The sequence below is a fragment of the Paenibacillus sp. V4I3 genome (genome assembly GCF_030817215.1).
Lineage (GTDB): Bacteria > Bacillota > Bacilli > Paenibacillales > NBRC-103111 > Paenibacillus_E.
The window spans coordinates 548,529-606,199 of record NZ_JAUSZA010000001.1; the positions used below are offsets into that span (position 1 = coordinate 548,529).

A 57,671-nucleotide genomic window follows, 5' to 3' on the forward strand; every position below is an offset into this window, starting at 1 on the left:
GATTGGAGAAGCCCGCCACGAATCCTCCCAACAATAGATACAACAAAATCAGCCAGCCTTTTGCCTAATCCACCTTCTGTCATGATATATCCAGCCATCATGAAAAAAGGAATGGCCAATAAGACGAAATTAAGGACGCCATTTTGCATGGTCATTGGAACCTGTGTCAAACTTCCTCTACCAGAAAGATAAAGGTACATCATGGAAACAACAGAAAGAACGAAGCCAACAGGTACTCCAAGAGCGAGTTGTACGGCAAAGGATCCAAACACGATCCAATTTACAAGAGCGGAGTTTCCAAGCGGTCCCCATAAATGATTGATTGCTATCAATATCCCCAGCGAAACCAGAACGACGATACTGCTTATAAGTACAGGAAGACGCTTCAGACGCCACAACCTTTGCAATGCGTAAACGGCAATTAAAGTCAGCCCAACCGTTAGGGGAATAACAAACCAACCCATACGGAGGTCCAAAACCGCTGTGTGTTCATTCCAGCGCATTTTGATGACTCCAATAGAATAGTAGGCGCCTAGCACGGACCCTGTAAACACCAGCCATTCAACAAACGCATCAATCGTCGGCCTCCATGCCTTAGGTAAACGGTCAATTACAGAGTGAACTGCAATGTACTCGTTACGGGTATAGGCTAGCGCACCGCCCAAAAAAGCTACGGCCGTGAGAGCCAACTGACCTAGCTCGTCAGCCCAAAGAACCGGTGCATGGAATACTTCCCTTGCAATGATGTTGCCGAAGATGATCACGAGCTCGCCAATCACGGCCAAACCTACCAAAATACCAAGAACTGTGTCCAGCCACCGTTTAAACGAGTTTTCTTTCATAAATACTCACACCACCTGTTAAGAGGAGTTATCCAGTTGACTTTAGGACTAGTTTCACTGTGCAACCGACATGTCATTAAGACAACTCCTCTATTCATTTTATTTTATTACTTTGTATCGATAATTTGTTGATATTGGCCTGGAATCCATTTGAGGGACTTTTCTAATTGTTCCGGCAAGCCCTGCATCTTATCTAAAAATGCCTGACGGTCAACGTTAACAAATTTCATGCCCTTCTTCTCAAGCTCAGTACGGAATTGAGTTTCTCCATCTTTGACCACACTTATTTCGTAAGTGGTAGCTTCCTTAAGTGCATCTTCGACAACTTTTTTCAGATCAGCTGACAAGCTGCTATAAAATTTATCGCTGACAGTAACTAAATAGGGTCCATAAACATGCTGCGTATCCATCACGTATTTTTGAACTTGAAAAAAGCTGGAGGTAGAGATGATAGCCAATGGGTTTTCTTGTCCACCAACAACCCCCTGCTGCAACGCGGTGTAAAGTTCGGAAAGGTTCAATGCCGTTGGAATTGCCCCTAATTTTTTCCACGTTTCCACATACGTTGTCTGTGTTGGGACTCTTAACTTATAACCTTGTAAATCGGCTGGCGTCTTAATCTCTTTATTTGCGGTTAGATAACGAGGCCCCCGCGCCCAAACCCCAACAAGACGAACACCTTTATCCTTAACAAAAGCTTCATTCAACTGCTGACCGATGGGGCCGTTATATACTTTAAGCATGTGGTCCGTGTCGCGGAAGGCGAATGGCATGGTCAATGCCCCAAACCCAGGCTCAAAAATGTTGACCGGTCCATCTCCGGATATTTCCATCTCCAGACTGCCACTCTGCTGAGCGTTTATCATATCTTGATCGCTGCCTAGCTGGGAATTAGGGAAAGTCTGTACATCAATACGGCCATTACTATTTTTGTTAACAAGTTCTTTGAACTTTTCGGCGCCCTTATCGGCATCACTACCGGTAGAAAGTATATATCCCACCCGTAGTATAATAGGCTTAGAATTGCTTTTATTGGCAGAGGAATTATCTGTCGGCACATTTTTTCCACAGCCTGTAAGCGCTAGTGATAAAACCATCGTTACCGAAGCCACTACAGTAAAAATTCTCTTTTTCATTTTCATGCTCCTCAAATGATTTAGTTGTTTAATCTGCTTTGGCACATCTATTAGATCCCCATTATCCTTAAACACATCCTTGGTTTCTTCCAACGAACACCTTTCTTCTTTAGTGTTCCACATTCCCCCTCCATTTTCGCGAGTATACTAGTATACAAGTTTATTCATTCGTTTATTTCGAAGTATTCAAAATAAACGATTTGTATTGTAAACGTATTCATTTGTTGAAAAATTTCATTACAACCGGAAATAATGGCTATATTTCTTGATGAGATCGTTCATACTTCCCTCAAGCAAGAGGATATGTTCGCTCAGCAAACGTTCTGTTAATTCTAAGTTGTTCGATATTATGGCATCAAATATGCCCTCGTGCTCGGTTACGAGTCGTCTCATATGTTTCGTTTCTTGGAGCTCCAAATATCGCATGCGATTCAAATGTCCCCTCATTTGATTTATAATTGAAATCAAAGTGGTATTTCCTGTAGTTTCCAGTAAGGTATAGTGAAATTTTTCGTCCAATTGAAAGAAGGTATCGAAATTTTGCTCGTCAACCATTTTCTTCTGGTCAGCCAATATTCCCTTTACTTGAGCATAAAGCCTTTGAAATCGTACTTCTTCTGGATTCCACAGTTTGGCAACTTCCTTGAAAGCGTTTGCCTCTAAACTTATTCTGACAAAGCGGGCCTCATCGATTTTCTTCTTTGACATATAGGCGATCCGAGCACCGCGCTGCGGTTGAACCTCAATTAATTCCTCGGCCATCAACTTTCGGAATGCTTCCCGAATTGGTGTACGGCTCACCCCCAATGTGCTGCCTAATTCAGCTTCATACACCATCTGTCCTGGCTCCAAGCGCAATGAGACAATGGCGTCTCTAATCACTTGATAGGCGTTATCAGATAATGTTTCTCGTTTCGTGATTATGTTTGGCAAATCCATATTCTCACCTGATTTCTATTGTAAACGCTTTATGTATATAATACTAGCATACTTGTATACTAGTCAATACATTTATTTAACGATAACGGACTCTCGAAAGTTTTGAATATCAAGGTTTATTTCAGATACAGACTGAAAAGAGACTCCATAAAGGAGTCCCCTTTTCAATCCTTATCGTTCAATGGCCTCGATTAACGTTTTATCATAAAATAGTACGTTGAAAGTCTTCACCATTATACGCTCTAACCTCCGTTGAAGGGGTAGCCAGAACAAGGATTTCCCCTTTATCCAGCTCGCCTTCTAAACGACCGGCCTCCACGTCCGGCACACCGAGTGCTTTCATCTTCGCCCGCAGTTCATCGCCGCGAGAACGGAAAAGATTGGCAATCGATGTCAGCATACCCTCCTCAGCTATGGTGATCTGCTCAGCGCCCGTATAGTTAGCAACGAAATCAGTACCCTCAGCACTATGAGTCAGCACATAAATGTGCTCTCGCTCAAAGCCTTCTCTGTACAATTGCTGCACTTTATTCTGTGCCTCTTGAAGATTCGATGTCACACTCACTCTGGTATAAGTATTCATGATAATCCTCCTCTTTGGCTATTATTTATTAGGTTAGTGCTGTATTAAACTTTTGCTAAAAGCCTTTTCGTCTTCCGAAAATCAAGGATACGACGAACATAATCAGGAATACGAAGAATAAGACTTTGGCAATCCCTACCGCTGCCGAGACAATCCCGAAAAATCCAAAAACACCGGCTACAAGCGCAATGATTAGAAACATAATTGCCCAACCTAACATAGGAAACACCCTCTCTTATTATCGAGTATTGGTTGTTCTTGCTATGTTATCTATTAACCACATCGCCTAATAATGAAACGCTTTTTAGCTGAAAAATATGAACTCATCTATTGTTATCTTCTCTTTCAGCTTGCCGTGATAGGCCTTGCGTTTCAATTCTTTCTAACCTTTTATCTAGACGTTCGAGCAGTGCCTTTAGCTCCATATTCTCTTGTTCGGCTCGGTAATTGATCGCAAAATCAAGGATCGCTTCCTGTTTATCTCGCGCAGCTTGACGATTCTGACTCATCAGAATAACCGGAGCCTGCAAGGCCGAAATACAAGATAAAATCAAATTAAGCAGGATGAATGGCGGTTTATCAAACGCGAGGCTCATCAGATTAATGACCATCCAAATCCCCAAAAACGCGCAAAATAACACAATAAACGTCCAACTGCCGCCAAAAGAGGCAATATGATCAGCAAGGCGATCTGCCCTTGAAGACTTCTTCTCCTGCTGTTCAATCAAATGAGATTTAATATTCCCTTGATATTCATTCACCATGGCTGTTATGCGATCTAACTGATCATTGTCTAGCTTGGTGCTCGGATCGTTGTCCAGTTCCTCAAACAATTTCTCAGGCATGCAATCGTCTGTAGATTTCTTTCCATCGATATCTACTTCCATTCGTTTCCCTTCTTTCTACGTCTAAAGTACAATCCTACTTTATATTTAAACGTTCCCCGCTGCAGATGAAACAACCCTTATTTGCACAACAATAGAGTGTTCGGTACTAAGCTACTGATCCTCGTTCCGCAAAACCATGAAATACGCGGTTTCGAGCAAAATAAGGTATCTACGTTCCGCAGGGGTTGGTGCTACGCGATTACAAGTACGGGCATTGTATCTTACGAGACTGTTACCGAACAGAAAGATGCTATAGAGTACAGCAAACTTAATCTATCTAGTTGCACTCAAGAGAAATCATGCCTTTCTAACACTTTTTGCATGTAATTGTTTGTAGACTGACCATGATTCCGCAGAATTCCCCCAATATTAGCTCGCGTAGAGGTTTAGATTACTTGAAGTATTTAGCTCATATGTACCTAGGCTCTACAATCCAGAAAACAAAAAAACACTCTCCACGGAGAGTGTCCAACAAAATTATCTCTTACGATAAATACGTTCCTGTGGTACAAAGTCATCATATTGCACCCCTTCGGGCACGAAAAGGATGGATTCTTTTTTTCCTAATCCTAGGTATCCACCTGGAATTAAACTGCCATGAAATAGGCTGTGCACTTGCTGCTGCAGCTTCGTATCAAAATAGATCATGACATTGCGGCACAGGATGACATGAAATTCATTAAAGGAGCCGTCCGTTACGAGATTGTGCTGCGCAAACATCAGATTTTCTTTCATCAGCGGCTGAAAATAAGCATATTGATGGTCTGTTGTATAGTACTCGGAGAAGGCCTTAGTCCCGCCAGACTCCAAGTAGTTCTTCGTATAGACTTGCATCTGCTTTAGGGGGAAAGCGCCCTTTTGCGCGCTCTCAATCGCTTTCTCATTCATATCTGTCGCATAAATCTTCGTTCTCTCAGCCAAGCCTTCTTCCTGCATCAGGATCGCCATCGCATACACTTCTTCTCCGGTGGCACAGCCTGCATGCCAAATCCGAATCTCAGGATACTTCCTTAGCTTGGGAACGACCTGATTACGAAAAGCGCTGAAAAAGCTTGGATCTCTGAACATTTCTGTCACTCGAATCGACATGTCGTTCAGTAATTGTTCCACGAAGCCGGGTTTGTGCAGGACTTTTTCTAGCAGCGCTGTGATGGACGGCAATTTCTCTGCCTTCATCCGATTGAGAATTCTCCTGCGTAAGGATGAACGCACATAATGGCGGAAATCGAACCCATACATCTGATATAAGCCTTCCAAGAGCAGATTAATCTCGATATTTTGCAGCTCATTGTAGGGCAGTTCTTCTAATTCTGAGTAATGATCCAAGGACTGGCGAATCAATGTTTCTTCACCTGCTTTGTCAACCATACCCGCATAAGCGAGAAAAGTTGATCCATATTCAGCGGCTTGGTGATATAATCGGAAGCGCCGGACTCCAGACATTTCTCTTTCTCACTCTTCATTGCTTTCGCCGTTAGTGCAATGATGGGTAAATCGTGCAGCTGCAGCTGACCGCGAATCGCTTTCATCGCATCATAGCCCCCCATGACCGGCATCATAATGTCCATTAACACAAGGTCGTAGTCGGAATCTGCGGATAAAAGCTCCAGGGCATGCTTGCCATGATCAGCAATCTCAACGGTAACTCCCTTCGTCTCAAGTGCTGTGACAAGCGCGAAAACATTGCGCGCATCATCGTCTACGAGAAGCACCTTTTTACCATGAAACAATTGCGAATCTGAGCTTATGGGCTCAGCCATTTGCTGCTCTGCTATCAAGACACTAGGTTCCGTCGAAACTGTTATCGTAGTATCTAGTTTCAATTCCTCGCTAGCTGCTGCAATTTCCCCCCGCGGATGATCGTTTTCTTGGACCTCAGGCTCCGATTCACGCGCATTAGGTACATAGAGGGTGAATGTGCTGCCCTTATGAAGCTCGCTTTTCACGACAATGGATCCACCAAGCAAACGCGTAAACTCGCGGCATATCGATAAACCGAGTCCTGTTCCGCCGTATTGACGATTCGTTGTACCATCCACCTGCTGGAACGCTTCGAAAATAACCTGCTGTTTGTCGATCGGGATACCTATTCCGGTATCTGTAATTGAAATGGCCAGTACGGTTTCTTCCGGATCTCTATGAAGGAGCTCTTTGACTCGAGAAGGATCAGCCAGCGCAATTTTCATGGTTACAGAGCCTTGTTCGGTAAATTTAAAAGCGTTAGATAACAAATTCTTCACGATTTGCTGCATGCGTTGGCCATCCGTCAAAATCACATTAGGCACATTCGGTTCCAAAATGACCCCGAAATCCAGCCCCTTCTTATCCGCAACCGGATCAAACATCAGCTTCATTAATTGCGGAATTTCGGTCACGTTGACCTCGTCCGTCATAATTTCTATTTTACCCGCTTCTACTTTGGATAAATCAAGAATATCGTCAATCAGCGCGAGCAGATCATTGCCTGCAGCATAAACGACACGGGAATAATCCACAACCTCCGACATTTGCATGTCACCGTTATTTTCCGCAAGCATTTGCGATAAAATCATAATGCTATTAAGCGGTGTTCGCAGCTCATGGGACATATTCGCCAGAAAATCGGATTTGTACCGCGAACTCGTCTGAAGCTTAAGCGAGAACTCTTCCAGCTCATCTTTCGCTTTCTTCAATTCTAATGCTTTCTGCTCCGCGAAATGGTTCTGTTCCTCTAGAAACTCATTCGTCATCCGCAGCTGCTCTTGCTGCATCTGGAGTTCTTCAGACTGTGTCTGCAGCTCTTCCGATTGTGCCTGCAGTTCTTCCGTCAACATCTGTGACTCCGAAAGCAGACGCTCTACTTCCATTCGGCTTCGCACACTCGTAATCGCCGTTCCGAATTTCTCTTGCAGCGAATCGACCAACGTAAGATGCTTCGATTGGAAGGGCTGAAGTGAAGCTAACTCAATAACTGCCTCGGCTTTGCCCTCTACAATGATAGGAGCAACCAGTAGGCTTTGAGGTGTGGAGACGCCTAAACCTGACGTTACTTTAATATGGTTCTCCGGGAGATTGTCCATCAGGAAAATCCGCTTATCTACGGCACATTGACCGACTAAGCCTTCCCCTAGTTGAAAGCTAGCAGATGAGGGATCCACCCCGTATGCCGCATATCCTGCAATTTTCACATACCGAGTCTCGCCCCCAACGTTATTACGGAGGTATACAACACCATAGACGGCATCCAGCATAGGAGCTAGCTTACTCACAAAGGTTTCACTCAATTCAGTGATATCGTTAATCCCCTGATACAAGGTTGAAACTTCGGTTATATTGGTTTGAATCCAGTTTTGCTTATCTAAGCTTGCCAGCAAATCATTCGTTGCTTCAGCCAACACTCTAATCTCGTCATTGGTTGTCACTTCGATTCTTGCATCTAGATTTCCTTCAGCAGCTGTAATATCTCGAATTGTCTTAATGACTCTATTGATCGTGCTAGTTATCGAATTGGACAAAAATAAAGCCACCAGAACCGCAAAAATGGAAGTAATACCCAAAACGATAAAAAGAACAACTCTAAGATTATAGTTGCTTTTCGCTAGTTGATCGACTCTTGCAGCCGTTAACTGCTGTTCAACCCTAAGAAAGGAATCAAACTGCGTGCGCAGCTGATCCATCCATTTTCTTCCTGAATTTTGTTTAAAAAAATCATTAATGGCTGCTGTATTGTTTTCTTTTTTAAACTTAACAACGTTATCGCTAGCATTCTTGATCCAGTTCTGAATGGTTGGCTTGATCTGCTCTAAACTTTTCTGTTGTGCAGGATTATCACTTATTAAAAGATAAAGCTTATTATAATTATCGAGCCATGCTCGGCTGCCGGCCTCATAGGGATCCAGGTACTGCTCATCCCCTGTAATGACGTAGCCTCGCATCCCCGTTTCCATATCGATCATATTTTTCTGTATACCATTAAGGAGGTCTCGCACTTCAATATCATGCGTGGATATATAGTCTACTTCCTTCTGAAGAGAAGTTATTCGATCACTCACAACTAAGAGGGCAGCCCCTAAACATAGAATAATACAGACATATCCTAGCGTAATTTTCGCCTTTATGTTGACAGGAATAGATTTAAACATGTTTGCCTCCTAGTACAGTTCGTAGAGAATGTTATGTTAACATTCTACTATTCTCACTATACCACATTAAGAGAGCTAGAGAGATAGTTTGAGCCTGCTTCTATAATTGATCAAGCAACTGATCGAGCTCCAGATCGGATTCCGGATAAGCTAAATTCATGCTTTCCAACGCTTCTACAGCAATTTGCAGAACGGCCCAATCCCGGTACCAGCGATGATTAGCAGGCACGATATACCACGGAGCAGAAGCCGAGCTGCACTGCTTGAACACATCTTCATAAGCCTTCTGGTATTCATCCCAGGATTCTCGCTCCACGAGATCATTCTTGTCGAATTTCCAACGTTTGGTTGGATCCGTTAGCCGATTCCGCAGCTTTGCAAGTTGGAAATCCTTGGAGATATGCAGGAAAATCTTAACGATTTTCACACCGCTGCTCTCCAACAATTTCTCAAATCGGTTAATGTGCTTGAATCGTTTCTTCACTTCTGAATCGTTAATCGAGTTGTGTACTCGGGTTATCAGTACATCCTCATAATAAGACCGAATGAAGGCCCCGATCATTCCTTTTGCAGGCACAACCTTATGAGCGCGCCACAAAAAATCATGAGCGGCTTCCTCTTCGGTAGGCGTTCTGAAGCTGCTTGCTTGAAAGCCCTGTGGATGCAGTCTTCCGAGCGCACGCTTAACGACGCCGTCTTTGCCGCTGCAATCCATGCCCTGAATCACAAAAAGAACAGACTGCTTCTTCTCGGCGTACAGGATATTTTGCAAGGTTTCTAATCGTTCACTCAGACGCTCTATATTGGGTTCGGCCTCTTCCCGATCGTGAAGGGCTCCGGTTTCATTAGGATCAATGCTTTCTAAGCGTACTTTCTTCCCGTATTCCAATTGTAAATGGTTGCCCTGCATCGTCTAGCCTCCTTGCTTGCTCTGGGTTAAGACGGTCTTCAGCTTATCAATCGCCCGCTTTTGAATCCGGGATACACTCATCTGAGAAATCCCTAATTGGTCAGCAATGTACCGTTGCGATTGTCCTTCATGATAAATAAGACCAATAACCGTACGTTCTTCCTCTTTCAAACTAGTCATCGCCTCTTCAAGATCCATGCGTCTCTCGAGGGTTTGATAGTCATCCGATGGACCAGCGATCATATCGCCAATCGTCGCACTATCCCCATCACTCGTGAGCGGAGTATCCAGCGAAGTATAATTATAATAATCACGGCCTGCCAGAATCTCAATCGTTTCTTCCGGACTGAGCTCTAAATAAGCCGCAATCTCATCGATACTCGGCGAACGTTCCAACTTCACAGTCAGTTCATCCAGGGCACGCTGGACAAGCGAACCTTTCTCCTTAATTCGTCTTGGAACCTGTATGTACCATGACTTGTCTCGTAAATAATTTTTCAGGTGACCAATTAAGCTTTTCATTGCATAGGCTTCAAACGGAATCTCCATGGTGCTGTCATACTGTACAAAAAGCCGCAGCATCGACATCTGTCCGACTTGAAATAAATCCTCATATAAATCAGGACGGCTCCGAGACATCTTGCCTACTGCCATACGAACAATGGGTTCATAGTGCAGCAGCAGCGCCGTAGCCGTCTCTTGACATGCAGTTTCCTTATAAATCTTCATTTTCGAATACATTTCATATAACGGTTTCGAGGATGATGCGTTCGCATTCATACCATTTCCTCTTTTCTATTCAGCTGGCCTGCCAGTTGCTTTGTCAGAATAACCTCGGTTCCTTTACCGCTATGCGTCAGTACTTGTACATCATCCATTAAAGCTTGCATCAGGAACAGACCTAATCCCCCCACTGTCGCTTCACTAATGGATTTATGATGCAGCGAGGATGCTTCAGCATCTGTTTGAACGTAATTAAAGCTATTGCCTTCATCCTTCACAGAAATTCGCAAATTGCCGCTGCTGTGCTCAAATTGAACCTCCACGGTTCCTGATTGATCATGAGAATAAGCATGCAGGATCGCATTATTACAAGCTTCTGCTACAGCAACCTTCATGTCTTCAATATCTTCGAAGGAAAAGCCCGCTTTGGTGGCAACGCCATATAAAGTAAGTCGGACAATATCTAGATATTCCGCCTTTGCCGGTATCGTAAGGCCAATGTATGGGCTCATATGATTTCTTCTTTCCTTTCTGTTACACCTTTGTTTTGACTTTGATCTTCACGATCTACCAAATAGCGGGCAATGCCAGTTAGCTCGAATAATCGCTGGATTTTGGCAGGAATGTGATGTATACGGAAGGCTGCCTTCATTGCAGCTCTCACTTTAAGCACGGAGACAATCATACCAATTCCGGTACTGTCAATATAACGCAACTCTTTTAAATCCAACGTTAGAATCTCATTTCCTTTATGAACGACCGAGTCAAGCGCGGTGGCCAGCTCCGATGCAGCAGATAAATCAAGTTCTCCACTTAAGTATATGATATTTTCTTTCCCATTCGATTGTTTGTAAACAGTAAATTTACGTATAGCGTTCACAAGATGACCCCTCTCTATTTCGTAACACCGGCTTGCGGTGATTTCTTGGCTTTCATTTTTTGCAACATTTCATATGAGATGGCAGCTCCTTGCAAGATCGTCTTCCATTTTGTACTAAGAGGCTGAGTTTGTTGGGTTATATTCGTTTGTTTAACGGCAGAGATTAAGCTCGTGGCTGATTGTTTCACCGACGATGTTAACTCGTGAATCACTTGTCCTACATCGTTAACCGAGCTGAACAGATGATTAAGCTTCGATCTTATTGTTTACCCCCGTTCTTGGCATCTGAAACAATGTATGCAGAAAATTTCGATTTACTTTTCATTCTGTTTCAAACGGAATATGGCAGGGTACTTATACGTATGCACAATCATACTAATTAAGTGGAGGGATTTCACAATGGCCAAATCAGCAACGAAAGCAAGTCCGATTACAGAGATTCTTGACAAGCAGGTCGCTAATTTTTCGATTCTTTATATGAAGCTGCATAACTACCATTGGTATGTGAAAGGCGAGAATTTCTTTACCCTACATATCAAATTCGAAGAATTATATACAGAGGCTGCCTTGCATCTTGACGTTATCGCAGAGAGAATGCTATCTCTTCGCACCATTCCGACGGCAACTTTACAGGAACATTTGGCCATAGCATCCATTAAGGAAGCTAAGAATGAGGAGACTGCTGAGCAAATGGTGAAGCAGCTGGTCAGTGACTTCACCCGCATTTGCTCGGAGCTGACAGAGGGAATTGAGCTTGCTGAAGAGCAAAAAGATCAACCGACAGCCGATCTGCTCATCGGGATTCGCTCGTCGCTTGAGAAGCACAGCTGGATGCTGGATGCGTACCTTGGCAAATAAAACACACCGACTTATGTCGTCCTTTGCCGAGCATGTGTAGCGGTTGATGCAGCCAAGTTATGCCGCCTAAAAGGTATTGTTCTTCAGTCGCTTATTTAGAGTTTACATGCTGTACTTGGTACAACAATAGGCTTCCTTTACATGTTGCTTTGTATAACAATAGGCAAGCCAACCCGTTTGCATGTTTATACTTTGTGCACTATAGGCAGCCAACTCGCGCACTTGTTGTACTTTGTACAACAATAAGCAAGCTAATCCACGTTTTCCACGCGAATGTTGCAGAAAATACAACAATTCCTGCCTAAAGTAGCTCTATAGCCTCCAAAAGGGCTAAATTGTTGTATAGCATACAACATCCTGAGCTTTTTAAAGATGAAATCAAGGGAATTGTTGTACTCTCTGTACAACTTTGCCTTGCTAATAATCCATTTTCCCAAGAACCAGAAAACAAAAATCTAGGAGAACATAGTCTCTTACTAGGAGATTATTGATGTATCCTACAACCTCACTTAGCAAAAATCCCTAGCAAACCATCCTAAAAAGGGCAAGCTTCGCTTACCCCTAATCCACAAAAAACCACGAACTGGCGGCTTCCCGTCAATCCGTGGTTTTTTGTTGGACGTATTTAACGAGCGTGACTTCGGTTCCTCGGTCTGTGTTCACGATAACTTCATCCATCAGCGCTTGCATGAGATAAATGCCAAGGCCTCCAGACTGTAATTCGCTGGGCGAAGCTCCGGACAAAGGCACCGTATGCTCGGGGCGTTCATGGTAATTAAAGCCTGTGCCATCATCTTTCACTTTCACAGTCAATCTGTCGTCTCCGGGCTCATAGCTAATTTCAATTTGCCCGCTGCCACTCTGCGGTTCCCCGTGAAGTACAGCATTGTTGCAAGCCTCCGAAACCGCTACCTTCATATCCTCGATATCTTCATAAGAGAAACCTAACTTGGTAGCAACCCCATAGAGACTGAGTCTTACGATATCCAAGTATTCCGCTGCCGCGGGTATTTGTAAACGAATGACATTCATGCGCTTCCTTCGATCCCTTCGTTCAAGAATCCTGAGATTCCCGTAAGATCAAACAGCCGCTTAATCCCAGCCGGGATATTACTAACCGTGAAAGGCGCTTTCAACTCATCTCGAATTTTCAAGGCCGAGACCACAATACCAATCCCCGTGCTATCAATATACCTCAACTGCCCCACATCGAGGATTAACGCCTTATCCACCCGATGAACAACGGCTTCGAGCGCATGACGGAACGTTAAGGCCGCAGCCAAATCGAGCTCCCCACTGATACGAAGCTGTATAGATTTCTCCAATTCTTCTTGATCAACTTGGAACTTCTCTGCTGACATTAGCCACACTCCCTTACGTTATTTCTTTCTCTAAATAGTAACAAGCCTCTACCTTTTACACAAGCTTTGCCTAAAATAGGAAGATCTCCCGCACATGCCTTCAAGCAGACCATAGAGGCCAGCTGCAAACATTAGGTACTTGAAAGATGATAAAAGTCGATGGATATCAGTTCTTGTGTCTCCGATTCAATAAAAAGCTTAATTAGTGCTTCTCTCCGCTGAAAAACGATACCGTCCTCCACTACGTAATCGGGTTCTCCAAGCAGCCGCTTCACATCCGTTATCGTCAACGGAATCCGTTGATCATTGATTTTAACGTGCCCAATCTTGGCTGGAAATTGAACAAAAGTCACGATACCATCTTGGAAACCAATATTCATATCCGGGTATTCATACGTAAAGACTTCTACAAAGTGGGGATCCTGGACAAACGTTAGTGGATACCCTTTCTTGGCAATGACTGACTCTGTATCATCATATAGTGAAATTCCCTGTAGGCTGTGGAGCATCGGAACCAATGAGCTAGCTTCAGCTGCCTGCAAACTAGCATTACTATCACTGCTAGATTCCGCTTGGGCAGCCGCAAGAGTAGGTGGTAGAACGGGTACGAAAGTATCATCTGATCCTTCCGGAATCAGACTGATGATCTCCGGTGAAAGAACGATCTCCGGTTCACCGATGTGTTCGGAACTTGTCCATCTGACGATAATCATCGCTAGAATAACGACTAGAAAGAACAAAGCTAGCTTATAGACACGGCTGCGGTAGCCCGTTATGTGTGTTAGCAGCTGAGCACCTTTATCACGCAACATTACGTTCATAACCGATCCTCCTACTCTTGCACCTTTGGATTAGATCACATCACTTTTCTCAGCCACAAAGGGATGTGCGTACTGGCCACATAACACGGCCCCTTGTTCAACAACGACCTGCTTGTCCAAAATAACCCGGTCCAAATACACGCTGGCTTCAATTGCACAGTCATGCATGATGACACTATTCTTGACACTGGCGCCTTTACTGACCGTAACACCTGGAAACAAAATGCTGTTCTCCACATAGCCTTCAATCCGGCAGCCATGCGCGACGAACGAATTGCGGATCAGCGCGTCATGGTTACAGGCCGTTTCTTGTTCTTCCTCTTTCCGCGTATGGACAAACTCTTGATTAATCATGAATTGCTTCCAGCCTTGCGGTTGCAGGAGATCCATACTGTGCACATAGTAACTGTCTACGGAATCCATAATCGCCATATACCCATGATTGGCATAGCCCTGTACATGAATATCGGCCAGATGATCCCAAATGACCTCCTTCAGATAGATTGCTTACAGGTTTGAGCGGTTTCTCAACAAATCCGGTAATCCGGTGATGCTCGTCCGTGCTCATAATACCGAATCGACTCGCTTCTTCCCATCTCACTGGAATAACCGATAGCGTTGCATCGGCACCAGAAGCTTTATGATGCTCAAGCATAGCTCTGTAATCCATATTATAAATATGATCACCAGAAATAATTAACACGTAGCTTGGATCATACGAACGAAGGTAGGATATATTTTGATAAATGGCGTCCGCTGTCCCCGAATAAGCATTCGGCCCGCCAGCCTCCCTTTCCAGAATGGAGATGCCGCCGCTTTCACTCGCCATGCCCCAGGCCTCACCATTACCAATATGGGCATGCAAAACAGCTGGCTTATACTGCGTCAGCACACCAACTATATCCATGCCGGAATTACGGCAATTGCTCAAGGTAAAGTCGATGATTCTATATTTTCCGCCAAAATGAACAGCCGGTTTAGCAATATTTTTAGTTAAAGGACCCAGTCTAGTACCTTCACCGCCAGCTAATAGCATAGCTACACATTCCTGCTTTTTCATAGTCATCTCATCCTTCCGAAGGAATATATTTGAGTACGATTGCTGCAAGGGGAGGTATCGAAACCGTTATGCTATGCGGATAGTCCTGACATGTCCACTCTTCGGATACTAGCGTACTGTCGTTCGTCACACCCGATCCACCGAATTCTTGCTTATCACTATTAAAGACCTCCTGATAACGCCCTGGTCTCATCACCCCTAATCGATATCCCTCATGAGCCTCAGGCTTGAAATTACAGATAATGACGAGCTGTTCATCACCGTTTTCCGCGTTCCGAATGAAAGACACCAGTCCATCGATTTTATCCTCAGCGTTAATCGGTTCGAAGCCGCTCGGTTCATAATCCAACTCCCATAAGGCTCTCTCCGCTATGTAGAAGTGATTCATTGTTTTCACAAAATGCTCAAATTGCTGATGTTCTTCGAATTTCAATAAATCCCATGCCAGCGAAGTTTCCGAATTCCAATCATCGATCTGACCGAATTCATTCCCCATAAAAAGCAGCTTTTTGCCCGGATGTCCCATCATATAGGTGTAAAGCACTCGCAAGTTAGCGAAACGTTGCCAGTTGTCGACACCTGACATTTTACCGAGAAGGGATTTGCTAGAATGAACCACTTCATCATGCGCATAGGGGAGAATATAATTCTCATCCCAAGCATTTAGCAGCGAATTCGTCAATTGATCTTCCTGACTGCTGCGTTCTTCCTGATTTTTCTTCATATACGTAAGTGTGTTCCACGTAAAGCCTAAGTTCCATTTGTAATTAAAGCCCATTCCGCCATTCTCGACGGGAGCCGTTACGCCTGGATAAGAGCTTGTATCCTCCGCCATCATCAGTGCATTGGGATACCTGGAGAATACGACGGCATTCAGTTTCTGGAGGAAGGCAATTCCTTCGAGATTCTCATCGCCGCCTTGTTCATTCACAATACGGTCCGCTTCTTCCCGATCGAAATTCAACGTTAATATGCTATAAACCGCATCCACTCTTAACCCATCAATATGATAGACATCCATCCAAAATAGGGCATTGGAGATTAAGAAACTAAGAACCTCGGGCTTCGCATAATCGAATACCTGTGTCCCCCAAGTTGGATGTTCTCCCTTTCGGCTGTCTGCATATTCATAAAGCGGTGTCCCATCAAATCGGGTCAAACCGTGAGCGTCTTTGCAGAAATGCGCGGGCACCCAATCCATAATGACCCCAATTCCCTTCTGGTGGCAGCGGTCTACGAAGTACATGAAGTCCTTCGGCGATCCAAACCGGCTCGTCACCGAGAAATAGCTGGTTACCTGATATCCCCAAGACGCATCCAGAGGATGTTCCTCTAACGGCATCAGCTCAATATGGGTATAGCCCCGTTCGTGCACATAATTGACCAACTCGTCAGCTAATTCCACATAACTATAGAATCCGCCGTCTTCCTTTCGCTTCCAACTGCCCAAATGCACCTCGTAGATAAGGAGCGGCTGTTGTAGGAATTGGTTTGACGTGTTGTTCGCCAGCCACTCCTCGTCCTGCCATTCATAACCTTCCAATGAGGTCACAATAGAAGCCGTTCCGGGTCGAAGCTCAGAATGAAAGGCATAAGGATCTGACTTTAGATAGCATTCTTCGTCCAATGTGACGATTTCATATTTATATAGCGTGCCTTCACCGAGTTCCGGAATGAACAGCGTCCATACGCCATCTGCTAGCGACATCTGGTGATTGCTGCCATTCCATCCATTGAAGCTGCCTGAAACGTTAACCTGCTTGGCATTTGGCGCCCAAACTGCGAAGTTAACCCCCATCTGACCGCTGCGCTCTTCCACATGGGAACCCAGAAAATGATAACTTTGATACTGCGTACCCTCATGTAACAAATATAAAGCGTCTGAACTGGCTTCCGATGCCAATGTCGTCATCCCAATTCCTCCCAACGTGTTGGACTAATACTCCTTATTACACGCCTTCGGGTCTATTGAAACAAAAAATACCCAAGTTTTATTCCCTATTTGGGATAAAACTTGGGCGTTTGTTATAGTTATAACCACTCTTCGCCAACGTGGCTGAGACGATGTTTTTCATCGCTAACTACTACGTTGTTATCATAACCAAGCACATATCGTCTTGCGGAGAACCCGTTTTGGCATGCGGATAAATACGCTCAACCAAGCCATCGGGATCGTGCATCGTCGTCTCCTTCAAGCTTCCCATGATTTTGGTGATGCCTTCCTCCTCTTCATCATCGAGCCACTCCGACAGGCCGTCTGTGAACAAGACAATCCGGGCTTCCTTCTCATAGGGAATAACACCTTTGGTAATCTCAATCCCCTCAAAAAAGCCAAGGGCACAACAGCCTTCTGTCAGTAATTTCACTTCACCATCCAGAAGCGCGATGCCTGCAGGATGTCCGGCATTCACATACTCAATTGTGCGCCGTTCCGTGTCCAGGACCATATAAATCGCCGTAAAATAGTAATTAATCAGATTATCTGATTGATGCAGCTGATTCATCCGCCCATTCAACTCGCGCATCACGCCTTCCGGATCACAGATATTCGTGATGGTATCCTTCAAAGCAGAATAAATATACATGCAGACAAGCGAAGACGAAATGCCGTGCCCCATCATATCCAGCAAAATGATCCCATGCCGATTCGGCCCGATCGGATACCAAGCATAGAAGTCACCCGCGAGCTCAGAAGAGGGCTTATAGACCGCTGAGATCTGGATATGCTCATCCTTAATGGGGCTGCTCAGTACACTAAGCTGCACTTGTTTGGCCAAATCAAGCTCGTACTTAATCCGCTTGTCCCGCTCTTTATGCCAATCCTTCTCATATTTCAAACGGAGCGTAGATCGAATACGCGCAAGCAGTTCCACCTTATTAATCGGCTTCATCACATAATCGAGTGCCCCGGCATCCAGCGCTTCAGCCAGCTTATTGGAATCCCCCATCGCCGTCACGAAAATAATCGGAATATCCCGGCACCTTTCGTCGGCCTGAACCGTTCGACAGGCTTCCACCCCATCAATTTCCGGCATCATCATATCCATCAAAATCAAATCAACCGGCACCTCGGCTGTGCTCGGTGAATCCATATCTAATAATTGATACAGCTCTCTGGCAGAAGACACCATGACTAAATCGGTGTAACCGGCTTTAAGCAGGATTTTTTCAATAATAAGTAAATTCGTCGCGTTATCGTCTACTATTACAATGCTCATTGCTCAAACCCCTTTCGGGTAAAAGTTAACGGAAACCCTCATCGTAGTTTACCATAATTTATTACCAAACATGTTGATCGTTTATTTTATCTACTACCCATTTGAAAAAAATTCAATCACATTGAGGCTCGGGGCTTCCTCGCTTATATTAATGAAACGGAAATAAAAATAAGCTTTTTGTGATTCAAATAAAAGAAAGAAGGTTACATCCTAGTATGAAGCATGGCAACACCACAACACCCAAACTAAAGGAGAGATGACTCATGAGTGAAGCAGTCGGAACAAATAACAAAGGCGGACTATTGTTAGGTTTAGTAATCGGCGGCGCTGTAGGCGCGATAACCTCATTGTTATTAGCCCCTAAAGCCGGGTCGGAGCTGCGTGAAGACTTGTCGAATACGTATCGCACGTTCAATGATAAAACAAGTCAATTGGCTTCCGCTGTAGGTCAGAAAGCACAGGATATTGTCTCGACCGTGAGTGACAAAACACAGGATATCGCATCAGCTGTTAGTGAGAAGACGCAGGAAGTTGCTTCAGCAGTTAGTGAGAAAACAAAGGATATGGCCAACTCCGTTAGCCATCAAGCTTCAGAGGCCGCTGATAAAGCCAAAGAAAGCAAACAACTTGTAGCTGAGTCTTTACAGGCTGCCAAAACGAATTACCAGAACAACCAACATTAAGGGTATCACATCACATAAATTCGCAAGGACGGCGTTCGATTTGACGCATACTTGAAAGGAGGAGTTTTCGATGGATAGAAGTACACTTCATCAACAGTTAACCAAGCTGGGGTTAGAACGTATCGAGTATACGGAGAAATCGGTCTATAAATTTGATATTTATAACGATGCCACATCAGCCGCCTACCCACTTACTTTAACCACATTTACTTCTGAGCAAGGGAATACCACCGTTCATTTCCATGAAGCCGACTTTCAAGAGAACGAATTCGTTCCTCTGCAAGTTCGCCGAGCGGCGTTGGACAAACTAATTGAATTAGAGCGGATCTGCAACGGATCAGCCGGCAAATCCTTGGCAGAAGCAAGCAACGGCTCCATGGCTCAGGATATGGATGAGATGAAGAAGTTGGGGAATGAAATGAAACATATGAAAACGAATAGCGAACTATTGGAAAAAAATATGATTCCTGATCCGATTCAGTAGGTTAAGGATAAACAAGTAAGCGCGGAAAACGCGCTTAATCTGGAGCGCCAGAGCAAATAAGCGCGTTTTCCGCGCTTACAGCCAGAGCTATGCGAGCCGAAGCCCGCCAACTGAGTCTGAGAAGTCGGAAATCGACTTCTCAGACAGATCATCCCGCGCGTCCATGCAGATTAAGCACCATATCCACAGACTGCGAAAATCATAAATTCCTATACAAAAACAAAAAGAGCCTCAATTCCATGAAGATGGAGTTGAGGCTCTTTCTTGCTCTTTCTTGCTCTTTCTTGCTCTTTCTTGCTCTTTCCTGCTGTTTCACTTACCACTCGGCTACTGTACCATCGGCTTGGCGCCAAACTGGATTTTTCCAGTTATGACCAATCGCAGCCATCTCTCTTACTTTATCTTCATTGATCTCGATGCCAAGACCCGGAGCAGTTAAATTCGCTACGAAGCCGTCTTCATACTTAAACACAGAAGGATCCTTTAAATAATCGAGTAAATCACTGCCTTGATTGTAGTGAATGCCGAGACTTTGCTCCTGAATAAAGGCATTCGGAGAACACGTATCTAGCTGTAGGCATGCTGCCAAGGCGATAGGGCCTAACGGACAGTGCGGCGCAATTGCAATATCGTAGGCTTCCGCCATTGCGGCGATTTTGCGTGTTTCCAAGATGCCTCCAGCATGGGAAAGATCGGGTTGGATAATGTCCACGATGCCTTGGGCCAGCAGCTCTTTGAAGCCCCAGCGCGTATACATCCGCTCTCCCGTAGCAATCGGACACGAGGTGTAACGAGCGATCTCTTTGAGCGCTTCATTATTCTCAGGCAAAACAGGCTCTTCAATGAACATAGGCCGGTACGGCTCTAGTTCCTTGACGATGATTTTGGCCATCGACTTATGCACGCGGCCGTGGAAATCGATGCCGATGCCAACGTCTTTGCCGACGGCTTCGCGTACCGCGGCAATACGCGCAATAGCTTCATCCACTTTGCTGATGGAATCGATGTAATGCATTTCCTCGGTGGCGTTCATTTTCACCGCCGTAAATCCAGCAGCAACCTGCTGTTTGGCCGCTTGACCTACGTCGCTTGGTCGGTCCCCGCCGATCCACGAATAGACACGCGTCTTGTCGCGGCAAGCACCGCCAAGCAGATCATAGACGGGCGCATTGTAGAATTTGCCCTTAATGTCCCAGAGCGCTTGCTCAATGCCTGAGATTGCGCTGGTCAAGATGGGTCCTCCGCGGTAGAAGCCCCCGCGGTACAGCACTTGGAACATATCCTCAATCCGCATCGGATCCTTGCCAATGATGTGATCGCTCATTTCCATCACCGCGGCTGCAACTGTATCCGCCTTGCCCTCAACGACTGGCTCTCCCCATCCCGTAATGCCTTCATCCGTTTCGATTTTCAGAAATAACCATCTTGGCGGCACCTTAAACAGTTCCAACTTCGTAATTTTCATGATTATCGTCCTCCTCTATCCCTTGTGGAATTCGCTGGGCAAGACCAAACTCCTCTCACCAATCAGCGGTGATTTGTTCTCTACGAATATTGATCTCGGTACTCTTGCGGAGTCATGCCATAATGCTTCTTGAACGCATGGTTAAAGGAATGTGGGCGTTGATAGCCAAGCTGTGTGGCGATTTCATAAATCTTATCCTGACCATTCTTCAGCAAATACGCAGCTTTATCCATCCGTGCATGATTGACGTAGTCGCTTAAATTTTCACCCGTCTCAAGTTTATAGATCTTCGATATATAAACCGGATGCATGTACACATGATCGGCAATCGATTGTAAGGAGACGTCGCTAGCCAGATGCTGATCGATGAAAGACCTAATATCCTTGATCAGCGTTGCACGGCTATCTTGCCTTTCTTGATCCATATCCTCCTTCATACGTTGCAAAGAACGAATCGACCATTCGCGCAGCTGGTTCACCGTACGAAACGGTATACCTTCCATCATACGGTCGTAATCACCGCCAATGAGTTGATGCAGCTGTCGACCATTCTTATGTGCAATATAAGCAAAAGCGGATGCGATCGAGAAATAAACTTCTAATAGATGTTCCTGAGATTCAGAGAATCTTACTTCCATTTCATCAAAAATCTGGGACAACTTCTCCTCTGTATCTTCCCATCTTGCTGCTTCCAGCAAATGATTGAGCGTTGGCGGCTCATATAGCTTTTGCAAGGCTGACAGTTCAGTCTGAACAGATTCATCACCAAGCCGCATGAACAGCTCGTGCTCACTCCCGATACGTTTGCGAAAGGCGCTAAGCGAGCTATTGTAGAGCGCATTCATTTCGGACGGGAACTCGCCCCAACTGCTCAGGAGGATGGAAATTTTGCCTTTCAAATAATTCTTCACGGCCGATTGAAGCACAGAAGCCGTACGTTCCAGCCAAGCGGAATCTTCCTTATCGGGTGTCTCCTGCTTATGCTTCATCACAAATACTAAATAATCATGAGCATCCTTCGTATGCCAGCTATCGAATTTCTCTGCAAATAATTCGTCGGCCATATTGCTAATCGCATATTCCATTAACGATAAATGTCCGGTATCATATTCCAGGAAATCCGATTCCAACCGAACCATCATCAATACACAAGCATGTTCGTGGTAATCAGGGAGCTCCAGGATATGCATTTTTTCTCGAAGTGAATGCTCCGATATTTTATGCCCTTGAAGTAAATCATTCAATAAATTCCCCCTAAGCAAAGGGAGGTTTTCCTTGAAAGTATACGTAAGACGCTGCGTAGAGATGACCGTCTCCCATTCCTTCTGCAGCTTCTCCATCACCCGGCTGACAGTAGCCAGTAAAGCTTGTTCAGTGACAGGCTTGAGTAAATAATCCTCCGAGCCCTGTAGAATCGCTTCTTTGGCATAGTTAAAATCCGAGTATCCGGACAAGAGAATACATTTGGTCTTCGCCCAACGACGGTTGATCTCGGCAATTAATTGCAAACCGGAGATACCTGGCATCTGAATGTCCGTAATTACGATATCAATCGACATTTGCTCGAGCAGCTCCAGCGCTTCTTTACCGGAATAAGCCTTAAAAACCTGCTCAATCCCGATAGATGCCCAGTCAATCGTAGACTGAAGCCGATCCACAACATGCGCTTCGTCATCGACAATCAACAGTTGAATCATCGTTTTATCACCTCTGTGGCTTGATCACTCTCCTGCGAATTATGTTTCCAAGTCAGCACTGCCCTTAAACCACCGTTATTTACTCGCTCAAAAGTAAGTCCGGAGCCTTCTCCGAACTGATAATACAAACGGTGGTGGACATTCCATGTTCCACAGCCAATCTCATCGGACATTGGAGCCTTCAGCTGTTTAAGCAGCTTATCTAATCCCGCTTCATCCAGACCTCCGCCGTTATCCTCAACAATCAGTCGATTCCATCCGTCCTTCTGCTCACCCGTAATCGTGATGAAATCACCCTCTGCGCTGCGCTCAATCCCATGGACAATGGCATTCTCTACTAGCGGCTGCAAAATAAGTCGGGGAACCCACTCGCCCAACATCTCTTCCGGCACAGATATCTCATATTTTAACCGGTGTATGCGGAGATTCTGAATCGTTAAATAATGGCCTACCAAATCGAGCTCATCTCGCAACCGCACGCTTTGTTTTTCGACTCTCGTCGTGTAACGGTAAAACTCAGCTAAATTCTGCGACATGGCTACGACTGATTCTTTATCTTCCATCTCTGCTGAATTGATAATGAAAAATAAGGAATTATACAGAAAATGCGGGTGAATCTGCGATTGCAGCTGTTTCAAGGTCGCTTCACGTGAACGGATTTTCTCCGCATAAACATCCTCAACAAGCACTTGAATTTGCTCGGCCATCTCATTAAATCGCTGGATGAGGAAATCAAATTCATTTTTGGCTCTATACACAATCCGAGCTGATAAATCGCCTCGCTTCACTTGCTGTACACTTTGAATCATCTTGCCAATTGGAATTTGAACGTTGCGATACAGTAAGAAAGAAGCCAGAATACTCATCACAAGCAGCAGAGCAATAGAAACATAAAACAATTTACGCGTCATAGTAATCGGAGAAAGTATCTTCTCCACAGGCACATAATCAACCAAGTACCAATCCAACTGTTCCGACTTCACAAAGCTGACCAAATATTGTTGATTAGCGATTTCAAATTGAACTTGGCCGGTAAGCGGTAAGCCTTGACCAGCCAGTCTTTCACGGATTGTTTGCGTAATCGACAGATTCGACGAGCTGTTGAAAATCGCCCTATTTTGCCCATCAACCAAAAAAGGATCGCTTCGTTTATCTTGCTTGTACACATCCAGCAATTGAATCATATTCTGCACGCTGAACCTTACTTGATACAGCACATTCGCTTGACCGGCAACCTGGGCACGAATAGGCTCACTAATTTCCCTACTGAACGACCCTATCCCATTGTCGCCCTTACGTTCCTCATACGTCCACGTTCGCTTAATCGGGCTATCCCAAGGCCAAGTATCCGTCCCATTTACGAAAATACTCGAAGATAACACTTGCTTCCCATGTGGAATAGCAATGGTCAGTTCATTCACCCATCCGCTGGAGACACTTTGAAGGCTAAGCTTCTGTATAATACGTGACTGTTCCTTCAGCATGTCATAATCGGGCGACTCATTCCTGTCGATAAACTCCCTTATGTAAGGATCGCTGCCGAGAATAACGGGAGACATCGCTAATCGCTCCACGTCCACATCCAATTGATGCATGAAGAAAGACAGCTGGTTTAAATTCGATGACTGAATCTGGTCTTGAACAACATTATTCGTTATCCGATTCGTATAGCTGTAGAGCAGCACAATAGGGATAAGGAGTAGAACCAATAGAATGAGAATTTTGCTGAAAATATTAAGTTTATATGGCACGCTGGGCTCACCTTCCATGCATCTGCTAAGCTTTCTAACTTAGAGTTAACTATACGAGAGAAGTCATCCAAAGAAAAGGCGACGACTACCCTCGTATTCGTTATGTCTTCGTTATTAGCCTTTGACTGCACCAGCAGAAAGTCCACTTACAACGTAGCGTTGGGACACTAAAGCAATGATCAGAACCGGAAGTGTAATGATGCAGGCGGCAGCCATCAGCGCACCCCAGTTGATTTCGGAATAGGACATAAAGTTAAACACAGCGATCGGTAATGTTTTTGTTTTGTCCCCTGCCAAGATAACCGAGAACATAAAATTGTTCCACGAAAATATGAAGGAGAGCAGCGATGCTGTAATGACACCCGGTCCTGAGATAGGCAAAATAATGCGCAAAAACACTTGATGATGCGTACATCCATCGATAAGCCCAGATTCTTCAATTTCTGTAGGAAGTGCTTCGAAAAAGGAAATCATAATCCAAATAATAAACGGTAATCCAACAAGCATGTGACTAAGAATTAACGCTGTATAGGTGTCTACCAAATGGATCTTGGAGAACAGGATGAACCAAGGAATCAAGAACGTGATTCCCGGAATAATTCTCGCAACTAAGATGAGAAGCCCCAGCTTGTGAAGGTGATGTCTTGCAATTGCATAAGCTGCAGGAAGCCCTAAAATAAGGGACAAAATCGTCGAACCAGCTGCAACAAGGAAACTATTCCAAATAAACTTCAGAAAATTATACTCTTTGAACACACTGACATAGTTATGAAAAGTCGGTTTGAAAAAGAAGATATCGCCTGTCGATAAAATCTGTGATTGCGTCTTAAAAGAAGCCAGTAACATCCAGATAAATGGAAAACCAAAGGCGATTAGGACTAGGAACGTTAGCAGCATTTGTATAAATCTTAAGCCTTTCTTTGGCTTCATGATGAGGTTCCCTCCAATCGTTTGCGCATCCATATCATAAATAAAGTCAGTCCCATCACCAGAGCAAAGAAGATAACAAGTAACGATGAAGCCATACCCAGCTTAAAGTATTGGAAACCGAGCACATAGCCATACAAGTTCAATGTCTCTGAAGCAAAATTCGGCCCGCCTTGTGTTGTCGCATAAATAATATCGAACGTCTTCAACACATCGATTAAGCGCAGCATCGCCGCTACAATGATCGTTGGTTTCAGTAAGGGCAGCGTAATGGAAACGAATTTTCTCCATGCCGTTGCACCGTCCACATCCGCCGCTTCATAAGGATCGGTTGGAAGTGTAGCTAAGCCTGCCATAATAATCAGGGCAATCATCGGTGTCCATTGCCAAACGTCTACAATAACCAGGGAAGGTATAACCTGATTAGGTGAGGCTAGCCATAATAAAGGCTTCAAGCCCATCGATTTGAGCATCATATTTGCTACCCCGATGGTTGGCTCATAGATAAGCATCCACACCAAGCCCATCGCTACCGGTGTTGCTACCATGGGCAGCAGGAATACCGTTTTTACGATGTTTTTGCCTTTGAATTCTCTCGACAGCAGCAAGGCAATCGCGATCCCCAGGATAACTTCAAGCCCAAGGGCCATGATCGTGAAGTAGAACGTTGAACCTGTTGCATGCCAAAAGCGCTCATCTTTGAATAAGGCGATATAATTCGACAATCCTACGAAAAGTGGCGGTGTTGTTGCGGACATGCTCCACTCATAGAAGCTGATACGGAATGTATAGATGATTGGAAACAGCATCATCAACAGGACGAAGATGACCGCCGGAAGCGTATAAATCCATTTTAAATTGCGGTTAAACCAACTGTATTGCATGACTTCATTCACCCTTCCTGATGAAATTGTACCCTTATGCAAAGGGTGAAGAGGGCCACTTGAGATGACCCTCATTTGTTGCTTTCATGATGTATTTATTTCGTTTTATCTTTATCCATAATCGCTTGCAGAGCTGCATTCGCTTTATCTGCTACCGGCTGAATGTTCGTTTCACCGGTCATTAATTTTTGTACGATTTCACCAACGGCATCACGAGCTTCACCCACACTAATTACCGTCGGACGGTCGTGGTCAACACCGTTTTTGGAGCTTTCTTTAATGACAGGAACGAGCTCAGCCGGGAAGCCTGTTGTACCTTCTGGTTTATCCCATACCGAAACACGTGCGCCTGGATTACCGGTTTGCTGTGTTTTCAACACGATATCTTTGCTTGTTGCCCACTCGATGAATGCCCAAGTCGCATCTTTATTACCCGATTTGGCGTTCATCGCAAGACCCCAAGATGTAATACTGTAAGGCTTAGAACCTGCTTTACCACCTGGCATTACGGCAAAACCAACTTTATCGGCGATTTGTGACTTGGCTGGATCTGTCGCATTTTTGTAGAGCGAGTTCGCATCCGTTAAGAAAGCAACTTTCCCTTGTGCGAAAATACCGAAAGCTTGCGGCCAAGACATATTGAGTACGCCCGGAGGCGCATAATCCTTAAGTAAAGTGCCGTACGTTGTAAATGCTTTGACCGCTTCTGGCGTGTTAATCGCCGCTTTGTCGCCATTCGTGAAGTCTGCACCTTCTGAGTATAAGAAGGAAGATACTTGCGTAACTAGCGGTGAACGTTGGCCCCTAGCCACAAAACCATACATTTCGTTTTTCGGATCATGCAGCTTTTTCACCGCCGCTTGCAGCTCATCTAACGTTTTTGGTACCGCAATACCAGCTTTTTGCAGCAGATCTTTGCGGTAGTACAAAATTTCTTGCTCAGTAATGATCGGAATACCAGCTAGCTTCGCATCTACCGTTGTGGAACCAACAGCTGATTTAGCAAAATCGGCGAAGTCATAGTTTTTTGCTTTTTGAGCGTAATCATCAAGCGGTTGAACCCAACCGTTTTTATAGAAAAGCTTGCCCTCTTGAAGCGGACGGTACATGAAAACGTCTGGTGTCGCAGAACCGGATGTAAATTGTACAGTTAGTTTTTGTGTCAGCTGATCCTCGAAGAAGCTCTCAACATTGACCTTGATCCCTGTTTCTTTCTCGAAATCAGGCAGCAATGGCTTGATTGCATCTGCCCAAGGATGGTTCGCTGCTACTAAAGAGATCGTCTTTCCTGCAAAAGGCTTCGCATTAGCGGTTGCGCCCGCTGCAGGCGTTGGTTGCTGCGTTTTCTCCGGCGTGCTCCCGCATCCTGCAACAACCGTTGCTGCCATGATAACTGTCGTTCCAACACCGACCCATTGTTTCAATGATTTTTTCATCTGATATGTGACCTCCCAGGTAATCTGAAATGTATGTGCTTACATATCTAAGAGTACTTGATTCTTATATTCCGTTATATAACGAAAATTAAACATGCATAACTACATGTGAAGGGAAAAGGTGGGTGGGGGTGATGGGATACCCTGCAAACTATATCTGAAGCAACCACGCTCAACATCCGATCCTGCAAATCACATCAGAAGCCTGCTTTGCGATTAAAAGATGCATTTTGTGCAGTAAAATTCGAAAAATTGAGCTAAATTTAGGATTTTGCTGCATATTGCTCTTTTGCATCTTTATTACGTGTGTTGCTAAATTTCATCGAATTTGCTGTACTTTTTGCGGGTGGATGCGGGTGGGACAGGTACAAAAAGAGGTTGAGCTGCAGTCTTAAACTGCGGCCCAACCTCTTTTTTGGTGAAACAAACCCTCCGTCTTCCCCGTAGCTCTTCACGTTGCCTTCGGATGCACCATGTCTTCCGGACGCACGTAGCTGTCAAACTGCTCAGCCGTTAAGTAGCCGCTGCGCACGGCTGACTCCTTCAATGTCAGCCCTTCTTTGTGGGCTTGCTTCGCGATGCTGGCCGCTTTCTCATACCCGATATACGGGTTGAGCGCTGTAACCAGCATAAGGGACTGCTCGAGATTGCGCTGAATCACCTCGCGATTCGGCTCCATGCCAACGAGACAGTTATCGTTGAACGAGCGCATACTATCAGCCAGCAGCCGCACGGACTGCAGGAAGTTGTGTATAATCACGGGCTTGAACACGTTCAGCTCGAAGTTGCCCTGGCTGGCGGCGAAGCCGATGGCCGCATCGTTGCCCATCACCTGGCAAACGACCATCGTCATCGCTTCGCTCTGCGTGGGGTTGACCTTGCCCGGCATGATCGAGCTGCCGGGCTCGTTCTCCGGGATCGTGATTTCACCGATTCCGCAGCGGGGACCGCTCGATAGCCACCGCACATCGTTGGCTATCTTCATTAAGTTTGCCGCAAGCGCCTTCAGCGCGCCGTGGGCGTAGACGATCTGATCATGGCTGGTCAGCGCATGATACTTGTTCGCGGCCGAGACGAAGCGCGTGCCCGTCTCGCGAGACAAAGCTTCGGCGACGCGCGCGCCGAACTCGGGATGCGCGTTCAGCCCGGTGCCGACAGCGGTGCCGCCAATAGCCAGCTCGCGCATCGTATCGACGCTGCTGCGCACCATGCGCGCCGTCTGCTCCAGCATCGCCCACCAGCCGCTGATCTCCTGCCCCAGCGTGAGCGGGGTGGCGTCCTGCAGGTGGGTGCGGCCGATCTTCACGATGTCGGCGAAGGCCGTCATCTTGCTGTGGAGCGTAGCCTGCAAAAGCTCCATCGCAGGCAAAAGCTCCTCCTCCACCGCGATGACGCCAGCGACATGCATCGCGGTTGGGAACGTATCGTTCGAGCTCTGCGAACGATTCACATCATCATTGGGATGTATGCGTTCCCCGCCATCCCCCAGCAGTTCGCTGCCTCGGTGAGCAATCACCTCGTTGACGTTCATGTTCGACTGCGTCCCGCTGCCCGTCTGCCAGACGACGAGCGGGAACTCGTCGCTCCAGCGGCCCTGCACGATTTCATCAGCCGCCTGCGCAATCGCCTCCGCCTTCTCGGGAGTTAACCCCGCAAGGTCGCGGTTCACCTGCGCGGCGGCCTTTTTCAACAAGGCAAAAGCCCCAATCAACCGCACCGGCATCCGCTCCGTGCCAATCTTGAAATTCTCATAGCTGCGCTGTGTCTGAGCCCCCCACAACTTATCCACAGGTACTCTGATTTCACCCATCGTATCCTTTTCAACTCGATAGTCTTGCGCCATTATGAACCGCCTCCTGGACCTAGCTTTATATGCAGATAAAATAAGTTAACCCATCTACTGACATCATCAAACACGCAAGGCATAGTTTGCCCAGATTCTGGAGCAGTATGAGCCTTTTACTGGTTTTCACACACGTAGACGAGCTATAATGAACAAAAACACCTGCCCATGTCAGGTGTAAAAGAAGGAGCTCATTTTCATGGAATCCAAACTTGATATCATCGTTAGATCAACGGAAATTGATGTGAATGGACACGTCAATAACGCCAAATATTTGGAGTACCTCGAATGGGGGCGCGAAGAATGGTATGAGCAATCCCAACTATTCTATGAAACCTTTGGCGCGATGGGGATTCAAACTGTTACGGTGAACATCACCATCAATTATAAAAAAGAATGCAAACAAGGAGATCACTTAACGGTTACCTGCCGCCCTGAGAAAATGGGACGCTCCAGCTACGTGCTGAAGCAAGAGATTTTCAACAAGCAAGGCGAGCTATGTGCTGACGCCCTTATTACCAGTGTAACGATGGATAGCACGACGCGTAAAAGCCGAGAAGCGCCGGAGGCGTTGCGGAAACATTTTGAATAAAAAATGCGATCTTACACAGTGTCTGTGGATAACTTTTGACCGATTGTCGTCAGCAGTCCGTCCATGCTCGTCACGTTTTTTTCTTGCCAATAGTCATTCAGCCCTTGCTCGCCTTGTTTCGTCGCCCAATTCTGCAGGGTTTTCCGCTCTCCTTCATAAGTATAAAAGGGAACACTGTAGCCGCATGATGCTTTGACCTCATGGACCTGGGCGACGATGATTTGCCGAGCTCCAGGCAGCAGTGTAAAATGCGGAGATAGTTTCTCCCACTCTAGGGTCCCTGGCAAAACAACTTGCCCCTTTCCATACAGACGCAGTATCATAGGGGGCCCTTCCACAGCCGTGAACATCAACGTAATCCGTCCATTCTCCTCCAAATGCGCACTTGTCTCATTCCCGCTCCCCGTTAAGTCCAAATAGGCCACTTCATTCGCTGATAAAATACGCAGCACATCATGACCCTTCGGAGAAAGATTAACGTGCCCTTCCGCTGATAACGGTGCCGACCCCACAAAAAAGATGTGCTGCTTCGCGATAAATGCTTCATGCTCCGGCAGCAGCGCTTCAAATGATTTCCCCATATGCGAATCATCGCCTTTCCATTTTCTTCTATTATGCTCTCCCTTACGATATTTGTGAAATAGTTAAAATAGACATTCTTTATAGTCATTACCTATGATTTATAGCTACTGCATTCTAATATCAATTAAACAACCTGTATGTTTACTGGAAAATAGAGACATACTTAGTTAGGACGAGTGCGTTTGTCAGGGTTGATGCGTTAAGTATAAGTTCAAAGTTAACTTATACTTACTATTCAACTGAAACTAAGAGGAGGTGATTTCAAATGTCAACAACCAATAGCAGTGATGATGTGGTGAGCCATGGCATTAATGCCGCACAGGCCAACGCGGAAGATAGCGAATCGAAACAAAAAGTGGAGGAATTAAACTCCTTGCTCCAAGGTACAGCAACAAACTCCAGCGCCAATGAAGAAACGTCCTCACAGGAGTAATCCGCTGCAAATCATTTTAGATGATTAAGAATTAACAACGTTAGATAACTATAAAGCACTGCAAAAAGAGCTTTTCCTGCTGGTCTATGAGACCGAGGAAGAGCTCTTTCTTTGGGGTGCAGCTATATTCCTCCATCCTTCTACTTCTCCACTCCCTCTTGTAACACCTATTCCTCCTTTCCTTCACTCTTCTACTTCTCTACTCCGCTCTACTCCTCACATTTCTGCATCTCCACTTCCTTTATACCGCTAAATGTAATAAGAGTCGCCAGAGACTGCTATTTCTCCGTTTTCATCCTTTTTGATCAAAATAGAAGCCTTTGGAGACTTTTATTTTCGAAAAAAAAGAGATTTGGATGGGTATATGGGGGAAATAGAAGTCTTTTAGGGCTTCTATTCCTCTGTTTACAGTACTTTTTTCCGAAATAGAAGCCTTTGGAGACTCTTATTACCCAACATTCCTAAGAACATTGAACCAAACGCCCATACGCCGAATAAATTGTAGCAAAAACGTAGGGATGGATGATGAAGATGAACGGATTGGATCAACCCGTTAGTATAAAGACGTATCAAGTGCTTCGTGATAAATTAAATCTGCTGTACCCAGCTGTTGAAAAGCATACGCCTTACACGTCAGAGCTTGCCATGAACACAGCGATTGTTAACGCAGTTAATAAGCAGCTTCGCGAGCAAGGATATCCGCAAAATCCGCTGACAGACGTGACGGCTCATTATGAGCTAAAGACGAATGAACGAGGTATTCTGAGTTTGACCTTATGGAATTATGCTTTTTCGGGCGGAGCCCATGGACTGACAATCCAAAACGCACTGACCTTCAACACGGAATCAGGCAAAGCCTATGCGCTCAAAGATCTGTTTAAGCCCGGCAGCGATTACGTTGCCAAGCTCAGTGCAATCATTAAGGCTGATCTTAAAACGCGCGATATTCCTTTGTTGGCAGAATTTAATAGTATTAAACCAGATCAGGATTTTTATATTGCCGATAAAGCTTTGGTCGTTTATTTTCAAGTGTATGAGTTGGCCGCTTATGTCTACGGATTTTTGTATTTTCCTATTTCTGTGTATGCCATCCAGGATATCATCGCTGAAGATGGACCGCTTGGTAAAATGTTTTATTAGTGTTAGACGCAGACGATAATTTGTCTGCTGAAGTTACCTTTATTGACGGTGCAGCGCTCTGCGATGCGAAATCCTGCTTGTACGATGAGCGGATCGATCTGCTCCGTCGTAACGATAACCGCGAGCTTCGCTATTCGGCGGGCGCTTTGGAGCATTTGCAGTTGCTCGTCCTCCGGCAGCTTCGAGCAGAGATTGTACGGCATGTCTAGGATGAGCGCATCATAGCGGACCTGCGGGTTGGTCGATGACGAGGCCTGCTCACCTACCAAGCCTAGGGTCCGCATATCGGCGATGCTCACCACATTCGGCATGCCGAAGTGCTCGAGATTCACCCGCGCGCCGCGGACCGCCAGCGGGTTGATGTCGCAGCCCACGATGTCGATCCCCATCGACATCGCTTCCACGAGCACCGTGCCGATACCGCAGCACGGGTCAATTGCCTTCGTGCCCGCTACGTCGGGCACGGCAATGTTCACCACCGCCCGCGCTACGCGCGTACTCAGGGCGGTGGAGTAGTTCTGTGGCTTCTGCTGATGCTGAAGCCACACGGCTTCGCCGTAGCTGCAGTTGCCGAACAACCATCGGCCTCCCAGCTCCGTCACGGCGAACCATTGGTCCGGCCGTCGCATCTCGGCTTTGCCGCGGAGATGCCGGCCTATTTCGCGAGCGACCTCACGCTGGCGGTCCGTACTGACCGCAGCCTCAGTCTCCGCGAACGCAACCTTGAACGTTGACCCCTGCACGGTCAACGTCTCAACCCTCGAGGCCAGCTCCGGCAAGCTGCCGGCCTCGAACAACACATCCAGCCGCAGCTTCAAAAACGGGCTGCGGCTCGGCTCCACACAACGCGCGCTAACCGCGTAGCGCGCGCCAAGCACTGTCTCTGCGCCCAATAAGGTGCGCAGCTCTAACTGGCACAGCGCCTGCTCGTCTTCGTGGCAGGCGTATACGTATATATGTTCCATACATCATCCCTCATTTTACATGTTAAATGCCTACATCTGTTTTGCGTTTAAATTTCTATTCTTCCCAGCACCTATCACAAAACAGCTACAAAAACTGCTGCATCAACTGCTTCATAAACATATCCATCGTCTTACATAGGAACATATCCTTACGATAAACAATGCCGACGTCCTTCTGGGGAATCGGGTCTATAATCGGGATACTCCGAATACCGCTGCTGCGGATACTGTCCACATAGGACTGTGGCAAAATGGCTCCGCCTACATTATTTTTGGCCATCTGAAGCAATGACTCCAAGGTTGAGAGCTCTATCGCCGGCTTCCATTCAAAGCCAGTCTGCTCACAGCAATCATCCATCATTTGCCGAACATAAAACTTTTTCTGGAGCATAGCGACTGGAAGCTGGGATAAGTCAGTCAAACGTATGGTATTCTCCTGGGCAAGCGGATGCTTGTCCGAAATAACAAGCCGCAGCTGTTCATTGTACAACGGAATGTAATGGAACTGTTCATCTTCATCAGGCAGGAAAACAACACCAATGTCAAGCTGGTTGCTCAGCAGACGCTCCTTTGTCTCCTCGGTAGCGAGTTCCGTCACAGATAGTTCGATCTTCGGGTAAAGAGCATGGAAGGCAATAATCGTCGCGGTGAGTAAATGATTACCGGAGCAGCCTATACGCAGCCGTCCCCGCTGCATACCCTGGATCTCATTAATGGCAGCCTGAGCTTGATCCAACTCATGGAATATATTCCTACTGTGTTTATGAAGGATCTCGCCTGCTTCTGTGATGTAAATCTTTTTTCCGATTCGCTGAAAAAGGGGTGATCCTACCCGATGCTCCAACAGACGAATCTGTTGGCTAAGTGTGGGTTGACTGATGCCAAGCTTTTCCGCTGCCTTCGTGAAGTGAAGTTCTTCACATACCGCTAAGAAGTATTCCAATAATCGATGCTCCATCTTGGTATGCCTCCGATCATAGTTATTAACTATGATGGTAATTGATTATTCGCAATTGATCAATGATAGTTATTTATCTATAGTAACGATAACAAGTAAGCACATTCGAAAAGGTGGTTGATGGCGATGTACGGACAGATTCGAATCGAACACAATCTGAGTTGTAAAACAAAGCCCCGTTTTGAAGAGGATTTAGGGTTTGGGCGTCATTTTACCGATCATATGTTTATGATGGATTTCGAGGAAGGAAAGGGCTGGCATGATCCGCGTATTATCCCTTATGGCCCCATCTCCCATGATCCTTCAGCGATGGTTTTTCATTATGGGCAAGCCGTGTTCGAGGGGTTAAAGGCTTTTCGTACGGAAAAGGGTGAGATTGTTCTATTTCGACCTGACCAAAATGCACAGCGACTAAACCGTTCCAGCGACCGGCTGCAAATGCCTCAAATGGATGAGAATTTCGTCGTAGGCGCCATCCAGACCCTCGTTCGTTTGGATGCCGAGTGGGTGCCCAGAAAAAAGGGGTCCTCTTTATATATTCGTCCTTTTGTGATAGCTACCGAAGCCGGCTTAGGTGTGCGCGCCTCATCGCGCTATTCGTTCGTAATCATTATGTCGCCGGTAGACTCCTACTATGAGGAAGGACTTCAGCCCATCAACATCCTTGTAGAAAGCTATTATGCCAGGGCCGTTCAAGGTGGTACGGGCAGTGCCAAAACAGCTGGCAATTACGCTGCAACCCTCAAAGCACAAGCCCTCGCCAAAGAACACAACTGCGCTCAAGTGCTCTGGCTGGATGCCATCGAGAAGATTTATATAGAAGAAGCAGGCAGCATGAATGTCTTTTTCAAAATCAACGGGGAAGTTGTGACTCCAAACCTTAGCGGCAGTATTCTGGATGGTGTCACGCGAAACAGCATCATTCACCTGCTAAAGGAGTGGGGCATTCCGGTTACAGAGCGGAAAATTTCGATCGATGACCTTGTTCTGGCCTATGATAACGGAACCCTTGAGGAGGCCTTCGGTACCGGTACGGCTGCCGTTGTGTCCCCTATTGGCGGTCTCCTGTGGAACGGTACGCCTATGGTGATTAACCAAGGTAACATTGGTGATCTGGTTCGTCGGCTTTACGATACAATTACTGGGATTCAATACGGAAGGATCGAGGATTCTTACGGGTGGACGATTCCTTGCTGAAATCCAGCTGTTAATGAGAAAACCTCTATCGAGGCCTTTCGAAGATTAGCGACCGCGTGTAAATGTAGATTTTATGTGGTAAAAAAGACACCTCTTGGGTGTCTTTTCTCATACGCAGGTTACTTTAATTTAAATCAGGGGTCTACCACAACTAGTTCTTTTGAATCTGACCGTTTGATTCGGGGTAACAGGCATTATAGTAACCAGAGCCATGCATTTAGTGGCACCCTATTTGGCTGGTTGCTCATCACTCTCTGTTTCCTTCTCTTTCTGCTCAACGAGCTGCCCATCGATGTCGATAATATCCTTGCTGTTCATCACGTCATCACCGAGAAAATCCCTCAGCTTGTTCTTCGCTTTGCGCTTCACATCGTCATCGATACTCCTTGCGACAGAGGCCAGCGCAAACCCCAAGGCACTTAAATCATCCACATACCCAACAATTGGCAGCAAATCAGGCAAGAGATCCAACGGAAAAATGAGATAGCCCAGCGCGCCGTAGATTTGAACTTTTGCTCTTAGCGGTGTTTTCGGACTTTCTACGGCGTAGAAGAGCAGAAGTCCGCTGTAAATGACTTTGCTGCCTGCCTTTTTGGCGCCCTTTTTCAGTTTCAGCCAGAAGCCGTCGGTTGAGAAATATTTCTGATATTTGGAAGAGTCCATCGTACGATCACTCCAATCATTTTTGTGGAAAAATGCCTAAAGTTAGGATCAACTGATTAAGGCTTACCTAACAAGATATATAACCCATATACAGCGGAAACAAAGCACAACTGACACTAAGATAATGATTCCCTAACATTATATAAATTTGCACACCTAGTGGAAGTATGACCCAAAAGCAATAATAAATCCGGCTTTAACAGCTCCTTCTTTAACTATAACTTAATCTTCCAGTTAAATACAATCTAGCATAAAACCAAAAAGGACCACTCCCTTAGGAGCAGCCCTACTATGGCTACTAAGCCAAACATGAAGTGAGCATCGTGATTACAGTACCTGCTCACCATCATACGTAGCAATTTTCTTGTAAAGATCCGGACGGCGGTCGCGGAAAATGCCCCACTCGATACGCTGAACTTCCAGCTGATCGAGATCGAATTCGGTAACAAGCACCGTTTCCTCATTGCGGCCAGCTTCCTCAATCATATTGCCCTGCGGGCCTGCGATGAAAGACGAACCATAGAAGTTGATGCTGGATTCTTCATCTTCTTCCTTACCGATCCGATTCGACGCGATAACCGGCATCAAGTTCGCCGCGGCGTGGCCGCGCATGCACATTTGCCAGTGATCCTTAGAATCGATCGAACCATCCTGCGGCTCTGAGCCGATAGCGGTTGGGTAGAACAGCAGCTCTGCACCCATCAACGCCATAACCCTTGCAGCTTCTGGGTACCATTGATCCCAACATACGCCTACGCCGATTTTGGCATAACGTGTTTTCCAAACCTTGAACCCGGTATCACCAGGGTTAAAATAGAACTTTTCTTCATACCCCGGACCATCAGGGATATGACTTTTGCGATAAAGACCAAGCACTTCACCATCTGCATCGATGACAGCCAACGAATTGTAGCGCGCGTAATTCTTTTTCTCATAAAAGCTGATCGGCAGTACAACCTGAAGCTCCTTGGCAATTTCACGGAAATGATTGATTGCTTTGTTGTTCTCCAGCTCCGTCGCGTAATGGTAGTAGTCGGACTTCTCTTTTTGGCAGAAATACGGTGTCTCAAACAGCTCTTGGATCAAAATAATTTGAGCGCCCTTCGCGGCTGCTTGGCGAACCAAGGCTTCTGCTTTGCGAATGTTTTCTTCTATATTATCGGAACAGCTCATTTGCGTTGCTGCTACTGTTACTTTTCTCAATGGAATCACCCTTTCTTGCTAGCTGGCATTTGTTGTGTCGTGCAATGGACGTTGCCGCCTTCTTTGATGATGGACATGCCGTTAATTGTGCGGATTCTGCGATCCGGGAAAGCTGCGCTTAGCACCTCTTCTGCCTTACGATCTGTCTCTTCCGCAGTTCCGCCGAAAACCGGCAAAATAATGCCGCCGTTTACGAAATAAAAGTTCAAATAGCTTAGCGTCAGACGCTGCTCTTCAAAGAACGTTAGAGGAGGCTGCTCGATCTGAATAATTTCAAAAGAACGTCCTTTAGCATCCGTCGCATTTCGAAGAATTTCTAAATTCTCCTGAGTAATCGCATAGTTCGCATCAGCCGGATCGTTGCAAACCTGTAAAATGATTTTGCCTGGAGCCGCGAAGCAAGCAATATTGTCGACATGACCGTCCGTTTCATCGCCGTCCAGCCCTTTATTCAGCCAGATGATTTTCTCGACGTTGACGAAGTTTTTCACATACTCTTCGATTTGTCCACGGCTTAGGTCTGGATTGCGATTCGTGTTCAGGAGACATTCCTGGGTTGTCAAAAGCGTACCTTCTCCATCTACATGAATGGAGCCGCCTTCCATGACGAGCGGAGCGTCAAAACGTTTCACACCATGATGCGCCAAAATTTGCGGAGCCACGTTATCATCAAGATCCCATGGCGCATATTTGCCGCCCCATGCGTTAAATGTCCAATTCACAGCTGCAATTTCCTGCTGCTCATTCAACAAGAACGTAGGTCCGTTATCACGGAACCAAGCATCGTTATGCGGAATGATCAGAAAATCAACGTTTGTCTCATCGAACATTGCCTTAACTTGCTCAGCATCAGCAGGGTTCACGATCACCGTCACAGGCTCGAATTCAGCAATGGCCTTAGCCAAATCTGCATAGCCTTTTGATACAACCGCATGATCCTCCGGATAAACCATCGAAGATTGAACGGGCCAAGAAATAAATGTACGTTCGTGTGTTGTCCACTCTGCTGGCATTCTATAGTGTAAATCCTTAGGTTTCATCTCATCCATCTCACTTTATATAAATTTGTTGGCAGGCATATGAAGGGCAAATATTAAAGTCAAATGCACCGTCTTTCATCATATACCAAAAGGAGCTTAGGCTCAATGTACATAGGTTTACAAATTTAGCAATCGTTTAAAAACCAATTTGCTCTGCCCTGCATATTTTGTTTGCTTTTAATGAACATTATATATGGCTTTAACACGCAACCAAATGAAAGGGCGGATTACATTGGCAACTGTTTTACACATCACAGCACATCCCCATGACCACCAAACATCATTCAGTATGGCTGTAGGAAAAGCCTTTATTGATACCTATCGGGAAGCCAACCCTAATGATGAAGTTATCCCTTTGGACTTGTACAGCATTCAATTGCCGCACATTGATGCCGACGTATTCAGCGGATGGGGAAAGTTACGAGGCGGTCAACAGTTCTCAGATTTGAGCAAGGAAGAACAAACCAAAGTAGGTCGACTCGGCGAAATAACGGATCAGTTTGTAGCAGCGGATAAATACGTATTCGTAACGCCAATGTGGAACTTTTCTTTCCCACCGCTTATGAAAGCCTATATCGATGCTATTTGTATCGCTGGCAAGACGTTCAAGTACACAGAAACTGGCCCTGTAGGCTTGTTGCCTGACAAAAAAGCGCTGCATATCCAAGCAAGCGGCGGCGTTTATTCGGAAGGACCTGCTACCTCCATGGAAATGGGACATCGCTATTTAAGTGTCATCATGGCATTCTTCGGCATTACGGATTTCCAAGGAATTTTTGTTGAGGGAATGGCTCAGTCACCCGACAAGGCTCCGCAAATTAAAGAGGACGCGATTAGCCGTGCGCAAGCATTAGCCAAAACGTTCTAGCAAATGATAAAAGCTAAGTAAACCTTTTAGAGTCTACTTAGCTTTTTTATTATTTCGTCTTTTTTCCACGATATTGACCCGTCCGCAATTCCAAGATATAGGCCTCAGAATCCGGCATCCGCTCATCCTTCGCTTGCTGTACAGCGAGTTCAATGTCGTAAGGCACTCTCACATGCTGAATATTGAACGCTGCGGGCTGTTTACTGTGGTAATTCCCCTCAAGAATGGCATAAGAAGCTTGTGTTAAATCCAGCGGATTCCCTACGCTTCCTGTATTGAAAAGCATTTTACCCCTAATAACCTGCAAATAGGCGTTGTGAACATCACCATAGCCTGCAACGTCGGCTTGCAAAGGCTCCCCGCACAGGTCCGAGGACTCGAACATCGACATTCGGCTTTCTATCTGGTCCCATGGCTGAATACGTTCATATACGCTTCTTGGCGAAGCATGGAATAACCTCACGAACTTCCCGCTCATCCAAAACTCATAGCAAAAAGGCAGCCCTTTCAAATAAGTCAACCGTTCGCGTCCAAGCCTAGTCTGCTGCCAAAGTAAAACCGGATCTTCGGTAGGATTACCGATAAAATCATCCCAGTTTCCCATGATGACCGTATTGCAAATTTCCCGCACATGATCAACAACGAGATCCGGATGCGGCCCTTTTCCTACTAAATCCCCAAGACAAATGATCTCCGTAACATGTCGATGCTGAATATCCTTCATAACCGCTTCGTATGCAGGCATATTACCATGGATATCTGAAATAATGGCTAGTTTCTCCAACAACCCACACCTGCCTTTATGCTAAGATTATTCGTTAAGTGAAATTGTTGTTTCTACCTTGCCAGCTCTGCTCACCAGAAACGGATACATGAGGTACAGTCCAACAACATACAACAAGGCAGCTATATAAACAGGAAGTAAATGAACGAAGTCCATATAGCCAATGTGAACATGTACCAGCAACCCGGCGGCGAATCCCGGAAGACCTCCCCAGAGAAACGTCCACCACAACCAGCTTTCGCCTTGGTTGACACCCCATAAAGCTGAAGCTGTAATCGCTACCGCTAATGAAAAGAGCGCTCCGCCAAATCCTGCTCGGTCATGAGCAATGAGCGGAATGATGTGATCGTTCCAAGCAGCAAGCTGCTGGACTGTCAGGCCGAGATAGGCTAAATCTGTCGGTACGAACACGGTAGTGATACCGACGAAAGATATCGTCAAGCCTCCGATTGCTAAACCAAATCCGAGTACAACGAAGCAGCATTGCCCCCACTGCGCTCTAAGCCAAACAGAATCATTCAGCACGCCTGGCTTCTTACGGGAGGGATAATCTTTCAATCCGCGCAAGGTCAGCAGCAGCATCGGCAGCAGCACGGCCGCTGCTGCGGCATGAAGAGGATCAAAATAACCATAGCCGAGATAAAGGAAAAAGCTGCTGAAACCTACTGCACACGAAGTCGTTACCGCAGTTCGCGCCCAGTGAAGCCCGCTTCGTAAGCCATGACGAGCCAGCTGATAATAAAAGATGCCTATCGAAATCATCGTTCCCGCTAAAGTAATGCGGTCATGGGACATGAAATGTATAATATGCCCATTAAAATGGTTTATGACACTTCGGCTCACGCCAAGAAAAGTTTCGTCGTAAGGCAAGAGGACGCTTGTGGACGCAATGAGCCATGCGAGTACACCACCAATCATCATGCCGATACCCAGCAGGCTCATCCAGCCCCAATTGGCCCAAAACGAGGGCGGCTGGGGCTCAGCTGTTTGCCTGATGCGATCATGAATGATCGCTTCATTGATTCGCTTGGGCTGCCCTGGCCCCGCGTACACCAGCCCGCTGTGCAGCTGGACGCTATTCGCTCCAGCAGCCAACAGCTCTAGTGCATCCTGCGGCTGATGAACGCCGCCGGCCGCGACAATCGTGCTCCGCTCGCCAAGCGACTCGCGGAGCAGCCGAACCTGGCTCAGCTGCGCCCCGAGCGCCTCCGCACCGCCGCCGACGCGTTCGCGGCGGGTGCCCGGCTCGCGCAGCGCTTCGCCGACGACGACACCGCTGAAGCTCTCGGCGGTGTCGGTGAGTTCACGCAGCATCCCGATGGGAGTTGGCTGCGGCAGGTAGAGCAGCAGCGGCTTCCCCGGGGCCGCTGCTTCTGCTATAAGGCGTACCTCGCGGAGGTACGCTATCGCTTCATCCGGTGGCCAGCCTTCGGCGAGGCCATCGATGTAGAACCCCGCCGCGTACGGCGCCAGCTTCGAGAGCAGCTCCTGCTGCTCGAACAGCGCCTCGCGCGGCAAACTGCCCGGCATCGGCCGCAGCCGCACGAAGTGCGGCAGGCGATGCCCCGTGCCCTTGCGCAGGCGCTGGACGATCGCGTCCGCGCCGTCATTGACATAGCCATCGGGGTACACGATGGCTTCCTGCACCACGTCGCGCTCAATCGGCGCGTCGTTATGCACTTCTCGGACCGTCACAGGTCCGATCTCGATGAAGCCGAACCCGAACTGGGCCAGCGCCTTGTGCGCGGTCCCGTGCGGATCAAGCGTGCCGCTTAGACCGATGGGACACTGAATCGGCACCCCCGCCAGCTCATCCTCGAGAATCGGCGACAGCTCCATGTGACCCATTGTTTTGATCACGAACGTTCCGCCGGGAATGCGGCTTAATCCGCCTATCGACCCGAGGGTAAAGTTCCTTGCAATCTTAGCTGGCAGCCGAAATAATAAAGGCCGAAATATAGCGTGATAAGACCAGTCGGGCATCGAGAAGCTCCTATTCCTTATCGAGGTCATTCAATAATGAGCGACCACTGTTAGATGTTGGTTTTATCATGTTAAAAAAGACTGTCCTCAGCCATGATATGACTTTGAAACAGCCCAATTGTATATCTTCTTACTCATCATTATTTATCTTTTATAATTCCCAAACATTTCTAATCTTCATTATATAATATAAAAAACTTCCCTGACAAATATAATCAGGAAAGTTTTTTATATTTATATTTTTATGCCGTCTGGAACGATTTTATAATTTCAACTGTATGACGAATCTATGTGCACCTGCCTGCGGTATCAAGCGAATGCCGGTATCTCCAGCCGTCCAGCTTGCACCCTCTACTGACTCTATTTCATGAATGCCGCGTAAAATCAGTTCCCACTTCTTGTCTGTGCCACTAGCGTTAACAGAGATACTTCGACTGCTGCGCTCTGCGCTCACTACTAGCTCCGCCTCTCCCTTCGTGTTGTAAACGGTGGTTGATGCTGCACGTCCGTCCTCAAGTTCAAACACATGAAGGACAACGCCTTCAGCATAATCGTAATCCGGACGAAGATCATTATTACCGACAGCAATGATGCTGTTCGGTCTAACCATAAGCGGCAAGTTGAAATAGTCGTGCTGCTCGCGCAGCCAGCGGCCGCCTTCTACGGCCGTCCCGCTCAGGAAGTTCGTCCAGCGTCCTTCCGGTAAGTAGTATTGCGCAGACCCCTGACCATTGAAAATCGGTGCTACGAGCAATGATTCACCGAGCATATATTGGCGGTCCAATTGATCACAGGCAGCGTCTTGGTTAAACTCAAGCACCATGGCACGCATCACGGGCAAGCCTGTTTGTACGGCTTCCACCGAAGCGCTGAACAAGTATGGCATCAGTGTCGATTTCAGCTTCGTGAAATAACGGAGCACATCACACGCTTCTTCATCGAACAACCACGGTACCCGATACGATTGGCTTCCATGCAATCTGCTATGTGAAGACAGCAGCCCAAATGCGGTCCAACGCTTGTAGATGTCAGGCGTAGCTGTATTCTCGAAGCCGCTAATGTCATGGCTCCAGAAGCCAAAGCCAGAGAGGCCTAATGACAAGCCGCCGCGAAGCGTTTCAGCCATAGAGTTGTAACTGGCCGAACAGTCTCCGCCCCAGTGCACCGGGAATTGCTGGCCGCCGGCAGTCGCCGAACGGGCAAACAGCATGGCTTCGTTCTTGCCTTTCGTCTCCTCTAGTACTTCAAATACGGCTTTATTATATAAATGCGTATAGTAGTTGTGCATTTTAATAGGATCCGAGCCGTCAAAATAAACAACATCGGTCGGAATACGCTCGCCGAAATCGGTTTTGAAGCTATCAACACCCATCTCTACCAAAACTTTAAGTTTATCTTTATACCAGCGCACGGCTGCCGGATTAGTAAAGTCTACAAGCCCCATTCCGCCCTGCCATCTGTCCCACTGCCATACATCCCCATTTTTCGTTTTGACAAGGTAACCATTCTCCTTGCCTTCATCGAACAAATAGGATTGCTGCGCGATATAGGAGTTAATCCAGACGCAAATGTTAAGGCCTTTGCTTTTCAGTCGCTGCAGCATGCCCTGCGGATCTGGGAACACATCCTGATCCCACTGGAAATCGCACCACTGAAACTCCTTCATCCAGAAGCAGTCGAAATGAAAGACATGAAGCGGAATTTCACGATCTAACATGCCATCAATGAAGCTGTTCACTGTAGCTTCGTCGTAGCTCGTTGTAAACGATGTCGTCAGCCAAAGGCCGAATGACCACGCCGGAGGCAGGGCAGGTTTACCTGTCAGTGTCGTGTAATTTTGCAGAACTTCCTTCATCGATGCTCCGCCAATGATATAATATTTTAACGATTCGCCAGGCACGCTGAACTGGACCTTCGACACTTGCTCCGAAGCCACCTCATAGGAAACTCGTTCCGGATGATCGACGAATACGCCATAGCCTAAATTGGACATATAAAAAGGTATGTTTTTGTAGGCCTGCTCGCTGCAGGTTCCACCATCTTCATTCCATAGGTCGACGACTTGCCCATTTTTCACAAATGGTGTAAACCGTTCGCCAAGACCATAGATGTATTCACCGACGCCCAAATCGAGCTGTTCTCTCATATATGTGCTTTGATCCTGCAATTTGATGTGACCCGGGCCTTTGTACCCGCTGCCAGTCAAACGTCTGCCTTCATACATAAAATGGGTGCTCCAGCCTTCATTTTTATGAATTTGCACGCTGAGCTTACCACTCGTAAAACTAGCAACTTCCTCGTCATTAACGACCCCAACTTGAACGTCGGCGTTTTCGTTTTTAACAAATTCCGGACCCTGGTTCATCTTGCCGTTATGATGAATCAACTCTACACAGATCACATCCGGCATGGGAGACGTATAATTAACGGTTAAGATTGCTGTATTCAATGTATCTCCGCGCGTAATGATCTTCTTACAGGAAGCAAGAACCGTCAAGGTGTCCGGCTTGGTGCGAACGTTGCGAATTTCTACCGGATAATTGAGCGTTACTCCTTGTCTGACATGCCAGTACCCATCCGTAAATTTCATATCTATTTCCTCCACCTATCGCACTTAATATTTTTTATATGAAACTATGAATTTATGATTGCAATTCTGGAATAACATGGACTGGTGAGCCCCCTTTTAGGGCATATACGAGATTCTGGGCAGCAACTTTCGCCATATTCAATCGGGTCACAGGCGTGGCTGAACCGAGGTGCGGCAAGGTTACAACATTACTTAGCTTCAACAGTGGATGATTCACATCCACCGGCTCTTGCTCGTATACATCCAGACCCGCACCGTAAATTTGATTATTCTGTAACGCTTGAACCAGAGCCCCTTCATTTACGGTTTCACCACGCGAAACATTAATGAAAATGGCGCTTTTCTTCATCAAGGAAAATTGCGGCTCATCCATTAAATGCCTAGTTTGCGGTGTCAGAGGTGTCATCAGCAGCACGAAATCGGACGTTTGCAGCAGCTCCTCAAATGGACAATACTTAAGTCCCAGCCGCTGCTCCACATCTGGCTTGCGATTGCGGTTGTAGTACACGACATCCATGTTAAAACCAAGCTTTGCTCGGCGGGCAATCGCTTCGCCAATTCGTCCCATCCCGATTATGCCTAATCGGGCGTGATGGACATCAACCCCAAATAGTTCCGAATCCTGTCCCTTTTGCCACTTGCCAGCTTTCACGAATTGATCCAGCTCCGCTACCCTTCTGGCCGTTGACAATAGCAGCGCAAAAGCAAGATCCGCTACAGTTTCATCCAAAACATAAGGTGTATGAGTTCCCACAATGCCGCGTGCTTTGAGCGCTGTTACATCCAGATTGTTATAGCCGACGGATAAATTACTGATGACCCGAATGTTCACGCCTGCGTTAAGTATGGCCTCAGTTACGGGAGTGCCTGTGACAAGCAAACCTTCAGCATCGCCCACCTCCTGAGCCAAATGTTCGCTTGTAATCGAGTCTTCCCCTTCCCATTTTCGAATCTCGCAGTGATCCTCCAAGTAAGTTAGGACTTCTTCGGGCAAGCTTCTTGCGATATAGACACGTGGCTTCATTTAGATATTCCCTCCTATGTGATGGAACAATGCTTTAATCCTTCATAGAACCGGCCGTCATCCCGCCGACTACATATTTTTGCATCGATACGAAAATGATAATAATTGGAAATGCCGCCAATGTAGCGACAGCCATCAGGTTGTTCCATTCCGTTCCGTACTGCCCGATAAAGCGGTACAAGCCCAAAGTTAGCGGACGCACCGAATTTCCAGTTGTTAATGTCAGTGCAAAAATAAAGTCGCCCCATCCAAACAAGAAGCAAAAGACGGCAACCGTTAACAAGCCGGGTGTCACCAACGGCAAAATAATTTTGGTAAATGAAGTGAACTTATTGCAGCCATCAATCATGGCCGCTTCTTCTAGTCCGCCCGGCAAGCTCAGAAAGAAGGGGCGCAGCGTAATGATCGCAAACGGCAAAGCATGAATTAAATCGGCAAAAATAAGTCCGACAAAATTATCAGTCAAGTTCACCTTAGAAAACATCATATACAAAGGCATAGCCATCATAATTCCAGGCAGCATTTGAATGGAAAGCAACAAAATCATAATGACGGCCTTCCCTTTAATGGAAAGTCGCGCGAGCGCATAGGCTGCAGGTACTGCCAGCAAGAGAGAAAGAAGCATCGTTCCCACTGCGATAATGACACTGTTGCCGATATAGCCAATCATATCCTTGTTGTTGATGAAGTTATTGATATATGACTCAAGTGTCGGCTTCACAGGAAGGATATGCGGCGGATTGTGATATAACTCTGTAATTGGCGTAACCGAAGTCTTAGCCATCCAGTACACAGGAAATAAGAATACAATCATGATCAATACAGCAATGAAGGTTGCACCAGATGCTCTCCATCTTGAATAAACCATTAGTGAACCTCCTCTTTGTTCGACATTCTCAAGTACACAATCGCAATCACGATTAACATCAAGAACATGATCATCGAGACCGCTGCCCCTTGGCTGAACTCAAACGTCGTAAAGGAAAGCTGGTACGCATAAATCGGCAGCACGGTCGAGGCCGTAACTGGTCCTCCTGCGGTCATAATGAACACCAGATCAAACACTTTAAATGTATATATAATTCCTAGCATGAAAAGGACAAGAATGGTTGGTCGCAAAAGCGGCAGCGTAATATGCCTAAACTGTAGAAAACGGTTCGCGCCATCCAGTTTGGCAGCTTCATATAAATGTGTTGGCAAAGTCTGTAGACCTGACAACAGAATAATCATGTTAAATGGAATCCCGGTCCAAATATTCGCCACAATCGTCCCAAGCAATGCTGTGTTAGCATCACTAAGCCAGCTGATAGGTTTGCTTATAAGCCCTAACGACTGTAAGAAATAATTGATAACGCCATAATCACCGGAAAACATCCATTGAAAGATCGTTCCGGTGATAACAACCGGTAACATCCAGGAAAGCAGCATTAATGAACGAAACAAATTACGACCCGGAAATTTCATATTGAAAAATAAGGCCAATCCAAAACCGATTGCAAATTGAAAGAAAATGCTGAGAACGGTGAAAACCACCGAGTTCTTCATTGAAATATAAAATACAGGATCCTTAAGCGACTTGATGTAATTGCTCAAACCTATAAAATGATGCTCGCCTTTTAAATTGTATACATTGACATCTTGAAAACTGAGAGTGACGTTATACGCGATTGGAAAAATTACAAATACCGCCATAAAAACAAGAGCAGGCAAAACAAATAAATAGCTGTTCCAAGAGGAAAACCATTTGGCGCCTTTAGTTAATTGGGACATCATTTCTCCCCCTAATCTCAAAAGTAAAAGGGGATGCGGTGTCTGTTGCATCCCCCTCATTTGGTATGACTATTGCCCAAGCTGCGGTTTTATTTTTGCGTCAGCATCTTTCACTGCTGCTTCCGGTGTTTTGGCGCCAGTAATGACTTCTTGCATCATAATTTGAATCGCTTCCGAAATTTTTGGGTAGCTCGGGCCGTAAGCTCTAGCCTTGGCTACTTTCATGGCATCTGCGAATATTTTCAGCTGCTTGTCATTTTGCCAGAATGGATCCATCAAGTAATCTTCGCGGCTGGGCAGACGGCCCGCTGCTTTCGCGAACTCCTTCAAACGGTCAGGCTCATTGGCAAATTTGACAATATCAAATGCGATATCTTTATGCTTGGAAGCAGCAGTTATCGCCCAGTTTTCTCCACCAAGAATCGTTCCGCCTTGTTTATTGGTCGGAAGCTCTACAACATCCCAATTCACTTTACCTTCTTTTCTTAATAACGGGATTTGCCATGGACCATTGATCATCATAGCAACTTTGCCTGTGGAGAATTGCACGACTGTGTCCGATTGCTTCTGGTTAATGACTTCTTTGGACATGTAACCGTTAGCAACCATATCCTTCAAAAGGGTGGCTGCTTCTATCGTCCCTGCGCTGTTAAAGTTCGGAATGTCGGAACCCGATTGATACATGAGCGGAAGGAATTGAAATGTGCCTTCTTCCGTTTTGACAGCAGTCATCGCAAATCCGTATACATCCTGTTTCGTCAGTTTTTTAGCCGCTTCCTTAAGCTCATCCCATGTTTTTGGAGAATTGACTCCTGCCGCTTTTAACATATCTACATTGTAATAAAGCGCTAGATTATTGCTTCCGACGGGAACACCATAGTTTTTGCCTTTATACATCGTTGAGGACCACGGTCCTGAGAAATATTTATCTGCTTGGCCCCATTCTCCGACTTCCTTCGTAATATCAGCAAGTATGCCCGCTGCTGCGAAGGCTTGGTGATCTGGATTATCGATCCATACAATATCAGGAACCTGATTTCCCGCCGCACCAAGAAGCAGCTTATTTTTAATATCAGCAAAAGAAATAAAAGTACGCTCGATTTTGACATTTGGATGAGCAGCCTCATAATCAGCAATCGTTTTCTTTAATGCGCCTTGCGTAGCCTCGCTGGTCATGGAATCCCACCATTGAATCGTGACCTTCTCGCCTGAACCCGTCGAACTCGAAGCAGTTGCCCCCGGAGCCGTTGTAGCTGAAGATTTGGACGCATCACCGGTTGATGATTTTGGTGCGCATGCAGTCGTCAGGACTAACAGCGTAGACATTGCAAACATGACAGCCTTTACATTTCTAGACATCGTTTATTCCCCCTAAAATATAGTTGTAGTTTGCAGAGCTGCAATCGATCTCATACATGCGAAAACGAATGCTGCAATATGCCGAAAATCATGTTGGAGAAACCCCTGAATTTCCATCAACAAAATGATGTACGTACATCATTTTGTCGTAAAAAGAAAACGTTATTTTCTTTGATACAAATCAAATATAATAACGTGCATTCTCCTTGGTAGCCAATTCCAGCTTGGTGATGTTCTCTTTTACATTTACTTTGTCGCCGGTGACCAAGTGGTCAAACATCGATTTGACCGTTAAATACCCTTGATTAACCGGGTCTTGGCAAATCGTTGCGGTAACAACGCCTCTTCTCATATATTGATAAATTTCTTCGGTCATATCATGACCAACCAATGCAATAGGCTTTGATAAATTCGCATCAGCCAAATGCTTTGCGACCACATGCAGCCTGGCACTGGATACATAAATACCGTCAACCTGATGGAAATAATCGATAAATGAGTCAAGCGAGTCGTAATCTTCCTGCTGCAGTTTAAGCGGGCCGCGTAATTCGATATGATCGTAATCGGCGACAACCTCGCGAAAACCCGTTATCTTTTGCTGCATTTGAAAGTTCGTATAAGACATGATCAAACCAACCTTCGTCTTCTGGCCGATGAACTTACACAGCACATCCGCTGCCAGACGACCGGCAATTCGGTAGTCGCACCCTACATAAAACAGCCGTTTACTTAATGGAGAATCGCTGTTAAAGGTGCAAATCGCAAGGCCCTGATCCACTCCGTAATCAATAATATCAGCCATTTCCTGAGGGTCATTGGGTGATAACGCGATTGCGTCGAACCGTCCGGAATCAATGAGCTGCAGAACCGTTTTCTTTTGCTGCTCCAAATCGTATTTTTCGGAACGGACAATGTGCACATGCAGACCATAATCACGAAATTCATCTATAGCGATTTGGACACCCTTTTCTACCTGTTTCCAAAAGTATTCGGGAAGCTCCGGAAAAACAATCGCCATGGCATATTCGTTCTTGCGAGACAAAAAGCTGGCTGATTTGTTCGGCGTGTAATTCAACTCTTTAATTTTGTCCATCACCTGTTGATAGGTTTTAGGTTTGACATTTCCCCTGTTGTTTAACACTCGGTCAAGCGTGGCAACGGAAACACCGATTTGCTTGGCCAATTCTTTGACCGTTAACCGTCTGCTTTGATCCATTTCATTACCTCTGTCTAACGTAATAAATTTGTTTCGTCCCCGTTTACGTCATTATCATACCAAGCCATAAATAGTCTGTCAACGCTTTCATGATGTTTTATCTTAAATTTTTGATTTACGTACATCATTTTATTCGGATACAGACACAGACTGTTGCTTTTTCCTGTGATCTTAATCACATAATCCCCCCATCTCTGTTAGCTATACTTGGTTCATCAACTAAATCTAATAAAGGTGAGGCGATCCTATATGCTGAGCGAAAAATCAATCAAAATCATTAAATCCACTGTCCCGGTACTGGAAGTCCACGGTATAGCCATCACGAAAAGGTTCTATGAGATGTTATTCACGGCGCATCCTGAGCTGCTGAATATGTTTAACCATGCCAATCAGAAGCAAGGCAGGCAGCAGACCGCTTTAGCCAATGCGGTATATGCCGCAGCTCTTCATATCGATCGACTGGAAGCTATTCTCCCTGCTGTAAAGCAAATTGCCCATAAACATCGCAGTCTTGGGGTGAAAGCTGAACATTATCCGGTCGTAGGCCAAAACTTGCTTGCCGCAATTAAAGATATACTCGGTGACGCGGCAACCGACGAAATCCTGCAGGCCTGGGGTGAAGCCTACAATGTTATCGCGGATGCTTTTATCAGTGTTGAGGCTGAGATGTATGATGAGTCTAAGACAAAAGAAGGCGGTTGGGCCGATTTCAAGCCTTTCCGAATTGAGCGGAAGATCAAAGAGAGTGATGTGATTACATCCTTCTACCTAGTACCTCAGGATAGGGGAGCTCTTGCGGCATTTGAACCGGGACAGTATATCAGTATTAAAGTCCAGATCCCCGGTGAGGAAAATACCCATATTCGGCAATACAGCCTCTCAGATGCTCCCGGGAAACCCTACTATCGAATCTCAGTTAAACGGGAAGATGGCATTTTGGCGAAACAACCTGCAGGCAAGGTTTCGATGTATCTACACGACCAAACTGAAGAAGGCAGTGAACTTTGGCTATCTGCACCTGCTGGAGATTTCACATTAGATCAAAAAGATACCCGACCTGTCGTGCTAATTAGCGGCGGTGTTGGACTAACTCCGATGGTCAGCATGTTGAATACGTTAGCGGAAACGAACCCGAATCGACAGGTGACGTTTATCCATGCCGCTCAAAATGGCCAGCTCCATGCGTTCCGGAAACAAGTTGAAGATCTTTCCCAGCAGCATCCACAATTAACCGTTTACTGGTGTTATGAGAGACCGACAGAGGTCGATAAAGCGAGCATCTCTTATCATAAAGAAGGCTATGTGGATCTAGCTTGGCTCCAAAACGTGGTGCCTACCCCTGCTTCAAGCTTCTATTTCTGCGGTCCTATCCCGTTTATGAAAGGAGTGAACGGATCGCTCCGTGAATGGGGAATTCCAGCCGAAGATATTCATTATGAGTTTTTCGGACCTTCAGGCAGTTTATAAGCGTGTATGCCATTCAATTTTTATCGGACTCGGATTGATGCTGCACTTTCACAGCTTTCTCCCTCAGTAGACGATTAACCGTTTCCCGGCGAAGCCCGATGAACTGACCGATTTCCTCCTGCGTCAGCACGTCTGTCAGCTTCGACGTTCCCAGATAGTTTTGGAACCAGCTTTCGAGCTTCATCAGCTTGGCAGCGGGAGCCATTTCCGTCAGTTGATCAATACGCTGCTGCATCATGCGCAGTTTATCCTGTAATTGACGCGCAATCGTGCGAAAATGCTCCGGGCTGCGCTCCAGCTCCTCATACCACTGCGCAGCAGGAAGCACCTCTATGTCACAAGTGACAAGCGCTATCGCAGTACCGTAGTAAGGACTTGGACTAATGAGCGAGTGATGTGGAATCGTCTCGCCTGGAACAATAATATTCACGAGTGTCGTATTCCCATCCTCATGAGCACGGACAATTTTCAAAAGACCGGTTAGGAGCTGGTATAGTGGACCCGTGTCTCCTTGGCGGAAAAGTATTTCTCCTTTGTGCAGTTTCATTTTTATTCTCCTTCATATGAAAAAAAAGCGACAGCATTCACTACACTGCTGATCGCTTTTTTTATGATTGCTAGCTGCTGACCAGCTACATCTCTTTTTTTAACGGCTCCAGCTTCGTGCGAAGCGGCGTAAGTGCCATTGTCAATCTGGCAACCCAATTCAACTGCTCCACCTTGCCAATGAGCCAAATCGATCCTATCAGCCCCAAGAGAGAAACGAGGACAGCTGTAGGCAGCGCCCAGAATGAGACCGGATGCGCAAAAAATGGAATGAACGAAACGGCCAAAATCGGGGCCGCGTTCCATTTGAACCACTGGATGAGAGAGATGGTAAGTATGGCTGTTATGAAAAATGATATGGCGCCGTGGCTTATCGCATACATGCTGCTGCCGATTGTCACTGCAACGATAGCACCCATCGTGATGCGTCCTATGTCCTTAATTTGGTCCACACGGTGCATAAAAAGAAAGCTGAATGCCCCAAGCGTTGGATAAAACACCATCTTCATTGATGGGAAATGGTAGGAAGCCCAGTAAGCTCCCATGAGATAGCAGCACATCACTAGTGAACGTAGAAACATCGTTGGTTCCAGTCCTTTGTTCTCGAATTTTTGGCACTTTTCTCATTGTACAAAAGTGACCATCCTTCGGTCAATCATATGGCTGTAATTCCCACTAGCTTAGTTCCGATCAACCGAAACCGTTGTCTCCACGAAAAATGTGGCCACCGCAAAAGATGCCGCCCCGAGCACTGTCGACCGATCGCTCAGCTCGCTGAACGCCACTTTCAGCTGCTTGCGCGGATGCGGCAGGGAACGCTTCTCGAGCAGGGCCAGCAGCGGTTTCATCAGCCATCTCTCGGCACTTGCTAAGCGGCCGCCGAGAATAATATATTCGGGATTGTATCCGTTGATAATATTAACTACGCCTACACCGAGATAATAACCAAGGCGCTCAAAAAGCGCGATCACCGTCGGATCTCCGGCTTCGGCTTTGCTCAGCAAAATCTCTAGATCCACAGCGTCATCGTTAAGCTCGCGGCGCGCCTGCGTGAGGAGCGCGTGCTCCGACGCATACAGCTCCCAACAGCCCATGCTGCCGCAGCTGCACTTGGGCCCATCGTGCTGGATCGAGAAGTGCCCGATCTCACCTGAGAAGCCAGTCGCCCCGCGGTACAGCTCGCCCTTAATGATGATCCCAGCACCGATCCCGATGCCGATCGACACATACACCAGATTCGCCGTGTCTTTACCGGCTCCGAACTGTTTCTCCCCCACAGCTCCTGCGTTCGCTTCATTATCAATAACAACCGGAATGTTGAACGTCTCCTCGATTTGCTGCTGCAAAGGCACGTTTTCCCACCCAAGATTCGGCGCGAACAGCAGATTGCCGCGCTCATCACAAATGCCCGGCACTCCGATGCCGATTCCTATAATACCGTAGACGCTCTCCGGCGCGCTTTCGATCAGTCCGCGGATAGTCGTTTTCACCAGTAAGACGACCTTCTCGACAGAAGCATTGTCATGCTGCACTCTTACTTCGCGGATGATCTTACCGCTTAGATCCGTCAGCACCGCGAGAATATCATTAACCCCTAGGTCTACCCCGATGGCATAGCCAGCCGTTCCATTAAAAAGCAGCATCATCGGCTTGCGCCCACCGCTTGATTCACCAACGCCAATCTCTTCGACGACACTGCTCTCGATCAATTCGTTAACAAGACTCGACACTGTCGCCTTTGTCAGCCCTGTAATTTCTGCAATCCGTGCGCGGGATATTGGAGAATTCGTGCGAATATGGTGTAATACGATGGATTTATTTATTTTTTTTACGAGATTCAAATCGCCTGTTTGCTTCATGTTTGCCCCCACACTGCTCTAATTGCTTGTCTCTCTTTTCTAATGAACTGATTTTAACATGAAAGACATTTTCACGCACCAACTAAGTTTGTTTAATGAATTTACAAACTATTCATTTGGTGCTATGATGACTGCATAAGCATTTATCCCTTAATTTATGGAGGCTGAATTCATGAGCTACTTTGACAACATTCAACCGATTAAGTACGAAGGCCGCACATCGACGAACCCGCTATCTTTTAAATTTTATAATCCTGATCAAGTTATTTTAGGCAAAACCATGCGCGAGCATATGCGTTTTGCAATCGCTTACTGGCACTCTTTTTCCGCCAACGGCTCCGATCCTTTTGGCAGTGGCACAGCGATCCGCGCTTGGGATCAATACTCCGGCCTTGAGCTGGCCAAAGCTCGCGTTGACGCTTGCTTTGAGCTGCTGAACATTCTGGATGTCGACTACTTCGCTTTCCATGACCGCGATATCGCACCTGAGGGCAGCACACTGCAAGAAACGAACAAGAACCTCGACGAGATCGTTGCTCTAATCAAAGACAAAATGAAATCCAGCGGCAAGAAGCTGCTCTGGAACACTGCTAATATGTTCACCAACCCGCGTTTCGTTCATGGTGCTGCTACGACGAATAATGCAGACGTATTTGCTTATGCAGCTGCCCAAGTGAAGAAAGCCTTGGATCATGCCAAAGAGCTTGGCTCGGAAAACTACGTTTTCTGGGGCGGACGCGAAGGTTACGAGACTCTGCTTAACACAGACCTCGGCCTGGAGCTTGATAACCTTGCTCGCTTCCTGCACATGGCGGTTGATTATGCCAAAGAAATCGGCTACGACGGTCAATTCCTGATCGAGCCTAAACCAAAAGAGCCATCCAAGCACCAATACGACTTCGATGCGGCTACGACGCTGTCTTTCTTGCAAAAATACGACTTGCTGCCGTATTTCAAATTAAACCTGGAAGCGAACCATGCCACGCTTGCTGGTCACACCTTTGAGCACGAGCTTCGCGTCGCGCGCATCAATGGTGTCCTTGGTTCCATCGATGCGAACCAAGGCGATCTGCTGCTCGGCTGGGATACCGACGAGTTCCCGACAGACCTGTACTCAACGACACTCGCGATGTACGAAATCCTCTTGAACGAAGGCGGCATCGGCCGCGGCGGCGTGAACTTCGACGCCAAGGTTCGCCGTACTTCCTTCGAGCCTATCGATGTCGTCTACTCCCACATCGCAGGCATGGACGCCTTCGCTCGCGGCTTAGAAGTCGCTGCCAAATTGATCGAAGACCGCGTATTCGATAACATCCTCGACACGCGCTATGCTTCCTTCCAATCCGGCATCGGCGCCGACATCGTGTCCGGCAAAGCGAACTTCAAAACGCTTGAAGCTTATGCGCTTGAGAACAACAGCACCATCGTGAACCAATCCGGTCGTTTGGAATTGATTAAGGCGACGGTTAACCAATACCTGATTAACACTTAATTCGTGAAAAAGCCCGTATAAGCCGTTTTCTTGGCTTAGCGGGCTTTTTCTCTCGGAATCCATCGTCATATATGCTCATTCGAGCTTGCCGGATGAAAGAATCCATATTCGCGGTCGAATGATGTTGTAGAATGTGCAACAATTGCTGCCTAAATCTCGCCTCTCTCCCTTCATTAAAAATAGCCTTTGGGCGTTTGAATTGTTGTATAAATTACAACATTGGTAACCGCTAACTTCTGATTATCCCTCGGAATAAATGGAAAAGATCTCTGATCGAAGAGATCAGAGATCCAGAAAGCTAGAAGCACAAGCCTACCTTTTCTTAGGCAACCTTTTTATGAAAAATGAAGTTCGCAGCTTCCATCCTAACGACGATGTCCAGAGCGGCAATTTGTTCATATGCGGCAAGCAGCTTCTCGTGCTTCGGACATCTTAAGCTGAAGCACAAGTGCATCATTGGGGTATTCCCTTGTACGAGGGAAGATTCGCTTCCTGGCATCATCTTTAGATTGGTGACTTGGATACCCTGTTCCCCAAAACGGGAGGTAACCAAGCTGAGGAAGCCGGGATGTTCATTGATCATGATCTCTATTTCGTGAGTTCTACGATGCCTTAAGAAATGTTTCTCCCACTTATTCAGGAGATACAGACTGATGAGTACTAAAAAAGTGCATACCAACGCCCCGGTAATAAAGCCTGCACCTACGCTCAAACCGATAGCCGCTACCAACCAAACAGAAGCGGCGGTAGTCAACCCTTTTATAACACTGCCGTTTCGCAATATTGCACCTGCACCAAGAAAGCCGATACCGCTGACAACCTGTGCAGCCAATCGAGACGGGTCTATACGGACGTTGGGTTCATTTACAAAGTCAGAGAATCCATACTCCGACAGCAGCATAATGGTGGCGGAGCCTAAACAAACTAAAATGTGAGTACGAAAGCCTGCCGCATGATTGTTCCATTCCCGTTCAAGACCGATCAAACCGCCCAGAACGACCGCCAACACCATTCTTACGATTAAATCAAAATGACTAATTTGCCATACACTGCTTACAGCCGTCATTTATGCATCACTTCAAGCGGCTGCGCCAGCCATCGCTTCAGCTTCACAACTTCTGCTCCTGCCAGCATCATAATACCGACCCCGTGGTTGTCATTCTTTACGGTGAGCAGATCTTTCTTATAATAATCAGCGGTAAAAGCATACCGCGAGCCGCTGCAAACGCCATGCACGTTGCCCTGAGCGTCGATGGCCAGACGGGTCAAACCGTCCCATGCCTTCAGCGAAGCATGGATAAACCGACCTGGCTCCTTGAGCCAGCCGAATCGCACGCCTCTCGCAAAGGCATAGGCGAACATCGCGGTACACGAGGCCTCTTGATAGGCGTCGGGATCGTTCAAAACCTGATGCCACAGCCCGCTTTCAGCTTGCAGGTCGGCATATCCCTCGCACAGCTCGTTAAAGAAATGCACTAACTCCGGGCGAGCTTCATGCTCTGCGGGCAGCACCTCCAGCACTTCTGTCAGCGAGAAGAGTGTCCATCCATTCCCACGGCCCCAAGGAATACCAGTAGCCATACCGTATTTAAAATCAAATACATGCGACATGATGCGCTGATCCGGCATGTATAAATACTTGCGGAATAACAGAAATTGCTTCGCTGCTTCATCCAGTGCCCCGCTGTTGCCGGTTATCCCCGCATAGCGGCACAGGAACGGTGCGCTCATGTATAAGTCATCGGCCCACATCGTATTTTCCGAATATTCATCCTGACATATCCGATAGAAGGCACCGTCTTCCTTACGCTCCAACCGAACGAGTATGAAGTCGGCAATTCGCTGCGCTATCGGCAAGAAGCCCGGATCCTTGTCTTCCTGATAGGCTTCCAGCATAGCGGAGCCAAAGGAACCGCAGTTATCCAGCATTTTCATCATAACCAATTGCTGATTGATCGCCGGGAACCCATACTTCTCTCGATCCCATAAGGAGTATGCGAACATGTCTGTGCAGCTTTGAACATGATCGAGGGCATACCCAATAATATCAGACCGCTCCAGTAACCGACCTGCTTGCAGCAGCCCATAAATGGTTACGCCAAGCGGATAATCCCAACGGGCATAATTCGTGACGTTACCGACGGTCCATTTATTACTCAGCATAGCATTCTCATAATAAGGACGTATCCAGGCGTCTGGACGGTCTAACTGCCAGTAGGTTTTGTCGCCCGCAGCACCAGATTCTGAATCTTTAGCATAGATGCGATCAGTTCTGACTAATTCCTCATACGCTAGCTCAATTCTTGAATCCAGTGGCCCAACATAGAACCACGGCTCAGCTGAACCGTGAACCTTCTGAGGAGCGCTAAAGGGGACAACCTTTCCCCTAACATAGGCATGCAGCGTGAAGCCCCACGCGTTATTTCCACAA

55 protein-coding genes and 1 pseudogene (2 of these 56 cut by a window edge) are annotated in these 57,671 nt (G+C 46.4%); 10 read left to right on the plus strand and 46 right to left on the minus strand.

All coding sequences use genetic code 11. The annotated features are described in order from the left end of the window. The 13 genes from QFZ77_RS02610 to QFZ77_RS02670 all read right to left on the minus strand — a co-directional run. Window positions 1-842, minus strand: the 5' end (the start) of a protein-coding gene (locus tag QFZ77_RS02610) for a TRAP transporter large permease (protein WP_307435752.1). It extends 1,003 nt beyond the left edge of the window; the window shows 842 of its 1,845 coding nt (coding positions 1-842); it begins with the start codon at window positions 840-842; its stop codon lies beyond the left edge, outside the window. A 107-nt stretch (window positions 843-949) separates the two neighbouring features. After that, the gene (locus QFZ77_RS02615) at window positions 950-2,101 is read right to left on the minus strand and encodes a TRAP transporter substrate-binding protein (RefSeq protein WP_307435755.1); all 1,152 of its coding nucleotides are present in this window, start codon (window positions 2,099-2,101) and stop codon (window positions 950-952) included. 114 nt (window positions 2,102-2,215) lie between these two features. Next, entirely contained in the window at window positions 2,216-2,911 is a 696-nt protein-coding gene (locus QFZ77_RS02620) for a GntR family transcriptional regulator (RefSeq protein ID WP_307435758.1), read from the minus strand. 208 nt (window positions 2,912-3,119) lie between these two features. Beyond that, complete coding sequence (locus QFZ77_RS02625) at window positions 3,120-3,500, minus strand: YflT domain-containing protein (protein WP_307435761.1); 381 nt, start codon at window positions 3,498-3,500, stop codon at window positions 3,120-3,122. Window positions 3,501-3,555: 55 nt separating this feature from the next. Further along, entirely contained in the window at window positions 3,556-3,720 is a 165-nt protein-coding gene (locus QFZ77_RS02630; protein WP_082562263.1) for a DUF1328 domain-containing protein, read from the minus strand. Between the two features lie 103 nt (window positions 3,721-3,823). Beyond that, window positions 3,824-4,387, minus strand: a complete 564-nt coding sequence (locus QFZ77_RS02635; RefSeq protein WP_307435765.1) for a DUF1003 domain-containing protein — start codon at window positions 4,385-4,387, stop codon at window positions 3,824-3,826. 477 nt (window positions 4,388-4,864) lie between these two features. After that, window positions 4,865-5,755 carry a CheR family methyltransferase gene (locus QFZ77_RS02640; protein ID WP_373462721.1) on the minus strand — a complete coding sequence of 297 codons (891 nt, stop codon included), beginning with the start codon at window positions 5,753-5,755 and terminating at the stop codon, window positions 4,865-4,867. Beyond that, window positions 5,725-8,508, minus strand: a complete 2,784-nt coding sequence (locus tag QFZ77_RS02645) for a CHASE3 domain-containing protein (RefSeq protein WP_307435768.1) — start codon at window positions 8,506-8,508, stop codon at window positions 5,725-5,727. Before QFZ77_RS02645 ends, QFZ77_RS02640 begins: the two co-directional genes overlap by 31 nt. A gap of 100 nt (window positions 8,509-8,608) precedes the next feature. Beyond that, complete coding sequence (locus QFZ77_RS02650; RefSeq protein ID WP_307435770.1) at window positions 8,609-9,418, minus strand: PPK2 family polyphosphate kinase; 810 nt, start codon at window positions 9,416-9,418, stop codon at window positions 8,609-8,611. Window positions 9,419-9,421: 3 nt separating this feature from the next. Next, complete coding sequence (locus QFZ77_RS02655) at window positions 9,422-10,198, minus strand: sigma-70 family RNA polymerase sigma factor (RefSeq protein WP_307435773.1); 777 nt, start codon at window positions 10,196-10,198, stop codon at window positions 9,422-9,424. Continuing rightward, window positions 10,195-10,653 (minus strand): anti-sigma B factor RsbW, encoded by a 459-nt coding sequence (gene rsbW / locus QFZ77_RS02660; RefSeq protein ID WP_307435776.1) that lies wholly within the window; start codon window positions 10,651-10,653, stop codon window positions 10,195-10,197. Before rsbW (QFZ77_RS02660) ends, QFZ77_RS02655 begins: the two co-directional genes overlap by 4 nt. Further along, window positions 10,650-11,021, minus strand: coding sequence for an STAS domain-containing protein (locus QFZ77_RS02665; protein ID WP_307435779.1), 372 nt, complete (start codon window positions 11,019-11,021; stop codon window positions 10,650-10,652). The genes rsbW (QFZ77_RS02660) and QFZ77_RS02665 overlap by 4 nt, the downstream gene beginning before the upstream one ends. Before the next feature lie 14 nt (window positions 11,022-11,035). Further along, on the minus strand, window positions 11,036-11,209 hold the full coding sequence (locus QFZ77_RS02670; protein ID WP_307435782.1) for a hypothetical protein: 174 nt from the start codon (window positions 11,207-11,209) through the stop codon (window positions 11,036-11,038). Window positions 11,210-11,420: 211 nt separating this feature from the next. Here QFZ77_RS02670 and QFZ77_RS02675 point away from each other — a divergent pair, with 211 nt between their 5' ends. Next, complete coding sequence (locus QFZ77_RS02675) at window positions 11,421-11,879, plus strand: Dps family protein (RefSeq protein WP_307435785.1); 459 nt, start codon at window positions 11,421-11,423, stop codon at window positions 11,877-11,879. Between the two features lie 597 nt (window positions 11,880-12,476). Here QFZ77_RS02675 and rsbW (QFZ77_RS02680) read toward each other — a convergent pair. The 7 genes and pseudogenes from rsbW (QFZ77_RS02680) to QFZ77_RS02710 form a co-directional block, all read right to left on the minus strand. Continuing rightward, on the minus strand, window positions 12,477-12,911 hold the full coding sequence (gene rsbW, locus QFZ77_RS02680) for an anti-sigma B factor RsbW (RefSeq protein WP_307435789.1): 435 nt from the start codon (window positions 12,909-12,911) through the stop codon (window positions 12,477-12,479). After that, entirely contained in the window at window positions 12,908-13,240 is a 333-nt protein-coding gene (locus QFZ77_RS02685; protein WP_307435792.1) for an STAS domain-containing protein, read from the minus strand. The genes rsbW (QFZ77_RS02680) and QFZ77_RS02685 overlap by 4 nt, the downstream gene beginning before the upstream one ends. Before the next feature lie 131 nt (window positions 13,241-13,371). After that, window positions 13,372-14,061, minus strand: a complete 690-nt coding sequence (locus QFZ77_RS02690) for a hypothetical protein (RefSeq protein WP_307435797.1) — start codon at window positions 14,059-14,061, stop codon at window positions 13,372-13,374. Between the two features lie 30 nt (window positions 14,062-14,091). Then, window positions 14,092-14,415, minus strand: a complete 324-nt coding sequence (locus tag QFZ77_RS02695) for a GlgC family sugar phosphate nucleotidyltransferase (protein ID WP_307435800.1) — start codon at window positions 14,413-14,415, stop codon at window positions 14,092-14,094. 133 nt (window positions 14,416-14,548) lie between these two features. Then, window positions 14,549-15,121, minus strand: a pseudogene (locus QFZ77_RS02700) (sugar phosphate nucleotidyltransferase); the annotation flags it as partial. A gap of 7 nt (window positions 15,122-15,128) precedes the next feature. After that, entirely contained in the window at window positions 15,129-17,033 is a 1,905-nt protein-coding gene (gene glgB, locus QFZ77_RS02705; protein WP_307435806.1) for a 1,4-alpha-glucan branching protein GlgB, read from the minus strand. Between the two features lie 172 nt (window positions 17,034-17,205). Further along, window positions 17,206-18,339 carry a PP2C family protein-serine/threonine phosphatase gene (locus tag QFZ77_RS02710; protein ID WP_307435812.1) on the minus strand — a complete coding sequence of 378 codons (1,134 nt, stop codon included), beginning with the start codon at window positions 18,337-18,339 and terminating at the stop codon, window positions 17,206-17,208. A 263-nt stretch (window positions 18,340-18,602) separates the two neighbouring features. On the opposite strand from QFZ77_RS02710, the gene QFZ77_RS02715 reads away from it, so the two are divergent. Both QFZ77_RS02715 and QFZ77_RS02720 read left to right on the plus strand, forming a co-directional pair. Then, window positions 18,603-19,022 (plus strand): YtxH domain-containing protein, encoded by a 420-nt coding sequence (locus tag QFZ77_RS02715; RefSeq protein WP_307435815.1) that lies wholly within the window; start codon window positions 18,603-18,605, stop codon window positions 19,020-19,022. Window positions 19,023-19,092: 70 nt separating this feature from the next. Next, on the plus strand, window positions 19,093-19,506 hold the full coding sequence (locus QFZ77_RS02720) for a hypothetical protein (RefSeq protein WP_307435818.1): 414 nt from the start codon (window positions 19,093-19,095) through the stop codon (window positions 19,504-19,506). 316 nt (window positions 19,507-19,822) lie between these two features. On the opposite strand, the gene dgoD is transcribed toward QFZ77_RS02720, so the two are convergent. The 7 genes from dgoD to fumC all read right to left on the minus strand — a co-directional run bounded on the left by dgoD (window position 19,823) and on the right by fumC (window position 29,509). Continuing rightward, window positions 19,823-20,971 (minus strand): galactonate dehydratase, encoded by a 1,149-nt coding sequence (dgoD, locus tag QFZ77_RS02725; RefSeq protein ID WP_029196220.1) that lies wholly within the window; start codon window positions 20,969-20,971, stop codon window positions 19,823-19,825. A gap of 80 nt (window positions 20,972-21,051) precedes the next feature. Continuing rightward, complete coding sequence (locus QFZ77_RS02730) at window positions 21,052-22,668, minus strand: response regulator (protein ID WP_307435822.1); 1,617 nt, start codon at window positions 22,666-22,668, stop codon at window positions 21,052-21,054. Next, window positions 22,665-24,419 (minus strand): sensor histidine kinase, encoded by a 1,755-nt coding sequence (locus QFZ77_RS02735; RefSeq protein WP_307435824.1) that lies wholly within the window; start codon window positions 24,417-24,419, stop codon window positions 22,665-22,667. Before QFZ77_RS02735 ends, QFZ77_RS02730 begins: the two co-directional genes overlap by 4 nt. Window positions 24,420-24,533: 114 nt before the next feature. Next, window positions 24,534-25,349, minus strand: coding sequence for a carbohydrate ABC transporter permease (locus QFZ77_RS02740; protein ID WP_307435827.1), 816 nt, complete (start codon window positions 25,347-25,349; stop codon window positions 24,534-24,536). Then, window positions 25,346-26,230, minus strand: coding sequence for a carbohydrate ABC transporter permease (locus tag QFZ77_RS02745; RefSeq protein ID WP_171644436.1), 885 nt, complete (start codon window positions 26,228-26,230; stop codon window positions 25,346-25,348). Before QFZ77_RS02745 ends, QFZ77_RS02740 begins: the two co-directional genes overlap by 4 nt. 95 nt (window positions 26,231-26,325) lie before the next feature. Beyond that, on the minus strand, window positions 26,326-27,666 hold the full coding sequence (locus QFZ77_RS02750) for an ABC transporter substrate-binding protein (protein WP_307435830.1): 1,341 nt from the start codon (window positions 27,664-27,666) through the stop codon (window positions 26,326-26,328). 451 nt (window positions 27,667-28,117) lie between these two features. After that, on the minus strand, window positions 28,118-29,509 hold the full coding sequence (fumC, locus tag QFZ77_RS02755; RefSeq protein ID WP_307435834.1) for a class II fumarate hydratase: 1,392 nt from the start codon (window positions 29,507-29,509) through the stop codon (window positions 28,118-28,120). A 199-nt stretch (window positions 29,510-29,708) separates the two neighbouring features. Between fumC and QFZ77_RS02760 the strand changes: the two genes are divergently transcribed. Beyond that, window positions 29,709-30,101 carry an acyl-CoA thioesterase gene (locus tag QFZ77_RS02760; RefSeq protein WP_307435837.1) on the plus strand — a complete coding sequence of 131 codons (393 nt, stop codon included), beginning with the start codon at window positions 29,709-29,711 and terminating at the stop codon, window positions 30,099-30,101. 11 nt (window positions 30,102-30,112) lie between these two features. On the opposite strand, the gene QFZ77_RS02765 is transcribed toward QFZ77_RS02760, so the two are convergent. Beyond that, the gene (locus tag QFZ77_RS02765) at window positions 30,113-30,682 is read right to left on the minus strand and encodes a pyridoxamine 5'-phosphate oxidase family protein (protein WP_307435839.1); all 570 of its coding nucleotides are present in this window, start codon (window positions 30,680-30,682) and stop codon (window positions 30,113-30,115) included. A gap of 266 nt (window positions 30,683-30,948) precedes the next feature. Here QFZ77_RS02765 and QFZ77_RS02770 point away from each other — a divergent pair, with 266 nt between their 5' ends. Together QFZ77_RS02770 and QFZ77_RS02775 are read left to right on the plus strand one after the other, a co-directional pair. Beyond that, window positions 30,949-31,116: a hypothetical protein gene (locus tag QFZ77_RS02770; RefSeq protein ID WP_156390057.1), complete on the plus strand. Its 168-nt coding sequence runs from the start codon at window positions 30,949-30,951 to the stop codon at window positions 31,114-31,116. Between the two features lie 531 nt (window positions 31,117-31,647). Further along, on the plus strand, window positions 31,648-32,256 hold the full coding sequence (locus QFZ77_RS02775; protein ID WP_307435843.1) for a DUF3298 and DUF4163 domain-containing protein: 609 nt from the start codon (window positions 31,648-31,650) through the stop codon (window positions 32,254-32,256). Between the two features lie 2 nt (window positions 32,257-32,258). Here QFZ77_RS02775 and QFZ77_RS02780 read toward each other — a convergent pair whose 3' ends face one another. Then, window positions 32,259-33,221, minus strand: a complete 963-nt coding sequence (locus QFZ77_RS02780; protein ID WP_307435846.1) for a TRM11 family SAM-dependent methyltransferase — start codon at window positions 33,219-33,221, stop codon at window positions 32,259-32,261. Window positions 33,222-33,306: 85 nt separating this feature from the next. Then, window positions 33,307-34,179 (minus strand): LysR family transcriptional regulator, encoded by an 873-nt coding sequence (locus QFZ77_RS02785; protein ID WP_307435849.1) that lies wholly within the window; start codon window positions 34,177-34,179, stop codon window positions 33,307-33,309. 126 nt (window positions 34,180-34,305) lie between these two features. Between QFZ77_RS02785 and QFZ77_RS02790 the strand changes: the two genes are divergently transcribed. Further along, on the plus strand, window positions 34,306-35,376 hold the full coding sequence (locus QFZ77_RS02790; protein ID WP_307435852.1) for a branched-chain amino acid aminotransferase: 1,071 nt from the start codon (window positions 34,306-34,308) through the stop codon (window positions 35,374-35,376). Window positions 35,377-35,604: 228 nt separating this feature from the next. Here the strand turns inward: QFZ77_RS02790 and QFZ77_RS02795 are convergent, their stop codons facing one another. The 3 genes from QFZ77_RS02795 to QFZ77_RS02805 form a co-directional block, all read right to left on the minus strand. Beyond that, a complete protein-coding gene (locus tag QFZ77_RS02795; RefSeq protein ID WP_307435854.1) occupies window positions 35,605-36,039 on the minus strand; it encodes a YkvA family protein in 435 nt (144 codons plus the stop codon). A gap of 327 nt (window positions 36,040-36,366) precedes the next feature. Then, entirely contained in the window at window positions 36,367-37,242 is an 876-nt protein-coding gene (aguB, locus tag QFZ77_RS02800; RefSeq protein WP_307435856.1) for an N-carbamoylputrescine amidase, read from the minus strand. A 5-nt stretch (window positions 37,243-37,247) separates the two neighbouring features. Further along, complete coding sequence (locus QFZ77_RS02805) at window positions 37,248-38,282, minus strand: agmatine deiminase family protein (protein WP_307435859.1); 1,035 nt, start codon at window positions 38,280-38,282, stop codon at window positions 37,248-37,250. Window positions 38,283-38,514: 232 nt separating this feature from the next. On the opposite strand from QFZ77_RS02805, the gene QFZ77_RS02810 reads away from it, so the two are divergent. Next, on the plus strand, window positions 38,515-39,150 hold the full coding sequence (locus QFZ77_RS02810) for an FMN-dependent NADH-azoreductase (RefSeq protein WP_307435861.1): 636 nt from the start codon (window positions 38,515-38,517) through the stop codon (window positions 39,148-39,150). 49 nt (window positions 39,151-39,199) lie between these two features. On the opposite strand, the gene QFZ77_RS02815 is transcribed toward QFZ77_RS02810, so the two are convergent. The 8 genes from QFZ77_RS02815 to QFZ77_RS02850 all read right to left on the minus strand — a co-directional run bounded on the left by QFZ77_RS02815 (window position 39,200) and on the right by QFZ77_RS02850 (window position 49,876). Then, on the minus strand, window positions 39,200-39,934 hold the full coding sequence (locus QFZ77_RS02815) for a metallophosphoesterase family protein (RefSeq protein WP_307435864.1): 735 nt from the start codon (window positions 39,932-39,934) through the stop codon (window positions 39,200-39,202). 27 nt (window positions 39,935-39,961) lie between these two features. Beyond that, window positions 39,962-41,917, minus strand: a complete 1,956-nt coding sequence (locus tag QFZ77_RS02820; RefSeq protein ID WP_307435866.1) for a dihydroorotate dehydrogenase — start codon at window positions 41,915-41,917, stop codon at window positions 39,962-39,964. Window positions 41,918-42,179: 262 nt separating this feature from the next. Further along, the gene (gene yicI, locus QFZ77_RS02825) at window positions 42,180-44,507 is read right to left on the minus strand and encodes an alpha-xylosidase (RefSeq protein ID WP_307435868.1); all 2,328 of its coding nucleotides are present in this window, start codon (window positions 44,505-44,507) and stop codon (window positions 42,180-42,182) included. 52 nt (window positions 44,508-44,559) lie between these two features. Beyond that, on the minus strand, window positions 44,560-45,531 hold the full coding sequence (locus QFZ77_RS02830; protein ID WP_307435871.1) for a 2-hydroxyacid dehydrogenase: 972 nt from the start codon (window positions 45,529-45,531) through the stop codon (window positions 44,560-44,562). A gap of 34 nt (window positions 45,532-45,565) precedes the next feature. Further along, on the minus strand, window positions 45,566-46,399 hold the full coding sequence (locus tag QFZ77_RS02835) for a carbohydrate ABC transporter permease (protein ID WP_047683065.1): 834 nt from the start codon (window positions 46,397-46,399) through the stop codon (window positions 45,566-45,568). Beyond that, window positions 46,399-47,304 carry a carbohydrate ABC transporter permease gene (locus QFZ77_RS02840; RefSeq protein ID WP_307435875.1) on the minus strand — a complete coding sequence of 302 codons (906 nt, stop codon included), beginning with the start codon at window positions 47,302-47,304 and terminating at the stop codon, window positions 46,399-46,401. Before QFZ77_RS02840 ends, QFZ77_RS02835 begins: the two co-directional genes overlap by 1 nt. A gap of 66 nt (window positions 47,305-47,370) precedes the next feature. Beyond that, window positions 47,371-48,660, minus strand: coding sequence for an ABC transporter substrate-binding protein (locus QFZ77_RS02845; RefSeq protein ID WP_307435877.1), 1,290 nt, complete (start codon window positions 48,658-48,660; stop codon window positions 47,371-47,373). A 181-nt stretch (window positions 48,661-48,841) separates the two neighbouring features. Further along, the gene (locus QFZ77_RS02850) at window positions 48,842-49,876 is read right to left on the minus strand and encodes a LacI family DNA-binding transcriptional regulator (RefSeq protein WP_047683071.1); all 1,035 of its coding nucleotides are present in this window, start codon (window positions 49,874-49,876) and stop codon (window positions 48,842-48,844) included. Between the two features lie 249 nt (window positions 49,877-50,125). On the opposite strand from QFZ77_RS02850, the gene hmpA reads away from it, so the two are divergent. Continuing rightward, window positions 50,126-51,343, plus strand: a complete 1,218-nt coding sequence (gene hmpA, locus QFZ77_RS02855; RefSeq protein WP_307435881.1) for an NO-inducible flavohemoprotein — start codon at window positions 50,126-50,128, stop codon at window positions 51,341-51,343. Between the two features lie 13 nt (window positions 51,344-51,356). Here the strand turns inward: hmpA and QFZ77_RS02860 are convergent, their stop codons facing one another. The 3 genes from QFZ77_RS02860 to QFZ77_RS02870 all read right to left on the minus strand — a co-directional run bounded on the left by QFZ77_RS02860 (window position 51,357) and on the right by QFZ77_RS02870 (window position 53,748). Beyond that, on the minus strand, window positions 51,357-51,890 hold the full coding sequence (locus tag QFZ77_RS02860; protein WP_307435884.1) for a Crp/Fnr family transcriptional regulator: 534 nt from the start codon (window positions 51,888-51,890) through the stop codon (window positions 51,357-51,359). Between the two features lie 85 nt (window positions 51,891-51,975). Next, complete coding sequence (locus QFZ77_RS02865; RefSeq protein ID WP_307435886.1) at window positions 51,976-52,434, minus strand: hypothetical protein; 459 nt, start codon at window positions 52,432-52,434, stop codon at window positions 51,976-51,978. Between the two features lie 135 nt (window positions 52,435-52,569). Next, entirely contained in the window at window positions 52,570-53,748 is a 1,179-nt protein-coding gene (locus QFZ77_RS02870; RefSeq protein ID WP_307435889.1) for an ROK family transcriptional regulator, read from the minus strand. A gap of 172 nt (window positions 53,749-53,920) precedes the next feature. On the opposite strand from QFZ77_RS02870, the gene xylA reads away from it, so the two are divergent. Then, a complete protein-coding gene (gene xylA, locus QFZ77_RS02875; RefSeq protein WP_307435894.1) occupies window positions 53,921-55,240 on the plus strand; it encodes a xylose isomerase in 1,320 nt (439 codons plus the stop codon). 322 nt (window positions 55,241-55,562) lie between these two features. On the opposite strand, the gene QFZ77_RS02880 is transcribed toward xylA, so the two are convergent. Both QFZ77_RS02880 and QFZ77_RS02885 read right to left on the minus strand, forming a co-directional pair. Continuing rightward, window positions 55,563-56,306, minus strand: coding sequence for an MgtC/SapB family protein (locus tag QFZ77_RS02880; RefSeq protein WP_307435897.1), 744 nt, complete (start codon window positions 56,304-56,306; stop codon window positions 55,563-55,565). After that, window positions 56,303-57,671, minus strand: the 3' portion of a protein-coding gene (locus tag QFZ77_RS02885) for a glycoside hydrolase family 88/105 protein (protein WP_307435900.1). It continues 884 nt past the right edge of the window; the window shows 1,369 of its 2,253 coding nt (coding positions 885-2,253); its start codon lies beyond the right edge, outside the window; its stop codon occupies window positions 56,303-56,305. The genes QFZ77_RS02880 and QFZ77_RS02885 overlap by 4 nt, the downstream gene beginning before the upstream one ends.

What these genes read in the sequence shown, in the direction of transcription:
- QFZ77_RS02615 (WP_307435755.1), bottom strand. Translation starts at nt 2,101, where the DNA reads ATGTGGAACACTAAAGAAGAAAGGTGTTCGTTGGAAGAAACCAAGGAT.
- QFZ77_RS02625 (WP_307435761.1), bottom strand. Translation starts at nt 3,500, where the DNA reads ATGAATACTTATACCAGAGTGAGTGTGACATCGAATCTTCAAGAGGCA.
- QFZ77_RS02630 (WP_082562263.1), bottom strand. Translation starts at nt 3,720, where the DNA reads ATGTTAGGTTGGGCAATTATGTTTCTAATCATTGCGCTTGTAGCCGGT.
- QFZ77_RS02635 (WP_307435765.1), bottom strand. Translation starts at nt 4,387, where the DNA reads ATGGAAGTAGATATCGATGGAAAGAAATCTACAGACGATTGCATGCCT.
- QFZ77_RS02640 (WP_373462721.1), bottom strand. Translation starts at nt 5,755, where the DNA reads ATGGTTGACAAAGCAGGTGAAGAAACATTGATTCGCCAGTCCTTGGAT.
- QFZ77_RS02645 (WP_307435768.1), bottom strand. Translation starts at nt 8,508, where the DNA reads ATGTTTAAATCTATTCCTGTCAACATAAAGGCGAAAATTACGCTAGGA.
- QFZ77_RS02650 (WP_307435770.1), bottom strand. Translation starts at nt 9,418, where the DNA reads ATGCAGGGCAACCATTTACAATTGGAATACGGGAAGAAAGTACGCTTA.
- QFZ77_RS02655 (WP_307435773.1), bottom strand. Translation starts at nt 10,198, where the DNA reads ATGAATGCGAACGCATCATCCTCGAAACCGTTATATGAAATGTATTCG.
- rsbW (WP_307435776.1), bottom strand. Translation starts at nt 10,653, where the DNA reads ATGAGCCCATACATTGGCCTTACGATACCGGCAAAGGCGGAATATCTA.
- QFZ77_RS02675 (WP_307435785.1), top strand. Translation starts at nt 11,421, where the DNA reads ATGGCCAAATCAGCAACGAAAGCAAGTCCGATTACAGAGATTCTTGAC.
- rsbW (WP_307435789.1), bottom strand. Translation starts at nt 12,911, where the DNA reads ATGAATGTCATTCGTTTACAAATACCCGCGGCAGCGGAATACTTGGAT.
- QFZ77_RS02685 (WP_307435792.1), bottom strand. Translation starts at nt 13,240, where the DNA reads ATGTCAGCAGAGAAGTTCCAAGTTGATCAAGAAGAATTGGAGAAATCT.
- QFZ77_RS02690 (WP_307435797.1), bottom strand. Translation starts at nt 14,061, where the DNA reads ATGAACGTAATGTTGCGTGATAAAGGTGCTCAGCTGCTAACACACATA.
- QFZ77_RS02695 (WP_307435800.1), bottom strand. Translation starts at nt 14,415, where the DNA reads ATGATTAATCAAGAGTTTGTCCATACGCGGAAAGAGGAAGAACAAGAA.
- glgB (WP_307435806.1), bottom strand. Translation starts at nt 17,033, where the DNA reads ATGACGACATTGGCATCGGAAGCCAGTTCAGACGCTTTATATTTGTTA.
- QFZ77_RS02710 (WP_307435812.1), bottom strand. Translation starts at nt 18,339, where the DNA reads ATGAGCATTGTAATAGTAGACGATAACGCGACGAATTTACTTATTATT.
- QFZ77_RS02715 (WP_307435815.1), top strand. Translation starts at nt 18,603, where the DNA reads ATGAGTGAAGCAGTCGGAACAAATAACAAAGGCGGACTATTGTTAGGT.
- QFZ77_RS02720 (WP_307435818.1), top strand. Translation starts at nt 19,093, where the DNA reads ATGGATAGAAGTACACTTCATCAACAGTTAACCAAGCTGGGGTTAGAA.
- dgoD (WP_029196220.1), bottom strand. Translation starts at nt 20,971, where the DNA reads ATGAAAATTACGAAGTTGGAACTGTTTAAGGTGCCGCCAAGATGGTTA.
- QFZ77_RS02730 (WP_307435822.1), bottom strand. Translation starts at nt 22,668, where the DNA reads ATGATTCAACTGTTGATTGTCGATGACGAAGCGCATGTTGTGGATCGG.
- QFZ77_RS02740 (WP_307435827.1), bottom strand. Translation starts at nt 25,349, where the DNA reads ATGAAGCCAAAGAAAGGCTTAAGATTTATACAAATGCTGCTAACGTTC.
- QFZ77_RS02745 (WP_171644436.1), bottom strand. Translation starts at nt 26,230, where the DNA reads ATGCAATACAGTTGGTTTAACCGCAATTTAAAATGGATTTATACGCTT.
- QFZ77_RS02750 (WP_307435830.1), bottom strand. Translation starts at nt 27,666, where the DNA reads ATGAAAAAATCATTGAAACAATGGGTCGGTGTTGGAACGACAGTTATC.
- fumC (WP_307435834.1), bottom strand. Translation starts at nt 29,509, where the DNA reads ATGGCGCAAGACTATCGAGTTGAAAAGGATACGATGGGTGAAATCAGA.
- QFZ77_RS02760 (WP_307435837.1), top strand. Translation starts at nt 29,709, where the DNA reads ATGGAATCCAAACTTGATATCATCGTTAGATCAACGGAAATTGATGTG.
- QFZ77_RS02765 (WP_307435839.1), bottom strand. Translation starts at nt 30,682, where the DNA reads ATGGGGAAATCATTTGAAGCGCTGCTGCCGGAGCATGAAGCATTTATC.
- QFZ77_RS02770 (WP_156390057.1), top strand. Translation starts at nt 30,949, where the DNA reads ATGTCAACAACCAATAGCAGTGATGATGTGGTGAGCCATGGCATTAAT.
- QFZ77_RS02775 (WP_307435843.1), top strand. Translation starts at nt 31,648, where the DNA reads ATGAACGGATTGGATCAACCCGTTAGTATAAAGACGTATCAAGTGCTT.
- QFZ77_RS02780 (WP_307435846.1), bottom strand. Translation starts at nt 33,221, where the DNA reads ATGGAACATATATACGTATACGCCTGCCACGAAGACGAGCAGGCGCTG.
- QFZ77_RS02785 (WP_307435849.1), bottom strand. Translation starts at nt 34,179, where the DNA reads ATGGAGCATCGATTATTGGAATACTTCTTAGCGGTATGTGAAGAACTT.
- QFZ77_RS02790 (WP_307435852.1), top strand. Translation starts at nt 34,306, where the DNA reads ATGTACGGACAGATTCGAATCGAACACAATCTGAGTTGTAAAACAAAG.
- QFZ77_RS02795 (WP_307435854.1), bottom strand. Translation starts at nt 36,039, where the DNA reads ATGGACTCTTCCAAATATCAGAAATATTTCTCAACCGACGGCTTCTGG.
- QFZ77_RS02805 (WP_307435859.1), bottom strand. Translation starts at nt 38,282, where the DNA reads ATGAAACCTAAGGATTTACACTATAGAATGCCAGCAGAGTGGACAACA.
- QFZ77_RS02820 (WP_307435866.1), bottom strand. Translation starts at nt 41,917, where the DNA reads ATGCCCGACTGGTCTTATCACGCTATATTTCGGCCTTTATTATTTCGG.
- yicI (WP_307435868.1), bottom strand. Translation starts at nt 44,507, where the DNA reads ATGAAATTTACGGATGGGTACTGGCATGTCAGACAAGGAGTAACGCTC.
- QFZ77_RS02830 (WP_307435871.1), bottom strand. Translation starts at nt 45,531, where the DNA reads ATGAAGCCACGTGTCTATATCGCAAGAAGCTTGCCCGAAGAAGTCCTA.
- QFZ77_RS02835 (WP_047683065.1), bottom strand. Translation starts at nt 46,399, where the DNA reads ATGGTTTATTCAAGATGGAGAGCATCTGGTGCAACCTTCATTGCTGTA.
- QFZ77_RS02840 (WP_307435875.1), bottom strand. Translation starts at nt 47,304, where the DNA reads ATGATGTCCCAATTAACTAAAGGCGCCAAATGGTTTTCCTCTTGGAAC.
- QFZ77_RS02845 (WP_307435877.1), bottom strand. Translation starts at nt 48,660, where the DNA reads ATGTCTAGAAATGTAAAGGCTGTCATGTTTGCAATGTCTACGCTGTTA.
- QFZ77_RS02850 (WP_047683071.1), bottom strand. Translation starts at nt 49,876, where the DNA reads ATGGATCAAAGCAGACGGTTAACGGTCAAAGAATTGGCCAAGCAAATC.
- hmpA (WP_307435881.1), top strand. Translation starts at nt 50,126, where the DNA reads ATGCTGAGCGAAAAATCAATCAAAATCATTAAATCCACTGTCCCGGTA.
- QFZ77_RS02860 (WP_307435884.1), bottom strand. Translation starts at nt 51,890, where the DNA reads ATGAAACTGCACAAAGGAGAAATACTTTTCCGCCAAGGAGACACGGGT.
- QFZ77_RS02865 (WP_307435886.1), bottom strand. Translation starts at nt 52,434, where the DNA reads ATGGGAGCTTACTGGGCTTCCTACCATTTCCCATCAATGAAGATGGTG.
- QFZ77_RS02870 (WP_307435889.1), bottom strand. Translation starts at nt 53,748, where the DNA reads ATGAAGCAAACAGGCGATTTGAATCTCGTAAAAAAAATAAATAAATCC.
- xylA (WP_307435894.1), top strand. Translation starts at nt 53,921, where the DNA reads ATGAGCTACTTTGACAACATTCAACCGATTAAGTACGAAGGCCGCACA.
- QFZ77_RS02880 (WP_307435897.1), bottom strand. Translation starts at nt 56,306, where the DNA reads ATGACGGCTGTAAGCAGTGTATGGCAAATTAGTCATTTTGATTTAATC.